This is a genomic window from Nostoc sp. DedSLP03 (assembly GCF_034530815.1).
Taxonomy (GTDB): Bacteria; Cyanobacteriota; Cyanobacteriia; order Cyanobacteriales; family Nostocaceae; genus Nostoc.
Map to the genome: position 1 here is coordinate 1 of NZ_JAVRCK010000014.1, position 57,671 is coordinate 57,671.

Below are 57,671 nucleotides of genomic sequence, written 5' to 3' on the forward strand. Positions count from 1 at the left end.
CTTTCATCTTCTTACTTCTCCCGCCTTTTTTCCTAATTCACATTAGGCGTAATTCGTAATTCGTCAGATTAAATCTGGCTAATGACCAAATTAGCAACCTAAATAATTACACAATTTAGAAATCACCATCTTTATATTAATTTTTGTGAAATAACGTGTAAGTTATTCTTATGTCCTTTGTTATTCACAAATGACAAATGACCAATGACAAATGACTATTAGGTAATATTGCATGGCACGAAAACTACGTCGCCTTCCTAAAATACTCACCAAACTGTATGAAGACGAGTTCCATCACCAACCAGGGACTATACCTGGAACTATTTTTATTGATGCAGATGCTCCATCGCCAATAATTTTTTTGATTGACTATAACCAAACCAATTTCATCCGCGAACAAATAGAAACTCCAGAGGAGTGTGTCTCTTATCTGGAATCGGAATCGGTTTCTTGGGTAGATGTACAAGGTTTAGGTAGTCAAGATATATTACAACGATTGGGTAAGGTTTTTAAGTTACATCCTCTAGTTTTAGAAGATGTAGTCAATGTACCGGAGCGTCCGAAAACAGAGGATTATGAAGAGCAATTACTTTTCATTGCCCGGATGGTAGTACCAAAGGAAAGAACATGTGGTTTTTATAGCGAACAAGTGAGTTTGATATTAGGAAAAAATTATCTGCTGACAGTGCAAGAGGAACCAGAACATGATTGCTTTGAAGCGGTGCGATCGCGAATTGAAAAAAACAAAGGTATCATCCGTAAACAGGGAGCAGATTATTTAGCTTATGCTCTATTAGATGCAATTATTGATGGCTTTTTCCCAGTGCTGGAACTTTATGGCGAGCGAATCGAAGAGTTAGAGGAGGAAGTAATAGTTAAACCTACTCCCCAAACACTGCAAAATATTTATCAAATTAGACGAGAATTACTGCAACTACGTCGTGCTATCTGGCCCCAACGGGATGCAATTAATTCCTTAATTCGAGATGCTCCCGATTTAATTTGTGAAGAAGTGCGAATCTATCTGCGAGATTGTTATGACCATACAGTGCAAGTGATGGATATGGTAGAAACTTACCGAGAACTATCATCTGGATTAATGGACGTGTACCTTTCGGCAGTGAGTAATAAAATGAATGAAATCATGAAGGTACTAACGATAGTTTCAACAATTTTTATTCCCTTGACTTTTGTGGCCGGAATATATGGTATGAATTTCAATACAGAGAAATCACCATATAATATGCCTGAATTGAATTGGTATTGGGGCTATCCACTTTGCTGGGCATTGATGTTAGCGATCGCATTTAGTTTGCTATTATTTTTTTGGCGAAGAGGCTGGCTACAAAATTCTGTAGTAATCAAGCGCAATTAAAAATTGTAGATTAGCGATGAGTCAAATATATATTCATTAGCACCGGGAGTTAAGATTTTTGAGTTATGAGGAGTAGCGACCAGAATTTAGTAGTTTTGACGATTTATATTATCGGTGTCTCTTATGTTTTCAATCGCATGATTGAATCCATCGATGATCAAGTTAAATTTGAGTTTAAAAAAGGAACTGTTGACGAACAACTCAAAGAACAAAATCTCGACGATAAAATTGGAATTTCTTTTAAACTCAAATCCTCATACCCAATTGACGATTTGAAAGATTTAGGAATTAGCATTGAAAATAAATCAGATAATGTTGCCGTATACGTTGACTGGGATAACAGTTCTTTAGTTGTTGAACATAGTAAGCAATCGCGCCGCGTAATTCGGAAATCACCAGACTTAACCCGCGACTTAGCAGTACCCCAAAGTCCGAGCCTGATTGCTCCCAAGAAAACACTTTCGGAAACAGTGACAGCAGAAGATGTTTTCCAGCGCGATCAAGTAGCTGGAACCTATTTAGCAAAAAAACCATTAATTGATATTAATGGGCTACAAAAAGGGCAAAAAAAGTTATATAACGACTTTATTAACAGAAAAAAAGAGTTGGATTTTTCTCTGCAATTAGTGCTGAGGATATCTGAAGTGCGTCTAGGTCTAGCTCCAGGTCGTGATTTTCCTCCTATTAGCATTATCAATTGTCCTTTCACAGTCAGGAAACTACCTTGGACTTACGCTCTACCTTGGAATAAAAAAAAGTAATAACCTGTCAACCCCTTGTGTTAACCGGGTACACTGGATTTAAGGAGAGAGTAGGCGCAGGCGGTTGCAGATCGGTCATAGTTACTGGTTTGAGGAAAGTCCGGACTCCCGAAAGACCAAACTTGCTGGATAACGTCCAGTGCGAGCGATCGTGAGGATAGTGCCACAGAAAGATACCGCCAAAACAATTCAAAATTCAAAATTCAAAATTCAAAATTAAAGATTTTGAACCAAGAATTTTGAATTAAATTTGGTAAGGGTGCAAAGGTGCGGTAAGAGCGCACCAGCAGCATCGAGAGGTGCTGGCTCGGTAAACCCCGGTTGGGAGCAAGGCGATAGGAACTACGGTTGGTCTTTTACCAGTTCCGCTCAATGAGAGCCGCTTGAGGCGTTTGGTAACAAACGTCCCAGATAGATAACTGCCCTCGCAAGAGAACAGAACCCGGCTTATGTCCTGCTCTCTCCCTTTTAATGGAGTATGAACCTTTCACGGTTTATACTCTATTATTTTTTGTACGGGTTTTGTGCGTAAGCGTACCCTTCGGGATCTTGCTACGCGTAGCGTCTCGTAGAGAAGCTCGTCGTAGACATCGCTAATTCATCATCTAAAGCATTTAAAGCATTCCCAATATCTCTAATGCTGTATCCAAATGCCATTTAACTCGATAGAGTCCAAACAGTTTCTCTTGACTTACCATGCTGGGTACTCTATTTTCTTCCCTCCATCGTCACCTTGAGCAATGCTGACTGCTCTGGTGTTGGTGTTCCCATAGCTTCTAATATTGCTTCTAGCGCTTCTACTTGAGAAAGCATAGGAGGCTTAATCCTTTATTTTCTGACACTTGCTTGCAGGCTATAACAGGAAAAGTCAGGAGTGCATTAATGTAGGATGCCTTATCGGCAGGGTTTGCTATTGCTTGGATGCCGTACTGTATCAGACATAAATCGCGTAACGCTCTCAAGCTTTTAACTTCTAATTCTGTGCGTGTAAACATAAAATAGAGTTACCTCTTGTAATAGTGGGAATCGGTGGATGCATACCCTCAGAAAGTTTCATCCACCAATTAATGATTATTCAATACGCTTCCACATTAGTACAGCTTTATTAAGTAACGTAAAGTGTCTAAAGATAATCGCGGTAATCCAGATATTAAAAATTATGGTTTCAAAACTGACAGGGAAGAACCTCTGACTGAGAAGATGAACTTACGTATGACAAAATCCATGAAAGAGGAAGTGCAGCAACAAGATAACCCTCCTGAATTCTGTAGAGAAGCTATCCAAGAGAAGCTAGATAGAAATAAAAGGAAGTAAGTAGGTCAGCACGATAAAATCCGTGTATATTTAGTTAACATTTTCTACTGATATACACGTGGAGAATAAATTTATTTGTATTTCTCTACAATGTTTAAAAATAAAGGTAATCCAGATAACTTAAAGTCATTCACCACAGACAGAGAGCGACCACTAACTGAATATCTACATTTGCGTATCACCAAGGAAATGAAGGAAGAGGTCAAAGCTAAAGACGATCCTCCTGAATTTTGTCGTCAAGCTATCCAAGAGAAGCTAGATAGAGAGAAGTAGCGAAAAGTTGTTAGAGTAATAGTCCAAGAGATTTAGATATATAAGTATAGATAGCTAGTTACCTTCCCTTGCCTCCCCTGCCTCCTCTGCCTCCCCTGCCCCTCCGCCCCTCTGCCCCCTTCCCCTTATCATGCAATGCCCCTTGCCTATCCACGCCGTCAACGGCAACTTGAAAGTTTAGTCCAAAAATTTGGTTTGTCGCTAGAAGCACCTATAAAGTGGGAACTGCTTGATTTAGCGCTAACTCATCCCACTGTCTCTGATTCGGCAAATTATGAACAGTTAGAGTTTGTTGGCGATGCAGTAGTGCGGCTGGTGTCGGCTGTTGTGTTATGGGAAAATTATCCCGATTGTTCAGTAGGGGATTTTGCGGCAATTCGTTCGGTATTGGTGAGCGATCGCATCCTCGCCCAATTGGCCAGAGTTTATGGTTTGGAGTTATACTTACTAGTCGCTGGCAGTGCTACCGCCGATAAAGTTGGTCTAGAGTCACGACTGGCAGATGCTTTTGAAGCAGTTTTGGGTGCGCTTTACTTAAGTACTCAAAATCTGGAATTGATTCGCTCTTGGCTAGATCCCCACTTCCACCAACTAGCCACAGAGATTCGCCTCGATCCCGCCAGACTTAATTACAAAGCTGCTCTCCAAGAATGGACTCAGGCGCAATTTAAAGTTTTACCAGAGTATCGGGTTGTGGAAATCACTCAACCGCATCGCAATCAAGAACGTTTCCTGGCTGAAGTGTGGCTGCACGGAAACAAACTAGGAGTTGGTAAGGGGCGATCGATCAAAACTGCCGAACAAGCCGCAGCTAAAGTAGCTTTTTTAGCAATACCTAAACCGCAAATACCCTGAGCTAAAAAGAAGGGTGATTAGTCGATAATCAGTTGATTGTCAGTGGTAATTTGTCCCTCGTCCTTTGTATACAAATAACTAATGACAAATGACAAATGACAAATGACTAATAACTAATGACAAATCAAATTAATATTGCTGTTATCGGAGTTGGGCGTTGGGGAGTGCATCTGCTGCGAAATTTTTTAGCACATCCTCAAGTAAATGTAGTTGCTGTAGTAGACCCCCATCCAGAACGATTAGCGGCAGTAAAGCAGCAATTTAATTTAGATGAAAATGTATTATTAATAACCCAGTGGCAGGATTTAAAGACAGTGCCAGGGTTGACAGGAGTGGCGATCGCTACTCCTGCTACCACCCACTATGCTTTAATTAAAGACGCTCTCCAACAGGGATACCATGTTTTGGCTGAAAAGCCCCTAACTCTTGATCCCGCAGAATGCCGAGAACTTTGCCAGTTGGCAGAGCAGCATCATTTAATACTCATGGTTGACCATATTTATTTATTTCACCCAGCAGTTGAGCAAGGAAAAACTGTAGTACAGGCGGGTAAATTAGGTGATTTACGCTATGGTTACGCGACGCGCACCCATTTGGGGCCTGTTCGCCAAGATGTTGATGCACTGTGGGATTTAGCTATTCACGATATTGCTATTTTTAACGCTTGGCTGGGTCAGATTCCCGTGCAAGTACAAGCAACGGGTACAGTGTGGCTACAGGGAGCAGGGGAGCAGGGGAGCGGGGGAGCAGAGGAGCAGAGGAGCAGTGGAGCAGAGGTGGGTTCATATACAGATTCTGTGCCTCAAGGTTTGGCTGATTTAGTATGGCTGACACTCACATACCCAGATGGCTTTCAAGCTTATATTCACTTGTGTTGGCTGAATTCTGATAAACAGAGACGGCTGGGGATTGTGGGTAGTCTTGGCAGCTTGATTTTTGATGAAATGTCAATATCATCACCTTTAACCCTGCTACATGGTGAGTTTGAACAGCAGGGGAATCAATTTATTCCTGTTAATCAAAGGCAGATAGTGCTGGAATTAGAGCCAGGAGAACCATTGGGGCGGGTTTGCTCCTCCTTTGTTGTCTCAATTCTTAACAATACTCCCTCAGAGATTTCGTCTGGGTGGGTAGGCACTGAGTTAGTAGAAATTCTTGCTGCTCTAACATTATCTCTTGAGCAAGGCGGTAAACCTGTTTTTTTGAGCGATCGCATCGTCAAGGAGCAAAAGTCTCAGAAGTAGTGATGAATATGGACTTTTGAGTAAATTACTTCTTGAAAGTCCCATTTGCACAAACTCCTCCTTTTGGAAGACTTACCAAGATAGTTTGCAAGGGCGAAAGCCGAATCTCGCAAGTTTCATTTCCAAAGAGCAACTGAGACTTTGGAAGCTTTTCTTTGTCTAGCTCTACTTTTACAGATTTGTTGATCCCCAAAGAGGAACTTCCCCCAGACTCTTGTAGGCTGGGATAGCGGCTTGCTTTTACTGGCTCATTCCCAGAGGAGAACCCAAGATCCCCGACATTTGCTTCTTTATTTGGAACAGCTAACAGCGAGATATCAATCAAAGGTAAGGTAATTTTCAGTGTCGTACCTTGATGAAGTCCCGCACTCTCAAGAGTAATGCTACCTCCCATGAGTTCGATTAAGTTTCGTGAAATCGCTAGTCCCAGTCCAGTGCCTTCAAACTGGCGTGTTGTAGTGCCATTCACCATTACAAAGGGGCGAAATAAATTGTGCTGTTGAGTCGGATCGATACCTATACCTGTATCTTTCACAGCTACTACCACCTGAGATTTACCATTAATAGATTGGATTTCTGTTGCAATGGTGATGCTGCCGGTGTCGGTGAACTTGGTGGCGTTGCCGATAACATTAATCAGCACTTGCTTCAGTTTTCCCGCGTCTGCCTTAATTGGTATCGCTTTGGAAGTTAACTCACATTTCAATTGCAAGCCCTTTTGCTGGACATTAACTGATTGTAAATTAATTACCTCTAACAATAGTTGTCGGAGGTCAATTGGTGTGGAAACAACTGAAAGCTTACCTGCTTCGATTTTAGAAATGTCAAGTAAATCATTAATAATACCTAACAAGTGAATCGTTGTTTCATCGGCACGTTTAAGAAACTCCATTTCTTCTTCTCGGTCATCACATAAACCTTCTTCAACCAGGCGAATACAATTAATAATAATATTTAATGGGTTTCTCAATTCATGGGAAGTCGTAGCTAAAAACTGGCTTTTAATTTGGTTAGCACTTTTTGCTTCTTTCCAAGCTATTTCTAGTTCTTCCGATCCAGCTTTTAGCCGTTTTACCATTTGATCTAATGCTTGGGCTAGCTGATTAAATTCCCGAATTTGAAAATTGTGCGGGACTGGTTGGGCGGCATGGTGAGAGTGAATATTGAGAGCGTAGTCTCGTAATTCTTCTACAGGACGTGCCAAGTAAGGAGCTAAATATAGAGATGCTAACAAACTTGCGCCAATCAAACCAACTGTCAAAACGATCAGAATTAATTTGATTTCCTCTAAACCAAACAGCGCATTATCGACGCTAGTAACAGCTAAAACTATCCATTTTTGCTGCTGCTGTTGGGTGAGTGGATTTGGAATTGCTGTATAACCCGCGACTAATTCTTTTCCTTCGGTAAAAGAGAAATTTATCGAATCGTTTTTTCCCGTAATTGCATTTTTAATTATGCTTTTGATTTGGGAAGCATGAGGGTGCTGATTGATATTAGTTCCCACCCAATCTGTCAATGGGTGTGCCAAAATTGTGCCATCTTCAGCAATCACTACCATAGCGCCTGTGAGCGATCCCGGCGGATTTTTGGTTTGTTGGGATAATGCAGACTGAATACTTAAGCTGTAAATTGAATTTTTTCGGCTATCAAAGACTGGTGCAGATAAAACTAGTTGCAGTTGCTGATTTTGTGTGTTTCTTTTTCCAGTCATTCCTGCTTTTGGCGGTAAGATTGCTTTGACATCAATTCCCTCACTAGGGAAAGGTAATCTCAATTCGCCAATTTCTCGATCCCCACAGCTACTGGCAATTATTTTGTGGCTTTGGAGATTTGTTAATTGGATGCACTCAATACTAGCTGGAAGTTGTTGCCTTAACTGCGTGAGAATTTCTTGCTCTTGTATAGGCGAATCCGATGGAATAACCGTTGTTTTGCTTACACTCTGCAAATTAGCTTTTAAGATTGCGATCGCATCACCAATTCTCTCCCCTTTACTAATGGCGCTTTCTGTTAAATTTTGCCGTGCAGTTCTCAATATACTAGTACGTGCCTTATTCAAGGCAACAATTTCCCCTACTAATAAAACTGGAACAAACAGCAACAATATTCTCGTTACTAAAATTCGACGGAAGGAAGATTGGCGGGAATTAGTCATCAAGTGTCTCACTTTGCACCTGCAATCTACAACACCAAAGATATGCAATTAAACTAGCTAAATGAGACATTTTATTAAATTATCAGAATTTTATTTTCAATGTTTAAAAATAACAAATTGCTATAATTCAAAAAGAAACGTGGTATACCAAAACTCGTATATGCTAGATGTAGAAGCGGTTTGTGTTGCATATCAATACAGTGGTGAAATATAAAACAGTAGCTTGCAGGTATGGTTTAAAGAGAATCTACATACGACTAAAGTAAATATTAAAACTATCAAATCAATTTAATGTTGCAACATCGTCCTCATACTACAGTTGTTTTAGCAATGAGTGCAGATGGCAAGATAGCAGATTTTAAGCGATCGCCTGCTAGGTTTGGCTCAAAGGTTGATAAAGCGCACTTAGAAAAACAAATTGCTGCCTCTGATGCCGTTTTGTTCGGTGCTAGGACTCTGGATGCTTATGGAACAACACTTACTGTAACCGATCCAACTTTAGTGCAACTCCGGGCGCAAGGAGGGAAGCCTCAGCAACCAGTTCATATAGTGATTACAAACTCTGCAAACCTGAATCCGGAAATTCACTTTTTTAAGCAACCAGTTAGGCGCTGGCTACTCACCACAACAGCAGGAGAATTTTTGTGGAAAGAACGCTTACAGACGCTTCACTCAACTCTGGGAATCAAAGTACAGGAGTACCCTCCAGAATTTGAGAAAATTCTGGTTTTTGAAACACCAACGCGAGAAATTGACATTATCGCAGCTTTGAAGTATCTAGCCACTCTACATATAACACGCTTGGCGATCTTGGGTGGAGGTGAATTAGTCGCTTCTTTGCTGGAATTAGACTTAATTGATGAATTATGGCTAACTGTATGTCCGCTGATTTTAGGTGGTAATACTGCACCTACACCTGTTGAAGGGAAAGGATTTTTACCTGATTTGGCTCCCAAGTTACAACTCATAGAAGTTCATACAGTTGAGCAAGAAGTGTTTTTGCACTATCGCCTGCAACGACCAGCAGATTAGATTACGCTAAGTTAAGTTATTTATTGGAGATGGGGCATGGGGAAAAGGAAAGGGGTAAGGGGAAAAGGGGAAAGATTAAATTTATTCCTTTTCCCTTTAACCTTTAACCTTTTCCCCTGCCTCCCCTGCCCCCCCCCGCTCCCTACTCCCTACTCCTCTAAGATGGTGGAACAACTTAAGCCTCGCTATTCTGTCGTTTGGACGAACAAAATTACTGAAGTACCTCAAAATGCCTGGAATGCTTTGGCAATGCCACTCAAAACGCCATTTTTAGAATGGGAGTGGCTGAATAATCTCGAAACTTCCCAGAGTGTTACGGCTAAAACTGGTTGGTTGCCAAATCACTTGACATTGTGGCGAGATAAAACGCTGATTGCTGCTGCGCCACTTTATCTTAAAGGACATAGTTCTGGTGAATTTGTTTTCGATCATCAATGGGCAGAGTTAGCCGATCGCATCGGAGTCCAATATTACCCAAAATTGCTGGGAATGACACCATTTACCCCAGCAGAAGGTTATCGCTTCTTAATCGCCCCAGGAGAAGACGAGGATGAAATCACAGCGCTGATGGTGCATGAAATTGACACTTTTTGCTCCAAAAACCGGATTTCTGGGTGTCATTTTCTCTACGTCGATCCCCAATGGCGTCCGATGCTGGAACGGCATGGCTTTACAACTTGGCTACACCACAGCTATATCTGGGAAAATGCTGGCTTTAAAACTTTTGATGATTACTTGAAGGTGTTTAACGCTAATCAGCGCCGCAATATCAAGCGGGAACGCAAAGCTGTGGAAAAAGCAGGTTTACGATTGCAACCGTTGAGTGGGGATCAAATTCCTCAGTCTTTGTTTCCCTTGATGTACCAATTCTATGCTGACACCTGTGATAAGTTTGGCTGGTGGGGTAGCAAGTATCTCACGCGGAGATTTTTTGAGCAGCTACACACCGATTATCGCCATCGAGTCTTGTTTGTTGCCGCATATAGCGAAGAAGATGATTCTCATCCTTTAGGAATGTCTTTTTGTTTATTTAAAGATGACAAACTCTATGGACGCTATTGGGGGAGTTTTCAAGAAATAGATTGCTTACATTTTGATGCTTGCTATTATGCGCCGATTGAGTGGGCGATCGCTAACAATATCCAAATTTTTGATCCTGGCGCGGGTGGACGACATAAAAAACGCCGTGGTTTCCCCGCTATGCCCAATCACAGTCTACATCGCTTTTACAATAATCGTTTAGGACAAATTATTCGTCCCTATATTAAGGAAGTGAATCAACTCGAACAACAGCAGATTGAGGCAATTAATGCAGAGTTGCCATTTAGTGAGAAAAATGCTTGAGAAAAATGAACTACTTTCGTAACATCACTGCGTAAGTCCTAATAAGTTCAGGAAAATATTTATGGATCGCGTGAATCGTGATGAGTTGATTAGAAGATATGCTGCTGGGGAAAGAAACTTTTCTGGAGTCAAGTTGGACGGAGATTTATCGGGCATTGACCTGAGCAGCGCTGACTTTAGTGGAAATAAGATGGACGAGTTCTCTTTTGAACGTGCCATCTTGAAGCGTACCAGTTTCGTCAATGCCCGATTGGCTCAATCCTGTTTAGACCTTGCCGATTTGACCGAAGCCGATCTTAGAGGTGCTAGATTGTCTTACGCGAACCTTAGAGTTACTAACTTGACCAACGCTGACCTTAGAGGAGCGAGATTTCACGAAACTAGCTTCGATAGAGCTAATCTTACCGGGGCTAATTTGAGTGGAACTGATTTGCGGGGATGTATTCTGTGGGAAGCTAACTTGACTGGAGCCAATTTGGAAGGATCTCGTCTGCGTCGTATTACTTTTCGTAACACCATCATGCCAGATGGCACTATTCGGAATAGTTGAGTCTAATTCTCTGATTTGCTTTTAAGTAAAAGGAATCAAAAATATCTGAAAGATATCAATAAGACTAAGGAAGATAGGAATTACACTTGATATAGAGTGTAAAACCCTCAAGAAAGAAAATTTCTTTTTATAGTGCTTATGGATTTAATAATTGAAGATTTAACCGCAATTGATGATAAACTTTCCCAGCGTCATATTGACCTCGACCCCGGTGGATATTTCATTATTTACTTAGATCGAGACGCAGGGTTAATTTATGCCAAGCATTTTACAAATGTGATTGACGATCGCGGTTTAGCTGTCGATCCCGAAACGGGAAAGGTTATTCCAGCGCGAGAAAAGGTAGAACGAACTCATACAACAGTTTTTAGCGCCAGAACGGCGAAAGAACTTTGCGTGAAAATTTTTGAAGAAACTCAGCCCCCTCCTGTAACTCAATTAGATCATGCAGCTTATCTGGGTCGAGAATTTGTCCGGGCTGAGGTAGCTTTAGTTACAGGACAAGAGTATGTTCAAGATTAAAGTTAGGAGTGAGGAGTTAAGAGTTAGAAATTCATAACTCCTAACTCTTAATGCCATTACCCATTAGAAGAGGGCTGATTTATCTGATAAATATAGTAAGTTGCCATTGGGATAACGGTGGCAGCAATTAACAATCCTACTACCCAAGCAGTAGCATTACCTTGGTTGGTTTCTTCTGCTTTCTTGTAAGTGCCTCCAACCTGTACATTGTCAGTTACTTGAGGTGGCCCTGGATCGGTTTTGCCAGAGAGAACGGCGACAAGGCGATCGCTGGCATCGAGAAATGCCTGATTGTATTTGTCACCATTGCGTAACGGCACACTTACTGTTTCAGTCGCTACACTCTCGGCAATAGAGTCAGTAAGCATTGGCTTGACTCGATCCCCAGTAACAATGGCAGTACCATTGGTAACTGTATCAATAACCAATAAAGTTTGATTAGCTTGGGCTGCTTTTGTCGGAAACCATTTTTCAAACAGTTCTTTAGTAAAGCTTTCTGGTGTTTCACCGTAGTCGAGGCGGCGAACAGTAACAATTCTGACTTCTTTACCTGTTTGCTTTGCCAAATCCTTAAAAGCGCTGCTAATCTTACCTTCATTCAGACGGCTGATAACTTCACCTTGATCCAAAACCCAAGTGTCATTCCCTGCTGCCAGACTGGGTATTTGATACACACCTGTGGCTAAAGCAGGTGTAACAAATAGCGAGGCTGCGAAAATAACCGTCACCAAAGGTAGAATTAGCCGGATGAGGTGTTTTTGACTGTTAAAAACTTGTTTGAGGAGCTGTTTCATCGTGTGATCCCTAAGACAGACTGCACCAAAAATACTACAGAACCACTGCAAAAATCACCTCGTTCCCGATTTTCTTCAGTGTAAAATTTCTGATATTCCCAGCAAATATGTATATTGTACGGGATTTTTGATTACACAAACTTGTCCTGAAAGCGGTTGCAAGCATTAACCTGACGCTAAACCCCTTACTAGTCACAAGAAATACCGCCCATTTTGGGAATTAACCCAAATGCTGAGGGCGGAATTTGCAAACCATCTAGAAATCATATCGCATGATTCATATTTTGGTTCAACAACGCCATATTTTTTCATATCTGCAAGTAGCTTTTTCTGCCGTACTGATTAGACATCTGAGTAAAAAAGAATGTCAAGACGTTATACTGCTACGTCTCTACAACGGTTCTAGACAATGCATATTTAGTTTATAGAGATGTCTATGTGATGGTTTATATCTGCATTTTTCTGATATTTTAGCTAAACCAATATCATATATACATGACTATACTTTTAACTAACGACGATGGCATTGATGCCCCTGGTATCCAAGCGCTGCTCAAAGCTGTAAACGGCAAAAATTCTATTATCGCTGCTCCTGCCGATCATCAGTCTGGCTGTGGACATCAAGTTACTACTACTCGTGCTATCAACCTCCAGCGACGTTCTGAGACTGAGTATGCGATCGCAGGTACTCCCGCTGATTGCGTGAGAATTGCAATAACACAAATTACCGCCGATGTCAAATTTGTCCTTTCAGGCATCAACGCTGGGGGCAATTTGGGAGTCGATGCCTATATTTCTGGCACAGTTGCCGCCGTGCGCGAAGCTGCGATGCACGGTATTCCCGGAGTTGCCATTTCTCAGTATCGCAAAGCCAAGCTGAATTTTGATTGGGATCTGGCTGCCAAATTCACAGCTGAAGTTTTAGCGGATTTACTCAAGCGTCCCTTAGAGCCAGGAAGTTTCTGGAATGTGAATCTACCGCATCTGCAACCACAAGAATCACATCCGAATGTAGTGTTTTGCCAACCCTGTACCAAACCTTTACCCGTGAACTATCGAATCGAAGGCGATAATTTTTATTATGTAGGGGAATATAGCAAACGCGATCGCACTCCTGGCAGCGATGTAGATGTATGTTTTTCTGGTAATATCGCCGTCACCCAGTTAAGAGTTTAATATCAGCCATCAGTTAATAGTTAACTATTACCAACTTTTAGCGGGTATTGAGGAGAGCTTGTAGGGCTATTAACTAATCTTATGAGTATGTGGTGCGATCGCGATCGAAATTTTCAAGGATTTGAAATCTGGTAAAGTTTCAGTGGTACTGAACACTAATTCCAAAAAAAAGGAGAAATTTATGCAGTTTCTCAAAATTGTTCTTGTCGCTCTCGTATTGATGGTGAATCTGCTAATTGCTCAACCCTCTTGGGCAGGTAAGGATTTCACTAAGGGGGCTGACTATGCTGAGGTAACTCAGGCACTCAATCAACTTCTAACTGTAAAGAATACACCTGAGCAAGCTGGCTATACACCTGAGCAATTCCAGCAGCGACTAGCACAATTGCAGTTTCAGAAAAATGTCATCGAAACAGCTAGAAAGCGGGCGCAGTGCCGTAATGAAACTGGAAAGACTTTGGCTGTCTATGCCAATAAACCAAAAAAAATTCCAACCCAACTCTATTTCTTGGGCGCAGGAACAATCACCGATGATGATTGGGATTGCGATGGTATTTACTTACCCGCAGGTTCTCAAGTGGTTTTAGGCCCAAACGCTCAACCACAACAACTGACTGAACCTCTCGCCGTTAAGTTTGTCGATGGTACACAGTCTCTTGCTAGAACCAATCCAGCTACTGGTGCAATTGAATTGAATGTTGAACCTGCCAAAGTATTCAAGGCGGGTGAGAGTACTTGGTTGCTCCCCACTTTTTCCCAAGCAGATATCGATACGCAAATTCCCACCCCACAACTCATTGACTAAAGAAATGGCATAATTTTAACTGCGATCGCATTTCAGATATACTCTCGAATTTTTTACTCATCACTTGCGAGGGTGAATACAAAGTATCCTTCACCCCAGAAACTTTCTTTGACGAAATTCCCCACCCCCTACCATCTTCGATGGTGGCCCCATCCGTGGAACCCTCCGCCAAATCCGAAGTGAAACCCTCTTCCAAATCCGAAGTTGATGCCATAAGTAGGATAAGGCGACACATAGATGGGATAAGGGTTGTAGATGTAAACAGGAGAAGGCGCTACGGTGTAACCATCATCATCACAAATCTGAGTAGTATGTTGCACAATTGTTCTAGGTACAACATTCTCTTGCCCAGCATAAGGTAGATTCAAATAACCATCCTGAAAACCACGAGCGAATTCACCTCCCACAGTCCGAGGTTTATAAGCTTCTCTATTGCGAGCGCTTTGTTGTCCTTCTCGAAAACCATTTGTATAAGCATTGGGGTGGTTAGCCGCCGAATTGAGTACCCTATTATCAATAACAGGACGACAGTAAACAACCCTATCAGCTTTAGCGGCTTGGGGAAAAAGTAAAGACGTTGAGCCAGCGATTAAGCTAAATATTGCAGCAACAACTATTTTTTTCACAGCTTTTAACCTCATTTATGCTTAATACTTTAAACCCTTTAACTTTAATTATAAAACCTGAATTATCAGGTGAGATGAGCCAAAAATCATAAATACTTTGTCAACACTCCTGCCTTGATGCTAGGGGATTCTAGCCTAAAGTCTTAGGAATACCACGGCGCAATAGAGCTTGGATGTTGTTGTTTTGGAAATATAAGCGATCGCCTAACTGCATATCTTCTTCAACAGCAGGTTAGGTAGTTGATTATATTGGTCTTAATAGTTCTTATTCTGGTTTACCGAACTAATAAATTAGAGTAAACCGTAATCTTTTTTTAGGTCTAATTAAGTGCGGTAATCATCAGTTAATGAGGTGATGATAACCGAATTTACACAAGTTGGAACCATATTTATTATGAATACATAAGCACAAAACCAAGTGCAAAAACGATTAAACAATAGCTGAATTTTTCCGAGAAAGAATTATGGTACTAGTTCGTTACAACCCCTGGCAAGAATTGAACGCTTTAGAACGTCACATCAACGGCTTATTGGGAGATACCAAAGTCCCATCTACACGGCTTGAAAAAGGCTTTGTCAGAGTTCCGGCTGCTGAGTTGCACGAAACCGATGATGCGATTCATCTTAAGCTAGAACTGCCAGGACTGTCAGCTAAAGACTTAGATATTCAAGTTACCCAAGACGCTGTTCACATTAGCGGTGAGCGCAAATCTGAAACTCAAACCCAAGACAAGGGTATTACCAAGAGTGAATTTTACTACGGCAAATTCCAGCGTGTAATTCCTTTATCTGCTAGGGTTCAAAATACCAATGTTACCGCAGATTATAAAGACGGTATTTTGAATTTGACACTGCCTAAAACCGAGCAAGAAAAGAACAAAGTTGTCAAGGTTAATCTCGAAGAATCTGCTGCATAGTGTGAAACTACTCACTTTCAATAATTGATTGAGATAGCTAAAAGCCCAGTTAGAGATGACTGGACTTTTTTGTATGCGATCTCCACTTTAAGGTACTGCTCAGTGTCGCTCTCTTTTGTTCTAAAAATTGAGGCGATCGCTGTACTGGTACTGAATTTACATTCATACTATTTCTATTCTTTGCTTGAAATTCCCTGTGACTTTGCGACCAGTTTTATATATTTGAGTCAATTATTATTATCAAAATTCCAAGTGAAAAAGTAGTTAGAGATAAACAGAATAGATATTACTATAGTTTTCATAATATTTGCAATCTTCTCCTGCATTGAAAGTTTTATCAAGACGAGCCTTGATTTTTGATTTGTTTAGATGTAGCTTCCATAAAATCGATAAAAACTTTTATAAGCTTATGAATTCCCTCACTACCTCCGGCAATTAAACCTCCTGTCAGTAATGCATCTAAACAACGGAAAATAATTACCTGTATGGGATTATCTAAATCAATAACTACAAGTGGTTCGATTGAGCGAATACCTATTGCGCTCATTAAAAGACCGAATAAAAGAGATGTCCATAGAGCAATTATTCGTGTATCAGATTTATAGGCTGTTCTTTGGCGCTCTTTTTCATTTATATCATCCATTTGTGGCTGGAAAATTTTTAATGAATTTTGTTGATTTTGTGTAAAATTTTGGATGATTTGCTGTTCTAAACTCATTCCTTCTGGTGGGAGTCCACTGATTTGATTTGATTCCAAAGAAGGAAATTGTTGCTGTTGTCCTTCCATAAGTTTGATTTTCTCAGAGATTAGAGCTTTTTCTTGCTGAATACTAATATCTAATTGTTCGACGAATGGGCCACGCCAAGTAGTTATAAAAACTTCTAAAGAACGCTCTAACAACAAAGAAATAAATAATTCTAATGTGAGTAACTGGACAATATCATTAACTCCAAATGGTTTTAAAACGAAAGGTTTAGATGATAACCAAGTTGACAAAGTTACTACTATAAAACTAATAATGATTAATACAATAAATAGAGGAGATTCGGGAGAAAGCTTTAACAACGTATCTATACTCCTGTTTCGCATCACAATATCTAACACAGCCTGGAGGTGAAAACTACACCTGCTGAGTAACTTAACAACGTTAATTTGATAGAACAGTAAATAATTTATGACTCGTCCCTTATTTCTAAAAGTGTGATGAGTCACGCCGTTGTGGGAGCAGAAAGCATTCTAGTGCTACTATGCATGGGACGACGCTAGAGCAAGTAGCAACCGTAGCACCAACTAAAAACCCCTCCAAGGTGTTGGAGGGGTTAAAGTCATTTTTGCGAATGAGATGGTAATTAGGGGGAGACAGCAGCTTTTCCTGCTCGGTTACGCATTTTCTTGTCAAAGCAACCAAATGATAGTACAGCATTTTATAAATCCATTACGAACCTCTGTAAGTCTATACTTAGTAAGATAAATTATTAGTGCTGTCATCTGATATCAGCTGCAACTCGACAGCGTTTAGATAACCTTTATCATTTAAAGCTTGTGCTGGTAACTTTTTATTAGCGTTAACAGCAGTCTTAACCACATTTAATCCAGTCAGGTTTCCTGTTTGGGATTGAGATACCAAAGCGCTATTGCTAAGACCACCCTGTGCTTTCAGATTACTTTGATAAGCTAGAAATGTAGCATCAAAGGGTTTGATGTAGCTGAGGTTAGATGAATTGTTAGAATTGATAGCTATAGGTTCGCCACTATTGTTAGTAGCTATTTGCGTGCCACCCATTCTAGGCAATAAAGCAATAGAAGTAACAATGAGTACAGAATCAATCAAGATAGAGAGTTTCATCGGATTATCCTTAGTTATAGTAAAGTGCGATTAGTATTCTTGAGTAATAGAGTCTTATTTTTTATTTGTCTTAACTTCCTGCACCCAGTTCACCTGAACGGTTGATTTGCTTTTCACCCATTCGGGTGATTGCATCCTACGGTTCATTCAAAGTTGCTAAAACCCATCATCTGATAAGCAAGAACAGCAGTATCAAAGGTTTTGAGGCAATTGATATCTGTGGAATCGTTGCGTAAAGTATTAGATTTGACAGCTGTGTTGATTGATGTGCTATTTTTGCGATAAGTAGCTATTTGAATCCTAGTGATTCTAGGTAGGACACTAGAATCAACAATGTGTGCAAAATTAAGCCAAGGAAAGAATTTCATCATTGATGCTGTGTTGGTTAATAAATCGAGAGCTAAGTTCAGGACAAACTTGAACAGATATATATTTAACTGAGGTTATCTAAAAATTTATGCAACGCTGTTACTCAGTTATAGATATAGCTCAACTGAGGCATCGTATTTTTACGCTATCCCTTCAACAGCAGATTTATTGATTTAGTCTGATTGAATCTAATTTATCTGTTCGGTAAACCCGAATAGATAAATTAGAGTAAACCGGAAAATTTTTTTATCTAATTTTGTGCGGTAATCATCAATTAGCTGGTGTCAAAAACCGAATTTACAGCAGCTTTAACTATACATAATATGAATATGTAAGCACAATTTGAAGTGCAAAAAATATTAAATAATATTAACTGATGCGAGGAAGGGCTATGACACTAATTCGTTGGAATCCTTGGAGAGAAATTGACACTCTACAACACCAAATAAATAGTTTATTTGAAGATACCAGGCTACCATCTGCATTGTTTGAGAAAGGCTTAAGCAAAGTTCCGGCTGCTGAAATTCAAGAAACTGAAGATGCGATTAATCTGAAGCTAGAAGTGCCAGGAATAGAAGCTAAAGACCTGGATGTACAAGTTACAGAAAATGCTGTTTATGTTAGCGGTGAGCGGAAGTCCGAAACCAAAACAGAGGAAAAAGGTGTTACCAGAAGTGAGTTTCATTACGGTAAATTTCAACGCGTAATTCCTCTATCGGCTCGGATTAAAAATACTGACGTTACAGCAGATTATAAAGATGGTATCTTGAATCTAACACTGCCTAAAACTGAGCAAGAAAAGAACAAAGTTGTCAAGGTGAATTTGGAACAATCTGCTAACTAATGGTTTGTTTGCGATGTCTACGACGGGCTATTCGGCGTCGCACTACTTTTCCTGCAATAATTGGTTGAAATAGTTAAGAGCTTGGTCATGCGAGTGACCAGGCTTTTTTTTGAGCAATTTAGTGTTGGAAAAAAGTACTAAAGACTTTCGAGATTTCTAAGCACCTCTGCGGCTGACTGATATCGTTGAGTGAAGTCGAAATGTACCATTTTATTTAAAATCATCACTAACTCGTTTGTAGCGTCAGTTAATTCGCGCCAATGTTGCCAAATTTGTTGATTAGCATCAGCTTGGCTTTGGATAATTATTTCACCAGTATTTGTGTCTCTACGAAACTCTCTGGGTTCTACCCCAGTTAAACCTTGTATTCCCATAATTCCCAAGGCATAAATATCGCTGTTAAGTTTTGGCAACCCGCTCATTTGTTCCGAAGGTGCATAATTAGGAGTGCCAATTGAAATAGTTTGAGCTTCTTGCTGCTGAGGTTGAATCTGCTTAACAGCGCCAAAGTCAATTAAAACAATGTGCCGGTCTGATTCTCGCCTAATTAAGTTACTAGGTTTGATATCTCGATGGATTACGCCATAGCTGTGAACAAAAACTAGTACATTTAAAACTTCTTTGAGTATCTCCACAACTTCAGCTTGTTTTAGTCCCTTCCCAGCAGTTAACTCTTTATCCATAGCGTGCCCCCGAACAAATTCTTGCACTAAAGAGAATTGCCGATTTTCTTCAAAAAAAGCTAGTAGTTGGGGAATTTGTGGGTGCTTACCCAAAGTTTCTAAAATTTCTGCTTCCGCATCGAATAAACGTCTGACAACATTTAAATATTCTGCATCTTGGCGGGGAGGTCGCAACTGTTTAACCACACACTGCGGATTACCAGGACGCTGGATATCGTCAGCTAAATAAGTATTGCTAAATCCGCCAGAACCCAAAGGTTGAGTAATTTTGTAGCGGTTATTTAGTACCGTGCCTATTGCAATTTCTTGCCCGATGGAATCAATAATTACGGTTGGCGCTTCATTTGAGGCGTTGCCACGCTGCCGTAAAAGATTTTGTAATTCTATAATTAATTGTTGGTGTTCTTGAACCCGTTGGGTAATTTCTTTTTGCTCTTGCTGGGTTTGATAAGCACTATAGGCAAGGACACTGGCGGCGGTAAATACTAACCCTAACGCCGGAGGTATGACCGGGAACCATCCAGCTTGGGTAAAAATGACAAAATTAACTCCAAATAATACTGCTAGGGCTGTTACTGCTGCCAATCCTAAGCCTAGCGGATGTTGAATCCGCCATACCAGCAATCCACCAACTACAGTCCATACCCATATCCACAAGACTTTACCCCACTCAGGCAAAAACCAAAATAGAGGTTGTTTGTTTAGAACAGCACTGAGAATTTGACTAACGCTGTGGGCATGAATTTCAATTCCGGCCATTTTGCCAGAATTATCTGACTTCCCGCTAGCAAAGGGGGTATTAAAAATATCATTTAAACTATTAGCTGTTGAACCAATCAAAACGATGCGGTCTTTAACTAAATCTGGTTCAACTTGATTTGCAAGCACTTCTGTAATAGTTACCTGCTGGGCAACCTGATGACCAGAACGGTAATTAAACAGGATTTGGTAGCCATTGGTATCTGCTTTTTCATAGCCGCCAGCGTTACTTTGCAGAGGTTTAAATACAGTATTACGTAGTTGTAGTTCTTTTTTGGGGGTAAATTCTAATTGGATGCCTCCAACTTCTAAATATTTGAGCGCTAGTTGTAAGCTAAAAGAATAGGTACTTTGACAAGAATCAGACTCCTCTGCACTTACTAATAAAAGGTTGCGGCGAATTGTGGCATCAGTATCTTCTACGACATCATTAAATCCTACTCGCTCTGCTTCAACGCCTTTTGGGGGTGCTATTCCCGGATTGTTAGAACCAGAATGTTTACAAATAGGAATGATGATATCGCTCTGTTGGAGGCGTTGCAGTAGCTTGTCATGACCAGGCGGTACTGCTAAGTCACGAAAAATATCTAGACCAATGACTCGCGGTTGATATTCTTCAAGTTTGCCTAATAGTCGGTCTAGAAGTTCGCTAGACAAGGGCCAATTCCATTTTTGGATATCTTTTTCACTTAAAGCAACAATCAACAAACGAGTGTCTGGGCCTGGGTCGGCACGTAATTGCATCATTTGGTCGTAGACTTTCATTTCTAGAGGCTCGAAAACCCCCAGTTTTTGAATTCCTACTAACAGAAGTGTTGCGATCGCACTTGAAAGAATAACTGGCTGTCTAAATAAACTTTTAAAAGTTACAACCATTTTCTTAAATAGATTTTACTTTAAAATATACGTAGATTTTCGGATTAATTTTTAATATCGAAATTATTCTACGCAATTTGCAACTTTTCAAAAAATATAGTCATCATATTTTACTTGGAAACGCCAAAAGACTCAAATCCCCGACAACTTTTACGAAGTCGGGGATCTTTTTATTCATAACTCATTTATAATTGCTAGATGTGTTTCAGATAATGCACGATCGCCTCTGCCGTTGCCAAATTAGTAGCCAATAAAACTTGATTAATAGTGCATAATCTTAACAGTGCTTCTTCATTTGCTTGACCAGGTTGAGGTTGCAGCAAATCTCGCAGGAAAATAACTGCTACAATTTCTCCGGCTCCAACCAATGAAGCAATTGTTTGATATCCTCCAGATGTTGGTGCGGGAGTTTGTTGACTAATAGTTATCCCTGCCTGCTGATGTAAAACTTCACTAACAGATGGCCAGGTAATTGTAAAACTCTGCGAGAAAAATTCTTGATGTTGAGAAACCAATTCAGCAAGTTCTGATTTCTTGCTTTCATGAGCAATCAGTACTATATTTCTTTCAATGATTGCTTGAGGAGACTCACTAACATTTGTTTCTTCTGGAGTTTCATCAAAACGATTTTCTTCTACTTCCGGAATTTCTTCAATAGTTTGACTGATGCTATCAGTAGCTCCACTTTCTGTTGTTTCCAAAGATGGAATGTCCGCTGAGTCAGAAATGTTACTTATTTGTGCAGCAACACCATCGACATATACACTAACTTCTTCAGCACTTGCATTATTCAAATCAATGTATTGATTGCTTAAAACTTCCGCAACGGCATCATCAGGTGCAGTTGATGCTTCAGAAACTTCGCTTATTGTTTCATCCGCCGTAGAAGTAGGTTCTACTTCCTCAACATCTGCGCTGTCTGCTGCTGTAACTGACCTATCCCAATCTATTGCTTCATCAATGATATCCCGTGTAACTTGGCTCTGCTCCTCTGCTGCTTGTGGCTGAATCTCTTCGTTTTCAACAACTTCACTGGTTTCTTCTGCGACTGGCGTATCCAAATTCACTACTTCATCGTGAGTAGTTTCATCAATGATATCCCGTATAACTTGGCTCTGCTCCTCTGCTGCTTGTGGCTGAATCTCTTCGTTTTCAACAACTTCACTGGTTTCTTCTGCGACTGGCGTATCCAAATTCACTACTTCATCGTGAGTAGTTTCAGGAATGTCCCTTTCCTCCTCAGATTCATGGTGGAAAATATCGCGCGGCTGGACGGAGGTAACTTCTGCTGCTAGTGCTGCCTCCAACTCTGCATCCTCGTCGTAGGTAGCTTCAGGAGTGGCGCTTTGTACAGGAACTTCGTTCAAAATATCACGTGGCTGTACGAAGGTAACTTCTGCTGCTAGTGCTGCCTCTAACTCTGCATCCTCGTCGTAGGTAGTGTCTGGAGTAGCACTTATATCACGCTGTTGTACGAAAGTAGATTCTGTCGCCGGTGCTGCTTCAAAATCTACAGCCTCATCGTGGTTAGCTTCTGGAAGAACACTTTCCTCTTCAGGAGTTTCAATGATGTTTTCAGGTGTAGCTATGGCGTTATCAGGTTCAGTCAAAGAAACTTCTGAGGCTTCGCTGACTTCTGGAACTTCGACTTTTTCACTATCGGCGCTGACTTCTGGTGTAACTAATGTCCGCAAATCCACAACATCATCACGAACATCGTGTGGCACTTCGCTAACTGCTTCTGGTGTATCAACAACAGGGATAACATCATCAGGTTGAGTCGAAACAACTTCTGAGATTTCGCTGATTTCTGAGGCAGGGGGTGCTTCTACTCCGGAACTAATTGGCGATGGAACTTCGCTAACTACCTCTGGGGCTGGATTAACAACATTGGCGGCGCTGACATTTTCAGGCGATCGCGATCGAGAAAACAGTGAAGGATCTATAATTCTAAAGACTGTCTCTGGTTGCTCATAAGCGGGAGCAATTGCTTCCAAAATCAAAACATAATCTGCAATCCGAATAATATCTCCATCACTCAAAGAATATGGTCGATCTTTTTCAGCTTGTTTCCCATTAACTATTGAACCATTTCTACTGCCAAGATCAGAAAAGTAGTAATTTCCACTTTTAACAAAAAACTTAGCATGTACCCGACTGATATCAGGGCTGTCTAGGACTAAATCAGAATCAGGAGAACGACCTATTACCCATTCTCCTCTCGTTGGAGTTTCTGTGGTCAGGTCAACTTCATTGACTTCACTTAAATTTGGTGAGTAGCTAACTTTAACTTTCATATTAATTTTTGGTTAATTTTATTGATTTCTGCTACCCAGCGCTGACGGGTAGTATGTTCTAAATTTAAAATATCATCTTGTGACCAGTGGAAATGATAAGCAATAAAAGCTACCTCCTCATATAAAGTATCAAAGGGGTAGCTTACGACTCCCCCGCTAGTTCTAGCTCCACTGAAAATTGAGTATTGCAGTGGGGACATTGTGTCGGAATGTGTACATTGCCTTGTTGATTGATTCGATTATAAAATTCTCGGAGATAGGCAATGTCATGTAGGAGAAGTCCTTCGAGTAAATCAGGACTAACAGAGTTGAAACTGCCCAAGCGAGTAATAACCCGTGCCAGCATCACCAAAACGCCGTAAGCCGGATTTTCTTGAACTTTGCGCTCTTGTTGCACCAAAATTTCATCTTTGGCGGTGGCTAAACGCATCACCCCATGACGATGTACTCGTTGTTCGCCATCACTTAACCCTCTAGGAAGAGTGAAAGCAAATTCTGTGCAGAGAGTATCCTTTTTACGGCGCATAGGTTAATTTTATTTGGGCATTGGGTATTGGGGAGTGCTGAGTGCTGTTAGCGTCAGCGGGGCGTTGAGCCAGTGCTGAGTGCTGACTGGTTCCCAGCCTGGAGGCTGGGAACCCATTCTGGGAGGCTCTGCCTCCTCTTTGTTGACAAGAGGTAGAACCTCTGGGAATACATTCCCAGCCTCCAGGCTGGGAACGAGGCTAACTTTTTTAATGAGGCTTTGATACTCATTAATGAGGCTTTGAACTCCTTTAATGAGGCTTTGATACTCATTAATGAGGCTTTGAACTCCTTTAATGAGTCTTTGAACTCCTTTAATGAGGCTTTGATACTCATTAATGAGGCTCTGAACTCCTTTAATGAGTCTTTGAACTCCTTTAATGAGTCTTTGAACTCCTTTAGTGAGGCTTTGATACTCATTTGGGACTTCCAACAAATAAATTATCCAATCTTGTGGGGTGGATATCTTGTCCGCCCAAAGCTTGGAGCGCTCGTGTCGCCCACCCCACAAAAAGTAGTTGAGTCTTTTTTTATTTGGAGTTTCCTTAATGAGTCTTTGATACTTGCAGACATAGCTTGGAACTTTTCCTTCTGCCCCCTGCTCCTCATTGCCCAATACCCAATGCCCAATTCAATTATGAAGAAGTGCTTCGGGAGAATTTACTGTATCTTCCGGTATGGAAGTTTCGCCTTCCAAGCCATTGATTCGACGGTAAAAATCTTGGAGATAATTTAAATCTTGGGAAAAAAAGTTTTCCACGATTGCAGGAGTAACTTCTGATAAAGCACCCAAACAGGTAATCACTCGCGACAAGATAATAATTGTGGCATAAACAGGATTCGCTTTAACACGTGGGTCACGCAAGGGTGCAATTTCGTCTATCGCCGTTGATAACCGCATTACACCTTTGCGGTGGAGGTTGCCTTCAGAGTCTAGATACCCCTTTGGCAGTGTAAATTCAAACTCTGTGGGAAACATAATTCTCCTAATTATTTCACGCGTTTAAATTCCTCAAAAGCAACCTCCACCTCTTCAATTTCGATGTCATGGCTGCGGGCGTTGACATCGGCAATCTTGTAACTTGCAGGCCAAGCACCGGCTAATTCAAATCTAGCCACTTCTTGATTTGCCTGATTATAAATAGACAAAGCAACAAGTCTACGTTGCTGCGACCAATTACCCTTTTCGACTTTTTCAAACCACTTCCAAAAATCCATAGAGTTAGTGGTTCCTCTACGCAGAATGAGATTACCACTCTTGGAATTGCTAGGAAGCTTGGTTCTTACTACCTGACCTTTTGATTGCCCTTTTGTACCCCAGGTTTGAGAAGTGACTTCAGTAATTTCAATAACCTCTTGTGTTCTTTTAAAGCCTTGACACTCCAAAAAGAAACAATTGGCATCGTTTTGACCTTCTAATGTCAGTTCTAAATAGAACCGATGGGCTGTCAAAACTTCTGGAATTCGGCTTGCGGATTGTACCACTGTTAAATAATTCGTAATTCGTAATTCGTAATACTCGCCAAAGGCGAGAAGCAAGCTACGTAATTCGTAATTCGTAATGACGCTTGCGGACTCGCTACCGCTACGCTCTAAGCAAAGCTATGCCGCAGGCTTTACGCAATTACGATTATTTGATTCGTTTAATTCCTTCATGAACCAATTCAACAGTCTCATTTGCCATATCACCACCAGAGGCTGTTAAGGTAGGCCCGGTGTATTTACAGGGATAACAATTGACAATGTTCCAGCGTGCCTTTTCAGAGCCTTGTTGGTCGTAAGCAACCACCGAACCAGTCTTACGATTCTGTGCCCACTTCCGAGGGTCTCCCATATCTTCGTTACAGTCTTGATACCATTTATACAGGTCTATATCATCAGTGGCGATGACTTTTACTGTAATGTTGGTAAATTTAACAACAGTTGGTGTAGCTTGACGCATTAGTTTAGCGCCTTTAGAGGAACCGTGAACTTCCTGCGCTGGTGTATTTTCAACGCCTAGTCCGCTAATTTCTTTGATGAATTTATCAGTAATTCCATCAGCCTCGAAGTAAAACTTACAAGAGGTTAAAAATTCGCCTGCCATACTTTTAGACTCCTTTGTGTGTAATTAATTTTGAAATGGGGATTTGGGAGTTAGGAGTTAGGAGTTAGGAATTGGGAGTTATAAGAATTCTTTCCCCAATGCCCAATGCCCCATGTCCAATTCCCAATGCCCAATGCCCAATGCCCAATGCCCAATGACAAATGACAAATGACAAATGACAAATGACAAATGCCCTATTCGCTATCTTCAATGCCATTCCATTGGCTGATGCGGAAAACAACAAATTCCGCAGGTCTGACGGGACAAACTCCGACTTCAATATATAAACGTCCTAAAATTCTGGTTTCTGGTGGGTTCAATTCTTCGTCGCACTTGACATAAAATGCTTGGGCAGGAGATGCACCAAATAAAGCACCTTCACGCCAGATACGTTCTAAGAAGTTACTGACGGTGCGGGTGACACGCGCCCATAAATCTTGGTCGTTCGGTTCAAAAACTACCCACTGAGTCCCCAGTTCTAGGGATTTTTCGATATAGCTAATTAGTCTACGCACGCTGATGTAACGCCACTCTGTTTTATCTGGCTCAACTAAAGTGCGTGCGCCCCAAATGCGGATACCTCGATTGGGGAAGCTGCGAATACAATTTATTCCCAAGGGATTTAATAGTTCTTGTTCGCGGAAGTTGGTGTCATAGCCCAAACCAATTACGCCTCTGGGAACTTCATTGGCTGGGGCTTTGTAAACTCCTCTGGTTTCGTCAGTGCGGGCCCAAACACCCATCACATGACCACAAGGAGGTACTAAAATTGGATTACCGCGATCGCGTGGATTCGGTACTTTAATCCAAGGATAATAAAGGGCCGCAAACATCGAACGACGGTTAAATCTGTTCAACCATTCCACCACTTGTTGCGGTTTGACGGCTTCCGGTGGCGAATCCAATACAACCATGCGGTTGGGTGGGTTGGGAATATCGCCACTGGCAGAACCCTCGCACATACTAATCATCAGTTCGATGATACCGTGGACTTGATCTAAATTCAGTACTTGCTCTTGATAAGCCCGCATCACATCAGGACAAGCCAGCATTGTGATTTCATCAACTTCAAAGATACCGCGTACCCCGGTGCGATCGTCTCGAACCCCTTCCAAATTTTGCGAAAATCTATCGGGTGTGGCGGCGACGATGGGCGGCGCTAGTTCATATTGACCATTCACCGGACGACGAGCTAAAGGTTGTCCGCTTTGAGTGATGTCTTCTACGGTGATATACATCGAATTTCTCAATGCTGTCAGGGCATAAGTTGCGACTTGAGCGTTAGGGTCGCGGTTCATGCTCAAGTTCTCGTATTGCTCTAAAAGCTCATCTCCCCGACGAATTTCGATGGTGAAATATTCGCCTGTATTGGGAGGCGCTTCTCCTTCAGTACCTTCGGGTAGAGCGCGGGGCGAACCATCAACAATTACAATATTTACTAATCCACCTGATGCTTGCTCGGGGCGCAAAGTAAAGCGCAGGGATGGACGATTACCTCGAGCGTTGATTCTGAGGGTAGCCGGTTCTGGAGTTGCAGGTCTAGGTGCGCCTGGTAACTGAGTCCCAATGCTTGTTACCCAGCAACGACCGCCACCATTCATAAAGTAGCCGTAGACTGAAAAGGGTAAATAGGCGTTGAAATCGGTGAAGCCATCAGAGTTGGGACGGGCAAAGTAGTTTAAAAATTGCGTCCAAGTGGTTACTAGCATGGGCTTGTATAACTCAGCCCCACCGCGAACGTCTTCTGTAAAGCCTACAAATCCGGCAACTGCTGTGCTAACACCTTCAATTGGTCGGCTACCCCGGTCAATTTCTTCGATGTAAACACCAGGAGCAAAGTAATCAAGTCTAGCCATGAAAGTTTCTCCAAGTCAGTAAAAATCTAATTATTCAGGAGTTAGAAATATTTCTTTGAAAGTATTACTTTGGTTATCTACCAATGCATTGACGTTTTGGGGTAAATATCCAGGATGATTCAGAGTCAAAACATAATTACCTAAATGAAGGTCTTCAAAGAAGAACAGCCCTTCTTTAGTAGTTGATATGGACTTGTCAGTTCCTCTCACAGCCACTTCTGTTGCTACCAGCGGCAAATTTGTCACCGCACTTTTGACAATACCCGCGATCGCAACTCGTCTGGTTAATACTAAACTGTCACTATCGCGAGACAATTGATTTCGCAAATTGAAAATTCGCTCCCAAACCAAAGGCACTGGAGCCGGTTGTGGCTCGAAGGGTATTGTAACTGTCAAATATAAGGCTGAACGCAATGGCACATTGAGAGCGCTCCATAAAGAGCCAATCTCAATTGGCGGCTCTAAGGCAACTGTCATGTTCAAATTACCATAGCCCCGTAATTCAGGAACCAAAAACTCTTCTTCCAAGGTGCGATGGCGCAACAGCACAGTCAATGCCTCACTAATAAAGTGATGCTCACCTAAAGCTGTTCTATCCCAGGCTGTTAATAACAGCGAAACATCAAACCAAGCGGGTGCCCAATTTACAGTGGCAGGTTGTAGAGCGCGTGTTAGCTTGCGTTCTACTTGCCTGCCAGAATGTTGTACCTGCTTACTCTCACGTATATCAAAAATATATAAATTGAGAGTCGGACCTGCTCCCTCTTCCCTACGATTACCAGGATGGCTAAAGTCAATTTGCTCTGTACTGGTAAGTGAGGTTCCTCCAGCGAGAATTTCGGCTAAAGTTTGAAGAACGAAGATAAGCATGAAGGTGTGCTGCTGGTAGCTAATCCAGATGCCTCTACAGTATATGTATCGAGCTTCTAAAGTTAATTAGACTTTTGTCGATATTTTTTAAATGGCATATTGGGTCAAAAATCCGTAAAGCAGCAACTTCAGTTTGTAGATTAATCTGTAGTCCGCCGCAGGCATCAGAACTTTGTAAGAGAGGAGCTTGTAACCTTTTTGGTAGAGGAAAAACATATTCTTTCCTTCTGCCTCCTGCCTCCTACCCTCTGCCTTTTTCGGTCAAGTTAAGGCAGAAGCCCAAATGTCAAAGGTATGTTCGTCGAATTCGGGCGAGCGTTTGTTGAATTCGGGCGAGCGTTTGTTGAATTCGGGCGAGCGTTTATTATTTTTGTTCAATTTTAAATTGAGGAGGATAAAACCTAAACACAAAAAGACTTTTCATCGAGTCCCCAGCGATGCACTGAGCTTGCCGAAGTGTCCCTAGCTATACTAGTTGACCCCAGTGATTTCATCTTAACTTGACACTAATGGCTGAAAAGACATCCCAAGTAGTCCATTAAGCTAACGAAAGCTTGGGTACGTAGTAAGCATTTCAGTGCTTAACATTAGGACTAAAGTTTTTACTACAAACTTGTTTACACAGCAAAGTTAGCTTGATAATACACGTGTGAATACAAACCTTAATAATTATTTCTATGAATTATCTCAAAAGAGAACTTAACAAAAAAATAAACATTCCTGAGACTGCATAATTTTATACTGGTCAGCAGAAGAGTAAAAACATTTAGTTGCAAAAAGCGAGTGAAGCTATGACACTAGGCTTTTCTGTACAAAAACTAGACAATGGCTCTAATTATTTGAGTTCCTCAGACATCCAAAGCTTTTGTCAGCTTGAGTCTGAGCAGTTAACTAGTCAGTATCCAATTTTTTTCGCTCGAATTGTCTATCATGATTCATTATTAAGAGCTAATCAAGAGGTGATAAATTATGGTCAAGACCAAGTTCCTTTTTCCCCAAAAACTTTAGCTTATTTGCGTTCGGAAGCATGGCTTACAGATTTTCCGCCTGTTTTGACTTTACAGGAATTTCAGCTTAAGGACTTTTCATCTATTTCTTACATTTGCCCCATATCCTATAGAAATCAGAAAACTGAATATATTCAAATCATTACTCATGAACCTCTCTCGTCGAGTTTACAACTATATGTAAAACGCTCTGCTATGCTGCTGAGTAAGTATGTAGGTATTTCCTTGGACTATGGCAGACAAAAAACTGAAATTCAACTTTTAGAAGATATCTTACATAGGGTCGGTCATCAATTGCGTAACTCTTTAGGACTTATAGGATTGTATGCACATAATTTATGCTTAGGTTTAGAGGATAGCCCTTGGCAAGAGCAAGCAACAATCATCGGCGAAAGTATACAAGATTTAGATACTAATTTAAATGAATTGATTGATTGCGGTCAAAGTGCAAAATTAAGAGTAACACTTCAAGATTTAAGAAGTTTAGTGGTTGAAAGTATCAAAAATTTACAACCTCTAATTAATCAGAAAAAACTTAAAATATTAATTCCCGATACATCGACAATACTGAAGATAGACAAATTACAAATGAAACAAGTTTTTGATAATATCCTCAGTAATGCCGTTCATTTCAGCCCTCATTCAGGAACTATTACCTGTAGCTGGCAAATTTTTCAAGATGAAGTTTTAATTAAAATCTCCGATCTAGGGCCAGGATTGTCTCAAGAAGACTTACAAAAAATATTTACTCCATTTTATTCCCGACGTAAAGGAGGTACAGGACTGGGTTTAACTATTGCTAAAAAAATTATTTTGGATCATCAAGGAAGTATCTGGGCACAAATTTTATCAGAAAGTGGGGCACAATTTTCGATGATTTTACCTCGACCAAGGAGTGGATAAATAATTCGTAATGACGCTCTCTACGAGACGCTGCGCGTAGCTTGCTTTCCTTTAAGGGTAAGCAGACTCGCTATCGCTGCGCTAACGTAATTCGTAATTCGTAATTAAAGATATGACTAATGATAATAATAAACTTTCAGTTTTACTCGTAGATGATGAAGAAAGATTTCGTCAAGGGTTACGTACTCTCCTAAATTTTTATAGTATTAATTCTGCGTTACCTGTAGAAGTTATTGGTGATGCAGATTCTGTTGAGCAGGTTTTAAAGTTCACAACTCAGAACTGTCCAGATTTAATTTTGCTGGATATGCAATTGAAAGGATGTGATGGAATTACAGTTCTGGCACGTCTTAAAGAAGCTGCTTACAGTGGCAAAGTTTTAGTATTGTCGGCTCATCAAGAAGACGACTGGATTTTTAGAGCAATGCAGGGAGGAGCCGCAGGTTATGTGTTTAAAAATCGTGTAGCAACCCAATTATGTGAAGCTATTGATACCGTAACTAGGTCAGAAATTTATCTACCTTCAGAAGTTGCTAGTCGATTTTTCCGGTTTTTTCAGGCTTATTCAGATTCTTGTGTAAAAGCATGTCATGAGGTGCATTTAACCGAAAGAGAGCAAGAGGTTTTATACTGGTTAACTCAAGGTGCTTCTAATGAAGAAATCGCTAAACACTTATATGTAACAGTTGCTACTGTTAAAGCGCATCTCACCAGTATTTTTGAAAAATTAAAGGTTACTAGCCGGACTCAAGCGATTGTAACTGCCCTCAAGTTAGGATTAGTTCACGCTTGAGCGCGACGGAAGTAGTCGGCGCAATTCACGAAACTTTTTGGATATGGCTTCATTTGAATCTTTTTATCAAGAATACCCCTGCTCGTACAATTCTCCCTTAAATTGCGATCGCCCTTTCCAAACGGCGCAGCAAATCAAGGGTGCTAAGTTTTGCTTGGAATGTGGTTTTCCGGCAACTTTACCACAGGAGGGTGAGATTAAAGGAAGTCAGGGAACTTATCAAATAACTAGTTTTGTCGGTGTGCGCGGTTTAGGCCGCTTATATTCAGGTGTTCAACTTAAAGACAAACAACCTGTAATCATCAAAGAATACTTGCTCCCTAATCGTTCTTTTAATGAAAGTGAGACTCAAAAGCGGAAAGAGACTTTTAAACGGGTGGGTGGGATAAGTTTAGCCGATAGTCGAATTCAAAACTTCCGTCTGGTGGAAACCAAAGAAGCGATCGCAGATGAAAAAGGAGAACGCTGCTATCTTATTACTCAAGGCATAGAATCATCCCAAACTTTAGGTAAATATCTCATAGAAAAGGGAGCAATGACATCTCTTGAGGTGCGTGAGGTACTAAATCAAGGTTTACAAACTCTCCAGTTTCTCCACACTCAAAAGCTGCGTTTTCCCTCCAATCAAACACAACTAGGTATCACTCACGGCAATATCAATTTAGATAGTATTTTAATTAAAGTAGAAAATCATCAAAAGTTTTCTATATACTTTTGTGATTTAGCTATCTGGGAAAACTTATTTATTCCCCCGATTATTCCTCAACCTGCTGCCGCCAGACCCGATCAAGATTTAGAATCATTAGGATTGTTAGCCTTTTATTTATGGGTAGGGCGGACAACTAATTTTTCATCTAACCAGCCTCTCGACCCTAGAGATAATCAACAATGGCCGGATACCGATAGCAATTTAAAACAGTTTATTTATCGTTTAATTGGGCTGGAAACTCCTTTTGAAAGTGCAGAAGCGGCTCGTAAAGCACTACTAGAACTTCCTCCAGAAGATCGTGCTAAAAGTTCAAGTTCAGTGCGTTCGCCAGGTTCTCAAGAACTAAAAAAGCCTTTGCCAACGCCCTTAATTTTACTAATAATCCTATTTTTATTACTACTTAGTGGGGGAATTTGGTATTGGCTTTGGGGTAGGAAAACAGATAATCCTAATCAATATATCCAATGGTCTAGACTTGTGCGGAATTTTTCCGAAGTCCCCAACGTTCCTTCTGGACAATTTACTTATACAGGAGAAAAAGATAGTACATGGAGTTTTGTTTTAACGCAATTAGTAGACAACAGTCGTTTAGGAGATTTATTGACCAGACCAAAGCCAGATGCAACAGCAACATTTGACTATAAATCTGTTTTGTCATCAAATAGAAATAATCCGATTAAAAGTATCGAAGAAGTTCAAACAAACAAAAAAGATTTTGCCATTACTAGTTTGGCGGACAACATTACAGATAAACTTGCGAAAAAAGCAATAGCCTATGATGGGTTACTTGTTTTTGTCGCATTTAATAAAAGAGATTCAAATCTTGCCAATGCTCTTGGGGGGCAAATCAATCTTGAGCAATTGCGTCAAATTTACACAGGTAAAATTACTAATTGGCAGCAGATTAATCCTAAACTTCCAAATCTGCCTGTGAAACCTTTTGCCCCAACCGAACCGGAAGCAATCAGTAAATTTCAACAAATAGTTCTGCAAAATGATCCTCAAGACGAAGCTTTATTTGCAGCGAAAGTTACTAAGCTTGATACAACAAAAACTCAAAACCTGATACGCAGTGAAACTTTAGATGGGCGAACTACTGGTATTATCAGTTTTGGGATTATCAGTAAAACTTCGAGTCAGTGTACTGGCTATCCTCTAGCGATCGCCGATGCTAAAAAGTCTGCTATTCAACCTCTGTTTCAAAAACGCGATCGGCGCTCAATTAATCCCTCAGATGATTTGTGTCAACATGATGATTATTATGTTGATGTCACAACTTTCCAAAGCTACCCTCTGGGATACCCTATTTTTGTAGTGTACCCTAAAGACAGCAACCTCCTGCGTGGTGGTTCTACATTTGCCCAGATGCTAACTACTCGTCAGGGTCAGTGTTTACTTAGTAAAGTAGGTCTTGTAGCTTTACAACCTATGCCTGATGATATAAAGTCTTATGCCTGCAAATCGGTGCCCTAATCCTAGTTGCGAATATTTTAACCGCGCCTTGCCTAACAATGCTAAGGTTTGTCCCTGGTGTTCCACCCCGGTGGGTAATGTAGTTTCTTCTACACCACAAACACCTAGTCAACCTCCACCTATTCAACAACAACCTAGTCAACCACCTGTTCAGTATCAACGACCGCCTACAGACCAACCTAACTACCAAGCTCCCCAACAAGCCCCGATTGATTATTCAACAGTCTATCAGCCACGAGTTTCCTATCAACCAACGCCGCCTGTTTATACCCCCCCGCCTCAAAGAGCGCCAGCTTTAAAGCTGATTCATAGCACTGGCAGAGAATTTCACCTCATTGGAGAAGGAGGTTATATTGGTCGCCGCAGTCAGAGTCCAGGAATAGCGCCGCCAGAAATTGACTTGACCGGCATTCCCAGTGAGGGAATAGTCTCTCGTCGTCACGCGCGAGTCGATTGGGACTGGTCGCAAAATTCTTACATGATTGTTGATATGAGTACAAATGGTATTTATTTAAACAACAATCCTTTGACTCCCGGTATGCAGTATCGACTACTTAACGGTGATTCACTGCGATTTGGTCAGGATAATCTAGTTAATTTCACTGTATATGTTGTGTAGTAGAAAGCTGATTTTATAACTTTTAGTTAACAAGACTTGGGGCTTAACAAGAAGTTTAAGCCCTTTGTTAAAGATAGACAAACTTCTGAGCTAAATAATTTAGTAAACTCTGTTGTTGACGACTCATTTTTACCTTCTTAAATCTAAAATTCGGCCATTAGTCATTTTCGGTTATCCCCAAAGACAAAGCACAATGGACAAATGACGATGGACAGAGGACAAAGGAAAAATGAGCAATGTATTTCGGGAATTTCTGCAAAAAGTAGGCAGCGGAAACCACACATCTAAGAATTTAACTCGTATTGAAGCAGCCACCGCTACTAAAATGATGCTGCTGGGTGAAGCGACACCAGCCCAAATTGGAGCCTTTTTGATTGCTCACCGAATCAAGCGTCCTACGGGAGAAGAGTTAGCCGGAATGTTGGATGCTTATGAGGAACTGGGGCCAAAACTGCAACCCATAGCCTCTGGGCGACCAGCGATCGCTCTTGGCATCCCTTATGATGGTAGGACACGCACGGCACCTATTAGTCCCGTCACAGCTTTACTACTCGCCGCAGTGGGACAACCAGTGGTAATGCATGGTGGCGATCGCCTACCAACAAAGTACGGTTTACCCCTGATCGATATTTGGCAGGGTTTAGGAGTCGATTGGACTACTTTACCCCTAGCACAAACTCAACAAGTGTTTGAGCAAACGAGAATCGGCTTTATTTATCTACCTCAGCATTTTCCCTTAACTACAAGTATTTGGGAGTACCGCGACCAACTTGGCAAACGTCCGCCGTTGGCGACAATGGAGCTAATTTGGTGTCCTTATGCTGGCGATTCTCACGTAATTTCTGGGTTTGTTCATCCACCGACAGAAGGGATGTTTCAGATAGCTTTAGGACTGCGAAGAGTGACAAAATTTACATTAATTAAAGGATTGGAAGGTAGTTGCGACTTACCGCGCGATCGCACTGCAATCATCAGTTTATCTTCATCCGTAGCACCCCAAGAGGTAGAACGATTGCACCTCGTACCGCGCGATTACGGCTTTACTACCAAGAACGTACCCCTTGGAACTACTGAAGAACTGGTGGCGGATATTCAAGAGGTTTTGGCAGGTAAACCAGGTGAATTGATGCAAACAGCCTTGTGGAATAGCGGATTTTATCTATGGCGCAGTGGTATTTGTTCAGATATGGCAGGAGGTTTAGCTAAAGCAGAAGAATTATTAACCAATGGTGTAGCAGCAGCTAAACTCCAAGAACTGAGCCAGGTAATAAATTCAGTATCAGCAGATGTATCCTTTAGGGTGTCAACGACTTCTCCAAAATAGATTTTTGTTCTAACCAATCTTTACCTACTTGGATACTGATATCCGATGCAAGGTTGCCAGTGCTTTCCACCCGCACTTCTCCAAATCCCAAAGTGGTGCGAATTGATTCGGCACTGTCACCATCCCCCTGTTGGGCGACAATATGAGTTACATCTAGAGGTTCACCCCATGCCTTGGCCACATAGATATTGCGATATCCAGATTTTTCCAAGGCTCTAATTAACGGTTCCAGGTTAGAGCGATCGCCACCTGTACTATCTTGAATTGCTACACGCAAAGAGCGGGGGTTAGTTGTAGTTGCCAGCTGTTCCTGTTCTGACTCCACACCAAAGTGTTGAGCCATCAGTTTCGCAATCCCATCTTTGTTGGGCAACCAATAGCTAGCATCAAATTCATTCTTTTCGCTAAAGCGACCTGGCAGCATTAACATTTGCATATTAGAGCGATTTGTCCGCACCCCAAAACCCATTAGTGCCACTAACTCTTCAACCGTCAAGTTAGTATCAATATGGTCTTTCACGACATCAAGAACTTTCGGTAATTGAGCAACAGTAGCCGGGTTGAGTGTTTGCTCCATCAAAGCGCGGATGACCATTTGCTGGCGCTGAATCCGACCAATATCACCGAGTTCGTCATGGCGAAAACGCAGCAATTGTAATGCCTGATCGCCATTGAGATGCTGCTTACCCGCCTTCAAATTGATGTACAAATGCTGAGAATCATCTTGGTATTTCATATCTTTAGGGACGTAGACAGTCACGCCACCCAAAGCATCAATCAGCTTGGCAACTCCCAAAACATTAATTCGGATATAGCGATCGATTCCTGCTCCTCCTAAGAGATTACTGACAGTTCTGGCAGTCAAAGCTGGCCCACCGTCAACATTGGCAGCATTAATTTTTTTCACTCCATACCCCTCTATTTCCGTGCGGGTATCTCTGGGAATGGAGAGCATATTTATTTTTTTCGTCTCTGGATCGAATTTGACCAAGAGCATCACATCAGAAAGACCATCAAAAGAGTTGACTTGGGGCAGATATTTGAGATTTTTGGTATCTTCAGGAGGGTTTTGGATATCTGGGGGAAGTACGCTCATCCCCATCACCAAAAGATTCACTGGACGAGTTAATTCTGAAAATCGCAGCACACCTCCAGAAATGCGATCGCTATCAAAGGCCGCCTCATCCTTTGGAGTTAGCTGCGCTTGTTGCAAAGGCGTACTCGTCAAAGACACTGCTAAAAGTGCCCCCGCAGTTGCAGATACCATCGCAATACCACCCATACCTACCCAAAACCACAGCCACCGTCCTGATGTCGAGCTTTGGGGAATTTTTTTATTGGACTTTGAGGCTTTTCCCGACTGGTTTTCTTCCGCCGAACTTCTTTGAATGGTCACAGACTTCCTCACACTTACTCACTAATCAAATTCAGTAATTTTGCAGACTAAAAACACCTAAACAAATCAACCCATAATAGCTAACTCTTAATTATCGGTGCTAACTTTTTTAATGTAGTGTCAACCACAACACTTATAGCAGCATTTATTCTTTTTTTGGGACAACCTGGAGATGTTTTACTGAAGTATGGCAATAATAAACTGGATTTGACTAGATATATAAATAAATCTGCCAGAAATTTTCCAAAATTCAGTAAAAACACCGACAATTTATCGCTTTAAAAAATTAAGATAAATACTTGCCAAGCACTCGTTCAGCTAAACTACTAAACCCTGGTAAACGACTAGATTTGCCCTGCATTAGGCGCAAAATCAACCAAATACTTACTAAAAAGTAACCTGACGTAAGAAAGCTATTGAGGATAAATAGACGTAGCGGAAAAAAATCTGAAGTTGCTGCCCCGGTGGCTAATAATAGATAACTCAACAGCCAAGTAAGTGCCAAAGTAATAGACAGACGACTAATAGCAAGTTGTTCCCGATTACCCTGGCCTCGATAGAGCGTCCACAAAGATGGAAAAAAGCCGACGATCGGAACTAAATGTAAAAGCAACTGTGTTTTAGGCATTGGGGATAGGGCATTATTATTCTCCCCCTGCTCCCCTACTCCCCCGCTCCCCCGCTCCCCTGCTCCCCTGCTCCCCTGCTCCCCATTCTCTTTTGGTTCAAAATTCTTCATTGGGGTTAGTCTAACTCCTAAACTAGAAGGATGAATAAGACTCATATAGTTAGAGATAATAAGCTGTAAAGAAAAATTTCATTTAGTTCTATTCCGCAATCAGCTCAAAATGCAGACACGTAAGCTACTCGACTGGTGGCAAACATTTACTCCAATAGCGCGAATCGGGGCGATCGCGCTATTCGCTCCGCTGCTAGTTCTCAATGGTTGGGCAATTTCGGTATTTTTCAATTATTTCCATTCTCTCATAGTCATTTTAGTCGGAGCCTCAGTGCTGGCATTTCTGCTCAACTACCCCGTGAGCTGGATGGAGCATCATGGTGCTAGGCGAGAGCAAGTTGCTATTTTAGTATTTCTCTTGGCTTTATCGATTTTATTGGCATTGGGTGTGACACTTTTTCCCTTGGCTCTTACCCAAGCTCAACAACTTGTGGCGCGTTTGCCAGAGTTAATCGACTCTGGACGCTCTCAGTTAATGATCTTAAACGGAAAAGCTGAGACTTTTGGCATACCGATTAACCTCGATGCTTTAGTGGTGCAAATCAACGATCGCGTCAAAGGACAATTACAAGCGATCGCTGGACAAGTTTTAAATCTGGCTGTACTGACAGTTACTAGTCTGCTAGATATTCTTTTGACGATGGTTTTGACTTTTTATCTTTTACAGCATGGGGGTGAACTCTGGGAAAGTTTAGTGGAGTGGCTACCTAATAAATTTCGCGAGCCTTTCTCTAAAACAGTCCGCCTCAGCTTTCAAAATTTCTTCATCACCCAGTTGATTTTATCTACCTGTATGGCTTCAGCCCTTATTCCTACCTTTTTGTGGCTGAAAGTGCCCTTTGGATTGTTATTCGGACTAACTATTGGCCTGATGGCTCTCGTTCCCTTTGGCGGTTCTGTAGGCATCGCCCTGACTACACTGTTGGTAGCGTTGCAAGATTTTTCAATGGGTGTGAGAGTGTTGATCGCAGCGGTAATTGTACAGCAAATTCTCGAAAATTTAATTGCCCCGCGAATTTTAGGCAGTTTTACTGGTTTAAATCCAGTTTGGATTTTAATTTCGGTCTTAACAGGGGCAAGAATTGGCGGACTGTTGGGTGTAATTGTGGCAGTACCTACAGCTGTTGTGATTAAGACTGCTTTAAGTGCCTTGCGTCCTGGTACCGGAACAAACGACAGCGCCATTGGGGAGATAACTGCATCCGTTCCAGGAAATGAGTCCTCGAAAGCCGACGACAACAAAACTTTGAGCATTTCTGAAGCAACATTGCCTTAATACAAGAAGGCAGGAAGGAACAGGAAGTGTATCATCAGTTATTTATCAGGAACGGTAAGGGACAAAGGAAAGAGTAAAAAGCTATTGCTTCTCTAATAATGGGAGACTCTTATTAACCTTTTTCCCTTTACCCCTCTTATTTCTTAAATTCTGTTGCAAGCGATTGTTTAATATCAAAATTTTCCAAATACTGTGAAAAGTCAGCCCTTGTCACCAAAAATGAATGCCAATTGGTATTTCGCTTCAATATTGTAAATAGCTTTTAAACTTTTAAATAAATCTAACTTTCAGAATCATTATCTAATTTAGAATTTAGGAAAGGAAACTACTTTGCAAGAAGTGCTTTTAAATTGCAGCAGAAGTGAAATTGCTAGGTTCTGCACTTGCCGATCGATACCATCTCCCTGAATAATCACCTGGGAACGTGACTGAATTAATTCCCGAATTTGTGGACATAATTCACGCCTTGAGATTACAGCTGGAAATGAACTCTGCAAGAATTGCTATTTGCTGAGTAAATTGGGATATAGATGCGGAAAATTTTTCTGGGTAAACTTGACCAGCAAATGGTAATGAAAAACTATTATCAAGATTTTTTAATTCGTGATTGGGTGAAAAGCGATCGCACAAGAGCCGCCGAAGTCATCAGTTATGTATTATCAGAATACGGTCTGGGTTGGGAACCCAAGGGTGCTGACCAAGATGTGCTGCAAGTCGAGGAATGTTATTTAGCTACTGGGGGAGAGTTTTGGGTAATTGAACACCAAAGTCAGTTAGTAGGTACTGGCGCATACTACCCCATACACCGAGGTGAAAAAGCTGTAGAAATCCGCAAAATGTATCTTTTACCCAGCATCAGGGGTTTAGGATTAGGGAAATATTTGTTACAACAGCTAGAAGCAGCGATCGTAAAGCGTGGTTTTCAACAAATTTGGATTGAAACCGCCAGTGTTTTGGTGGAAGCAGTCAAGCTGTATGAAAGCAATGGCTACACTCCAGCAACAGGAGTGGAAACAACAAGGTGCGATCGCGTTTATGTTAAGTCATTGGTCAATAGTCATTAGTCATTAGTCATTAGTCATTAGTCATTAGCTAAAAACAAAGGACAATGGACAATGGACAAAGGACAAATGACAAAGGATAAATGACAAATGACAAAGGACAATTCTAAATGCACGCTTGGATTAAAAATCTCACAGGCTTACTCAATCTTTTTCTCCAATCCCATTGCCCTCTATGTCAACGCGCAACTTCCCAAGAATTCTGTCATAACTGCACCAAACAACTGCAAAAATGTCAACGTAAAGACCCGATTTCTCTATGGCAAGAGCCTATACCAGTGTTTGGCTGGGGGGAATATGGTGGCCCAGTGAAACGAGCGATCGCAGCGATGAAATATGAAAATCAACCCCAAATAGCTCGTCCTTTGGGTCAATGGTTAGGGGAAGCATGGTTGTTAAATTCACCGAAGCGAGATAGCCAGCCTGTAGTAGTTCCTATCCCACTTCACGCTAGTAAACAAAAACAACGTAAATACAATCAAGCCGCACTGATAGCAGAAAGTTTCTGCGAAATAACTGGATTAAAATTGAAACTAAACGGTTTAGCAAGAGTGCGAGAAACTGAAGCGCAGTTTGGTTTGTCGGTATCTAAACGAGAAAAAAACTTGAACCAAGCTTTTGATATTGGGCAAGAATTTCGCCATCGTCCTCCAAATGTCCCAGTGCTGTTAGTAGACGACATTTATACTACTGGTGCTACTGCCAGGTCTGCTGTGCAAACACTTCGTCAGTATGGAATTGTGGTCTTAGGATTAGTTGCTGTAGCTACTGCGGTCAAAGATGGATAAATCAAGAGTTAATAGTCTAACTTTGGCAGATAAGTACATAAATTGACCTAATTACCCTATTTTTGTAGAAAAATTGCTTGAAATGTATGAATAAAGTTTTTGCGGCAGGTTTAAAACAACTCATCATCATTCCTGCCACATTGCTGGCAATAAGCATTAGTACTAGTGCAGCTTTTGCTCAAAATAAATTGTATAGTCCAATTCCTTTATCTAACAGTACTGAAATTGACGATCGCCTTTCAGACAAAGATATTCCCACAGGTCAAGGTGGGTTTGCCCGTGATTACACTGTGAAGTTACAGAAGGGCGATAATTTAGCAGTTGACCTGTCATCGGAAAACTTTGACAGTATCATCACACTGCTGGCACCTGATGGTTCGACTTTGGCAGAAAATGATGATGGCCCTGATGGTAGTAGCAATTCCTTACTCTTTACTCGCATCGTAGAAACAGGGAATTATGTTATTCGTGTCCGGTCTTTTGGGGAAACTGGAGTTGGGGCTTTTAAACTGAAAGTGACAAAGTTGCAACCGATTAAATAAAGTAGTCATTTGTCATTTGTCATTTGTCATTTGTCATTGGGCATGGAGAAGAGACAAGGGAGACAAGGGAGACAAGGGAGACAAGGGAGAGATTTACTTAACAATTCCCCCTTGTCCTTCTTTGTCCCCTTTTTGCTCTCTGCTCCCCATTTGTCAAAAAACGGTCAGTACGCAGAGAAATAAGGCTTCAGTCCACTCAACGACTGCGCCGTAGGTATCTCCAGTGTGTCCGCCTAGTTTATGGTTGAACCATGCACCAGTTAAAGTGGCGATCGCACTTCCAACAACTATGATTGTTAGTGCGAGAAATAGCTGCTGGTTATCTATTAGCCAAAGTAAACCACTCAAACTAAATAACAACAACAATCCTGGTAACAAATCTTGGTAAGAACGAATGGCTTGTTTGTGAAGCGCGCCTTTACCAGTTGCTTTCAAATAAGGATATCGGGCGATCGCTAGTTGTTGTCCCCAACGTCCCCAGCCACAAGCAGCCATCAGCAATAACCAACGGTTTTCTGGCATATCCGTCAAAGCTGTTATTTTCAGTAGCACCAAGGCGATCGCAGCCATTGCTCCAAAGGCTCCTGTAGCACTATCTGCCATTACCTCCAGTCGCCGATCTCGGTCGCCTACTGCTAAACCATCGGCAGTATCCATTGCCCCATCTAAGTGCAATCCTCCAGTTATGGCAATCCAAACACTTACTACCAAGGCACTACGAGTTAACACGGGCATACCAATATAATTCATCCCCGTATCTAGCAACCCTAAAATGCCCCCAATCATCACCCCGACAAGCGAAGCAAGACGTGCTACTCCCCGAAAGTCCAATCCATTTAAATACGGTAATGGAATAATTGTGTAAAATATAATACTAGCTGCCAGCTTTAACAGCAGCTTTTTCCACCACTGTTGCTGTTTCGTCATCTGAATTACATTAATTTTTGGTAAATTGCTGGATAATAGTCATAATTTCGGTAGAACCGACATCAGTAGACTTTAAAACTTTAAATAAGATTTACTTCTATTAAACATTCTCGTTGAAAATTTTGTTATGCTGGTCTAAGTGGTAAACAAATAGTTTTGAGTATTTTTTTATACAAAAACGAGTAACTTAGGAAATTAAAATTCCATCAAGGAGCAAAATTTGTGTTTTGTATTCGTTAACTAAAAACTTACTCCAAATTATTAGACGATTGCCCCATAAAATTGATATTTTTTTAAATGTAGGGAGTAAACAAGCTATTCAATTATGACAGTTTAGCTATGTTGTTGCTCTCCTTAGCTCAATCGCAATTTTCCTATGAGCCATCATCTACCCGACACCAGGATACCAGCTCCGTGCATTATTAACACGGGCATCATTGTGAATAAGCTCGACATCCGGCGATTGCTGGCAGATTTAGGTCGAGTCCACTACATCTACACCCAAGAAGATAAGGTACTGAGCGAGGGTGAAGGGGATGTGATGGAAGTTTTTGCCAATCCGCAAAGGTCTACCTTAGTGGCTAACCGCGCCCTATATCTGAATGTTTGTAGTTTTGATTATTTAGAACTAAAACAGTCGTCGCAACAAGAAACCTACTTCGATTTGATGCAAGAAGGATTGTGTCTGCGGTTAATTCCCCGATCGACACCTTTACAAGAGCGACGAGAGCGAAACTTCAATGTCAGCGCTATAGAAGCAATGATGGAACAAGTACTCTCAGCCAAGTGGGATGCAGAAATTGACGATGACTGTTCTGATTCTTTCTAAATAACAATTATTTAGAGTATATACTCGTAAAGTTGGTAACTAGGTTAGTAATGAATACTTAAGTGTTCGCTAAAACTCAACTACCAATCTTGGTGTTTGTCCATAATTTAGCCAAATATTATTAATTTTGCCCTAATACCATTTGGTTTTATGGCTGCTAGTACCGTAAGGCAAAAGCCAAAAGTCACTCATGCTTGAATTTTGGGCTTTCTGGCTGTAATGAAATGGTAGGTTTATTTCTGCTGCGTTGTACTAGTTATGGATTTTTGAAACTCTTTATCGATTAGTGTTTCACAATCCAAAATTTAAAATCTAAAATTCCAAATGGCATGAGTGCGAATTTTTCTTTTCAATGTCTTGCTTGCTGTAGTCAGACAAAAGCTAGAGCAGGAGTGTTTTTCACCCCTCACGGTCTTGTAGAAACCCCCAGATTTATGCCAGTAGGAACGCTGGCAAATGTCAAAACTATTACTCCATCTCAGCTACGAGATACTGGGGCGCAAATGATCTTATCTAATACTTATCATCTTCACCTACAACCAGGAGAAGCGATCGTGGCTGGGGGTGGTGGTTTGCATAAATTTATGGGTTGGAACGGCCCAATGCTCACAGATTCGGGTGGGTTTCAGGTCTTTAGCTTAAGCGAGATGCGAAAAATTACTGAAGAAGGCGTAACTTTTCGCTCGCCCCATGATGGACAAATTATTAACTTAACCCCAGAGCTATCCATTCAGATTCAAAATACTTTGGGGGCTGATGTGATTATGGCCTTTGATGAGTGTCCGCCTTACCCAGCGACTCGCCAAGAGGTTGAAACTGCAACTGAGCGCACTTATCGCTGGTTAGAACGCTGTATAACAGCTCATCAACGCAGCGATCAGGCGTTGTTTGGAATTGTGCAAGGGGGGGTGTATTTGGATTTGCGTTGCCGTGCGGCGGAAGCTTTGGCTAAGTTAGATTTGCCCGGATATGCCATTGGTGGCGTGAGTGTGGGAGAACCGCCAGAATTGATGGCTGAGATTGTCAAAGTGACAGCACCGCTTCTACCTCCCGAAAAGCCGCGTTACTTGATGGGTGTGGGTACTTATCGGGAAATGGCGATCGCGATCGCATCTGGTATAGACTTATTTGATTGCGTCATTCCCACCCGCTGGGCAAGACATGGTACAGCGATAGTTCAAGGCGGACGCTGGAATTTAAAAAATGCTAAGTTTCGTGAAGATTTTACGCCATTAGATGAAACTTGCCCGTGCTACACTTGTCAAAATTTTAGCCGTGCTTACATATCTCATTTGGTGCGATCGCAAGAAATTTTAGCTTATACCTTGTTGAGTATTCACAACATCACCGAACTAGTTCGCTTTACACAGCATATTAGAGAAGCAATATTAAGCGATCGCTTTGTCGCAGAATTTGGTCACTGGCTCACCGAAGAAAGCAAAGATGAGAAATAGAGAGTCAAAGAGCAGAGGATTAATGACCAATGACCAATGACCAATGACCAAACCATGTTAAGATACTTCTCAATTATGAAAGCTGTGTTGGATAGGTGGATTTAAACAAACATGGAAGCAGCACTTTTATTAGCAAAACTGCCAGAAGCTTACCAAATCTTCGATCCTTTGGTAGACGTTCTCCCAGTTATCCCTGTATTCTTCTTGTTGCTTGCTTTTGTTTGGCAAGCAGCTGTGGGATTTAGATAAGTTAATCTATTGTTCAATTTATAGGACAGGTAGACTACCTGTCCTATTTTTTTGCAGCCTCGGGTTTGAGAAAATTAATATTTATTAATATTTTGCAATGAATTATTATAATAAATAAGATATTAATCAAGCTATGTCAATATAAAGCCTTGAAAGCCAAGCTTACAGTCAAGGAGGAATCAGTTATGGGTAATATCAAATTCGTTAAAGAAAATAAAGAAGTAGTGGCAGCAGATGGTGCTAATCTCCGGCTTAAGGCGATACAAAATGGCATTGACATATATACATTGATTGGCAAGATGACCAATTGTGGTGGTTATGGTCAGTGTGGTACTTGTGTTGTGGAGATAGTGGAAGGACTAGAAAATCTTTCCCCCCGCACAGATGTAGAAAACCGGAAATTCAAGAAAAAGCCAGAAAATTACCGCCTTGCCTGTCAAACTTTAGTGAATGGCTCAGTCAGCGTAGTCACGAAGCCTTAAGTTCTCAAATCTGTCATGTATCCAGTCAGTAGTCAAAATACTTACCAAAATTGAGTTTCCTCTCTACCAGACGCTACGCGGACATTTTGAATACTTCGACAAGCTCAGTACAAGTTTTGAATTTTGAATTGGTATAACTCTGTCATCGATAATGCTATCCTAATGTTGTTGACTGGAAATTTAAGAGAGGCTTTCTTGCCATGCAAGTTAATGACCTGGGGTTCATAGCGAGCATTTTGTTCGTACTAGTCCCCGCTGTGTTTTTACTAATTCTGTACATCCAAACTGCTAGCCGCGAAGGTGGAAAAGATAGTTAAGAGTTTGTGTATAAAATAAATAACCCTTGCGCTAATAGTGTAGGGGTTTTTATTTATCAACTATCCATTTAGTGCTGTTAGCGTAGCCTGTGCTGAGTGCCCAATAGTAAAGACAAGAAAAATCTTACTTCTTTACTATTTTATGACAACAATTATTATACTCAGCACTGTTTACTTTAAGCGATTGTCCGCGCTAACAATACTGGACAAGTGGCATTGACTCGAACATAGTCAGACAAAGAAGATCCGATGAGCCGATCTATATCAACAAAACTCTTAGCGATCGATGGACGACGATCTGGAGAACCGAGCAATAATAAGTCTATATTCAACTCTTCTGCCAATCGGCAAATTTCTTCACCAGGTTTGCCACTGCTGATATAAGAACGAGATTGAATGCCTTGTTTTTCAGCTTCTGCAACAGCGGCTGCTAAAACTGGATTTTTAGCTGGGTTAACCTGGGTTATTTCCGATTTTTTACCCCCAAAATCTGTACTAATATTTGCTAAAATTAACTCGCCGCCTGGAATATCTCGCAGTAAAAATAATGCCAATTTCAAGCAATTTTTTGCTGAATCAGAATTGTCTATTGCCACCATAATGCGCTTAATTCTTTTAACATAAATGTCATCTTTTACCAGCAACATGGGGCGAGAAGATAGCTGGAAAACATACTGACTGACTGAGTTCGATAAAATCGATTGCAGCCGTTTCAGTCCGCGTGAACCCATAATAATCAAGTCAGCATCGATTTCATCAGCGACCTGGCAAACCACATCTTTAGGGTCGCCTTCACGCAAAATTGAAGAAACTTGGCTAGGATCTAAGTTCAAGGTTTGAATGGCATTCGCCAGAATTTTACCACCATTTTCCCATTTAGCTGTCATGGTAGTAGCAGTTCTTTGTGCTTGAACAACATGCAAAATTGTAACTTTTGCAGATTGAATTGAAGGGATTTCTTTCAGGGTTTTGAGCATTTCCTCTGCGTGTCCCAATCCCGATACAGCCAGCAAAATTCTTCTGATCATTTTACGTAATTTTTGTGAAGTTTACTTTTGTTTTCGCTGTTGGTACTTGGCTCTGGTCAGATTTTCACCACCTTGTTTGACAGCCTAGTTAGTAAGTTGATACAAATAAACTTTATTTCTTAGTATTTAACACTCAAATAAATGACAAAGGATAAAAAACTAAACAAATATTTAAGTTTATTTGCACTTAGTTACTTAAACTTTCAACTAGACTTCAACTATTCAGCATACTCTTAACTTAGTCTAATGAACTTAATAAATTATGATGTTAGTTATTATTTTTAATCTATGTTTACTTTTGTTAATTATAAATAAGTTAAGTATTGCAAATAAATGCCAAAATAACTCTATAGTAAAATTGATTTAGTATAACCTTTAACAGGCGATCGCTTCCTACTTAATATAGTCTACACGCCTTTTGAGTTTCCCATATTCTCTAGCTTTTTAAGCCTTTTGCAGTTTTAGTAACTCAGATAGGATTACTCTATCGGAACATCCGCAAAATGTGGGATAACAAACTCCGAATTCAGATATTCTAATAGTCGAAATTATATTTAATACTATATTGAAACCCCCCAGATTCTATTCGGAGGGTTTGTTTGATTACTTGTGAGATTTGCTTAACTTAGAAGTGCCCCTGGTTTTCCGTTCTGGACTACAAAGGAAGCTAGGGTTTTGACTGAGGCATTCATATCAACGATGCTTGATACAACACGATAGTCGCTTTGCCAGCGTTTTGGAGTCAGGTTACAGCGGACGTATCCTCGGTAAGCACCGTCAAAGAACTTAGTATGGGGATTATTAGTTAGGGCAGCTTGAGATGGAGCGATAAATGAGGTGGGAAAGTCAGAGGTGATTGAAGTTCCTACAAACTCAGTGCCTACCGTCGGCGAGTTTGGGTTATTAAAGTCAAGCTTTAGGTCGTGTACCCAACTAGAATGAATATCTCCAGTAATTACCACTGGATTAGAGGGTTGGCGCTGGTTGAGAAAACTCAAAAGCCGATTACGCGCAGCCACGTAACCGTCCCACTGATCCAAATTGAAGACATCGGCACCTGCACTACTATTGAAATTGTACTCGGCTAGCATGGTCTGTTGAGCAATCACATTCCAGCGCGATCGCGATTGGTCTAACCCTTTTCGTAGCCACTGTTCTTGCTTTGAGCCGGTCATGGTAGCATTTATATCAAAAGCTTGGGGACAGCGAGGCTTAAGTCCATCATCACAAGGTTGGTTAGTGCGATACTGCCTGGTGTCTAAGACGTTGAACTCAGCTAAATTACCGAAAGTTAACCGCCGATAAAGCAACGCGTCTGGGCCCTTGGGTAATGAAGACTGACGTAGGGGCATGTGTTCGTAGTAAGCTTGGTAAGCATTAGCTCGCCGTTTTCTAAAAGCCTCTTGAGTTTGGTTGTCTTCTGAGATTAAGTTGGCGTAGTTGTTGTCAACTTCATGATCGTCCCAAGTGACAATCCAGGGAAAAGCCGCATGAGCAGCTTGAAGATTTGGGTCAGTTTTGTAGAGGGCGTGGCGATCGCGATAGTCTTTAAGAGTAATGATTTCTGGACTATTATGCTGGCGTGGCCCACCAGACTGTGGCCCGTATTCGTAGATGTAATCACCCAAATGAACCACAAGGTCGAGATTTTCCTCAGCCAAGTACCGATAAGCCGTATAGTAGCCATTTTGCCAATCTTGACAGGAGACAAAAGCAAAGTTCAGTTGTTGGGTATAGCTATAAAATGCTGGTGCTGTGCGAGTCCGTCCAATGGGGCTAACCTCCATACCCGCTTGAAATTGATACCAGTACCAACGGTTAGGGTCTAACCCCCGGACATCAACGTGGACTGAGTGTGCTAATTCTGGTGTCGCTAGTACTGTTCCTTGCCGCACAATCTGTTTCATGTTTTCATCGAGGGCGACTTGCCACCGCACTGGAACATTTACCAGTGGCATTCCACCTCCAGAGAGTGGATTTGGAGCCAGTCGTGTCCAGATAACAACACCATCCGGTAAAGGATCGCCAGAGGCAACACCAAGACTGAACGGATAGCTAGAAAACCTTGAGTTAGCCAATACCGGATGCCATTGGCTAGCTATTGTTAACCCCGTTAAAAATCCTGCACCCAACAAAAAATTCCGCCGTTTGCACCGATTTGCTAGCAGGCGTGTACCATCCATAAGTTCCATATTCACCCCTTCCCAGATGTAAATACAGTTGGCATTCAGGAGGGTCAATTGCCAAAAGCACAAATAATGGCTTGATTTGACTTGTTTCCTAATTGCTGCTCAACCAAACACAAGGAACCTATCAACCCAGGATCAAGTAGAAATTAAGATTTTGTTAAATTTAAATTTGAATTAGGGAATTAGCACTGGGAGAATTTGTGGGGAATTTAAACCCACCACCCAAATAATAAATAATTTATGACAGTTAACAATACAATTTTGGGAGAGGTTGAAATAGTTAAGCAATTGCTAGCTTATGGAAAATTTGAACAAAAAATTGATGCTCTTCTAGATGCTTTTGAATATGGGGAAGCTGGCTTAGACTTGATTATTCAAGCTTTACAGAACTCAGAAGTTGATGTTCAAGAAGCAGCTTATTGGCTACTTCAAGAAAGTGCAGAGCCAAGAGCTAAACTGGCATTACAGGCATACAACCCCTATTTATTTTTTGAGTATCTTTTTACTATTGAAAGGTATACCGATGAAGTTCGCAGGATAGCTTGTGTAGATATAAGCCAAGAGTTGCAAACCTTAGTTACTTGTAATTATAAAAACATAATTCAAATGTGGAATATGCAAACACAACAAGTAATATGCACATTCCAGCCAGAAGCAACCAAGGAATTCGATCAAATCGCGCTCGTACCTAATAATCGCATTTTAGGACTTTGGTATTGTCTTGATTTGGTTGAGGTGTGGGATTTAAAAATAGAGCAGAAGATTTTCAGTACAAATATCCAGTCTGAGGAATTTTGGAGAGTTTCTTTTAGCCCAGATGGTCAAACTTTTGTAAGTACTCGTGATGGCTATGAACTAACATTTTGGGATGTTAATGAACAAAAGAAAACACCTTCTATTTTTATCCCCGAAAATATTCATCGCCGTTATCCCATTTACTCAAATTCGCAAATATTAGTGACTGAAGAACAAGGCTTTGACCAAAACTATGAAATATGGGATTGGCAAACCCAACAAGTAATTTGCACCTTAAGTCTTTCAGGGTATATGCCTGTAATTACTGTCAGCCGCGATCGACGTTTTTTACTTAGTGGTAGTCGAGAAAATGGAATTATCAAAGTGTGGAATATTCGGACAGGACATGAACTTTGTAGTCTCACAAGTCATTTATCGTCAATTACTGGTCTTGCAATTAGCTCAGATGGACAGAGACTATTTGTTTGGAGTGGAGACAGCACCGTTGAGGTGTGGGGAATTTAATTTTTCACGGTGATTTCACATAGTTTTACTTCAAAATTCCCAATTACACTGTATAGATTACGAATTATTTAAAACCTGCCATTTCCCTGAACAATGTGCTTAACGGTGGTCAAGGTTTCCAGGCTGATAAATCCCCGACGATGACCTTTTTGATTAGACATGCCGAGAAATACTGAATCTCCCCGCGAAGGGTTGCGGGAAAAACGCGGGGAAGTGTTGATGTAGGTAGAGGCACTGTTCACTCCCAAGGCAAACTGCCGACTTTCCTGGTAGGATTCAGTAACAATGGAGTCGGCATGACCACTGCTGTATTCATTAATCCAAGCGATCGCACTCTCTAAGCTATCCACCAGTTTAAAAGCTACTGTCCTCGTTAAATAAGGGTTTCCCCATTCGCCTTCCTTCACCAGCTGCAACTGAGGAAAGGCTTGGACTAGTTCTGCATCTCCTTTAATTTCAAAGCCTTTTTCCATCAAGCTGTTCCACAAGACAGCTAAAGATGATGGCAAGGCTTGACGATGAATTAGTACTTTTTCAATGGCGTTAACTCCATCGGGTTCACTTTGATGACTATTAAGAATCATCCAGCGTACCATTTCTAAGCTGCTATTGGGCGACCAATAAAGGTAACAGTTACCCATCGCCGACTTTAAAACTGGGCAAGTTGCCTGTCGGACTACCTGCTGCACTAAGCTAGAACGTCCGTAAGGAATAACTAAATTCACGTACTGGTCTTGGGTAACAAGATCGCGAACTGAAGCCCCATGTTCTGCTGTAATCATTTCTAGACAGCCCGGAGCTAGACCAACTTCTGCGATTGCATTTTGCAGTACCTCAGCGATGACCGCGTTAGAATGGCTAGCTTCGGTGCTGCCTTTGAGAATTATACAATTACCAGTTTTGATACAAAAACCGGCTGCGATCGCTCCTAAATCGGGAAAGGCTTCATAAATAAATCCAATCACTCCCAAGGGCATTAACTGAGTGTAACTTTGGGAATCTTCTAGTTGATAATCAGCGGTTCTGACGCGTCGCAGCGGATCTGATAATTCCCCCAACCGTTGTAAAATGTCTACTGTCATCTCTAGCCTTGTGGGAGTCAGCTTCAGCCAGTCCAATATCAGCTCAGGCACTGCCATTTCCCGACTGGCTTCTAAATCCAAGGTATTGGCTTCTAGAATGTCGTCAAATGAGCGCTCAATCGCCTTAGCCATTGCCAATACTGCACGACTCCGGTCTGCTCCCTTTGTGAGCGCCAGCTTTAGGGAAGCATGATAGGCTCGTTGGGCACTAGTAATCGGTTCGGGGTGGTCATCCAATTCAACAGTCATTGAGTTAACGTCTGTAGGTAAGCCAGACCATTAGTGCTGGTAAGATAGCCAATAGCACCGCCACCATTGCCCAAGCAATGATGCTGGAACCATTTGCCAATCGCAGTGCTAATGGCAGCCATATAATCACTAGCACGAAAATAATCCCCAGCGCTATAGGCAAATAGCTTTCTCCCAGGCGGGGATGGACAACATGCCAACTATTTCCCATCCAACGCCAAGCCCGTTTGTAGGGATAGGTGGTGGAAAGCTGTTCTAGGACATGACCATTATCTTCTACAACAAAGATTTGCTGACAGCGATCGCAACCAAATGCTTCTGTCAGCGTAATCGGAATTAACTGACCCCGGCGACGACAGGGACAGGGGTATTCGGTATTGAAATCGATTTTTTCGGGTTTTTGAGATTGCACAAGCGTTCTAATAACTTGAGCGTGTTTTACACGAACTACGAGAATATAATGCCTTGGTAAACACCTTAGAGGCTTCTGTCTTTATATACATAAAAAGGTGATGCAAACATTGCCTTGATTACCAACAGTAGATGCAGCTAACTTTAAGTATCCTACTAATTGCCAAGTCAGTACGGAGTTATCTATTTTTAATCTTTCCCCGTAGCTGGCGATCTTGTTTAAAAATTTCCTTCTCTTCATCTGTCGCTTTCAAGGTAATGTGGTTGCGTTTTTGGGGATTTATTATGCTGACACACCTGATACAATTTTAAGCATAGGTGGCGACCACTCCGAAAGCCAATCCTTTGGGAAGGCTAGGCTCGTAAACAACACGCATCAACAAACCCGCTAATTTACCTTTGGGTCACGATATATTACAATCAGTTATCAAGGTTAGATCGGGATTATCTCCAATCTCTATGCCTTGGAGTTTACAGGCGTTTCCAGAGCAGAAACTGCTAAAACACTTATTGTAGTGTGTAACTGTTTGTCCTATATAGATTGTGGCTAATTTTAACCGATCTGTCCACATTCGGAGCAGTTTACAAGAGTGCAGAGCTAATCTACGAACACTTCAACGCACCCTAAAAACACTAAACCTCTTGGAATTGTTAAATTCAAGAGGTTTTAGTTGGAAGCGGGTAACGCGATTCGAACGCGCGACATTCACCTTGGCAAGGTGACGCTCTACCACTGAGCTATACCCGCGATCATCACCCAAATACCAATATCTCAGATTTATCTGTAATTGTCAACCCCCTAATTTAGTGATTGGTCATTAGTCATTCGTCATTGGTCATTAGTGAATAACAAAGGACAAATGACTAATGACGGACTAGCCGAGTTCTTCTGACTCGACAGTTAAATTGCCGACGCTGGCACTTGGAAAAGAGGGTGGCAAAGACTGGCTATTACGAGAATATGGCTCTGTTAGGTTAGAACGTAGTTGTCGCATCAGGCTAGCCATTTCTAAAGCATTCAGGGCGTAATCCCAGCCATGATTACCTTTTATGCCTGCCCGTTCTAGGGCTTGCTGCATAGTATCTACTGTCAAAATGCCAAAAATGACTGGCACCCCAGTTTGAAAGCTAGCAGCAGCAATGCCTTTAGAAACCTCTGAGGATACGTAATCAAAATGGGGTGTTTGTCCTCGAATGACTGCGCCAAGACAAATTACAGCATCATAACGATGTGAAAGTGCTAATTGGCGAGCTACTAAAGGTACCTCAAAACTTCCCGGAACCCAAACATAGTCCACCTGATTACCTTGGGGATTAGGGTCTACACCGTGGCGTTTTAAACAATCTTGACATCCCTCTAGCAGCTTTCCGGTAACGAGGTCATTGAATCGACCAATCACCACTGCAAACCGCAAAGGCTCCGTTTGGGTAAAAGTTCCCTCGAAAACTGCCATGACTGCCTCTTTATCAACTATACTTCTGGTCAATATACATTTCTTATTTAAATGTAGAGGAGCAGGAAAGCGCGGTCAAAATGAAGTTAGTAGGAAAAAGAAAAAATCCCTTGTTTCCCTTAACCTTTGACCTTGGCTTTTCTGCCCCTCTAGTTCTTATATTATGTGCCTGCGCCAGAGCGAAGCCGTCGCCTACACGACAAAAAAGTTTAACAAACCAACTAAAAACACCAAACCAATCCAGACCCCAGAACCTAGCCAGAGCAGTTTTTTAGAATCATTCCAGTTTTGGGGAGTGGCATAAGCAACCGGAACGCCCACAACGAGGACAAAAGACAACACTACTAGACCTATCAAGGCAAATTGGAATATTATGGTCATTTTTGCTTCTCCCAATACAGCGAAATACTAAGGATAGAATATCCTAAAGGGCGACACTGACACTTTCTTATTATTTTTAAGCTAGCAGAAATTGCAACATTTTTGTTATTAGTCATTGGTCATTAGTCATTTGTCCGTTACCAATGCCCAATGTCCAATACAACTCTTAGAGAGGCTGCGCCTTAAGCGAAGCTATGCCGCAGGCTTTACGGCTTCTCTACGAAACGCTGTTCGCGTTCGGTCAGTACAAGTGCCCAATGCCCTATGCCCAATGACTCTTAACTATGGATTTAATTCTTTGCCACACAACAGCAGATTTTGACGCATTAGGAGCAGCAGTAGGGTTGACGCGCCTACTATCGGGAAGCAAGATTGTACTACCTGGCGGCTCTCATCCTACTGTACGGGATTTTTTAGCATTGTATCGGGATGAATATCCACTGATTGAACGCCGTTCGGTGAGTCCAGAAAAAATTCGCTCTCTAACCGTGGTGGATACACAGCACAGCGATCGCTTGGGTAAAGCTGCCCAGTGGTTAGATTTACCTACTGTAAAAGAGATTATAGTTTATGACCATCACTTAGGACAAGAATCAGATATTCCCGCGACGCGATCGCATATTGACTCGGTAGGAGCCACCACAACTTTAATCGTCGAGCAGTTGCAACAACAGGAAATTTCCTTGACTGCTGCCGAAGCAACTGTGATGGCTTTAGGTATTCACGTTGACACTGGCTCTTTGACATACGATCAGTCCACAGCACGGGATGCCCTAGCTTTGGCTTGGTTAATGCAACAAGGGGCTAGTTTATCAGTAATTTCCACCTACCGCGACCCCGGATTATCTTTGCAATTGCAGCAGCTATTAACTAAATCTCTGGAAAGTTTAGAATCTCTCAGTCTATATGGATATACGGTTGCTTGGGTAACTCTGAAAACTGAGGCTTTTGTGCCGGGGCTGTCGAGTCTGGCATCGGAACTTGTGGAATTAACTGAAATTGATGCCCTACTGCTGGCTAATGAGTATCCTTTAGGTGAAGAGGATTCACGCTTAACGGTAATTGGGCGATCGCAAATTCCCAAAACGAATCTTAACTTATTATTCCAACTCTTGGGCGGTGGCGGTCATTCGCAAGCCGCATCCTTAAATCTAAGAGAAGTTGATTCGCAGGCAATATTAAAACAACTCCTTGACGGGATAAAAGCACAAATTCCCCATCCCCTGACTGCGAGAGATTTGATGTCTTCTCCTGTCCGCACGATTCTGCCTGAAACGACAATTGCCGAAGCCCAGCGCATTTTATTACGCTACGGACACTCTGGTTTGTTCGTAGTCGATAGTCAAGGGCAACTAGTAGGTATTATTTCGCGGCGGGATATTGATATCGCCTTACACCACGGATTTAGTCATGCGCCAGTTAAGGGCTACATGACCAAGAATCTCAAAACGATTACACCAGATACGACATTGCCACAAATTGAGTCGGTGATGGTGACTTATGATATCGGACGCTTACCAGTATTGGAAAATGAGCAGTTAATGGGCATTGTCACCCGTACTGATGTCTTACGGGAATTACATCAAGAATGGGATGAAGACCAAGAGGGACAAAAATTCAAAATTCAAAATTCAAAATCTAAAATTCCTCTCAGCACTGAATTGCAAAATCGCCTTGCTCCCGAACTATGGCAATTACTCACTACAGCATCGCAAGAAGCAGAAAAACGGGGTTGGCATCTTTATCTAGTGGGCGGTGCGGTGCGGGATTTACTGTTAGCTGAGGCAACATCGGGCACTTTGATGATTAAAGATATCGATTTTGTAGTTGATGGCTTTCATAAATCAGCAGATGTTGGCGCTGGTGTGGAATTAGCCAAAGCACTCCAACAACTTTACCCTGCTGCCCGCTTAGAAATCCACGGGGCTTTTCAAACTGCGGCTTTATTGTGGCACAAACACCCAGAATTAGATTCTTTATGGGTAGATATTGCCACCGCTAGAACAGAATTTTATCCTTATCCGGCGGCGAATCCAGAAGTTGAGGCGAGTTCTATTCGTCAAGACTTGTATCGTCGAGATTTTACCATCAATGCGATCGCCTTGCGCCTGACTTCTCCTCGGGCTGGTGAATTACTCGATTTTTTTGGTGGATTACTAGATTTACAAGCTAAACAAATTCGGGTTTTACACGCCAATAGCTTTATCGAAGACCCTACCCGCATTTTTCGTGGCGTGCGCTTTGCCGTGCGCTTCGGATTTGAGATAGAATCGCAAACTGAAGAGTTTATCCGCTATGCCATCAACAGTGGTGTTTACGATCGCACTGCTCAAGAGAATAGCAGAACTCCAGCCCTGCAAACTCGACTGAAAACAGAACTAAAACACATCCTAGAAGCCACCTACTGGAAATCAGCTTTACAGTTACTTGAAAACTTAGGGGCATTGCAATGCATCCATCCTACCCTGAAGCTAGAGGCAGAACTCTTGCGAAAATTACGTTTGTTAGAAAGCTGTTTGCGGCGATTTGACCCCCAACCAACCCTGATTCATTGGGAAATGCGTTTAGAAACGTTAATTGCCCATCTAACACCACAATATCGGGCGAAAGTTGCAAAGAATCTACAACTGCAAGAAGATGGCATTCAACGCTTGCAAAACTTGGCTTCTGCTCAAACTGAAGTAATAGAATCTTTGCCTAAGTGTCAAAGTCCTAGTCAAGTAGTACAGTTGTTGCGACAGTATGATTTACCAATGCTGATTTTAATCGCTGTGCAAAGTCCGCGATCGCTTAGACATCAGATTTGGAAATATTTAACTGTTTGGACTAATGTGCAGCCACTACTGAATGGCAATGATTTAAAGAAACTTGGTTACAAACCAGGGCCTCAATATCGACAAATATTAGATGATATGCTTGCTGCTACCTTAGATGGAGTAATTAAAGATCGCACAGAAGCTGAAGAGTTTTTAGCGCAACACTATCCTATATGAATTAGCCGTGGTCTAAATTGTATCTGGATCGATATTTAACTCACGCAATTTTGCTGCCAAACGTTCTGCCTTTTGTTCTGCTTGTCCTGCCTTTTGTTCTGCTTGTTCTACCATTTCTTCAGGTGTTGGTACTAGTTGACCATCTTGTGTATAAAACCGCAATAATCCCCGATCAACTCCCAAATATAACCCTAGTTGTTGACTCCACAAATATCCTTGTTCACTTGCTTGTAGAGGTTGATATTCTCCATCTACTAAATGAAATCCCGCAAATTCTTGTGTATAAGGGTCAAACCAAAAATAATCTAACGTGCGGAAAGTATCTTGATAAATTTCTTTTTTTAAACCTTTATCTGTATTCGCTGTTGAGTCAGACAAAATTTCTAGAATTACATTCGGATATTTGCCATCTTCTTCCCAGACTACCCAACTTTTGCGGGTTTTACGTTCAGTTCCCAACACTACAAAAAAGTCTGGCCCTCGGAAGTATTCTGATTTGCGTTGATGTGGACTGTAATAGATAGTCAGATTTCCCGCCGCATAGAAATCATTCCTATCTCGCCACAACCATTCCAGACATGTTAAAAGTAGGATTATTTGCCGTAAATGCAGTTCGCTTTCCAAGGGAGGTTCATCACTATATAAATCGCCAGGGGGAAATATAACATCTTGGCAGATGCCTTCTTGAGAATCTAATTCTTGAGCTATGGTCATAGAATGAATACGGCATCAAGTAGTTATTAATTTATTTTAGCAGTGTTGTAGTTAGCGATCGCATCCTCGCTTTCCGAAATACCTTAGTGCTACACTGTAGTCAATATCAGACCTCATCACAACTCCAATGAGATAGCACAAATGAAGTAGTACCAAACACCTGTTGCACTAAAGCAACAAATGTCAACGAAGAATAAACGCAACTAGTTTGACACGGTTACTTCAGATAGTCATGTACTAAAAATATTGTCATTACTCGTATCT

At 41.4% G+C, this 57,671-nt stretch carries 55 protein-coding genes, 1 tRNA gene and 1 other RNA gene; 31 read left to right on the forward strand and 26 right to left on the reverse strand.

The window, feature by feature from the left end:
• The first annotated feature begins 232 nt into the window (after positions 1–232).
• The 7 genes from corA to RM368_RS09090 all read left to right on the forward strand — a co-directional run bounded on the left by corA (position 233) and on the right by RM368_RS09090 (position 5,822).
• A complete protein-coding gene (gene corA / locus RM368_RS09060) occupies positions 233–1,375 on the forward strand; it encodes a magnesium/cobalt transporter CorA (RefSeq protein WP_322693777.1) in 1,143 nt (380 codons plus the stop codon).
• Between the two features lie 65 nt (positions 1,376–1,440).
• The gene (locus RM368_RS09065) at positions 1,441–2,136 is read left to right on the forward strand and encodes a hypothetical protein (protein WP_322670351.1); all 696 of its coding nucleotides are present in this window, start codon (positions 1,441–1,443) and stop codon (positions 2,134–2,136) included.
• Between the two features lie 46 nt (positions 2,137–2,182).
• Positions 2,183–2,602: RNase P RNA component class A (gene rnpB, locus RM368_RS09070), an RNA gene on the forward strand.
• Positions 2,603–3,255: 653 nt separating this feature from the next.
• Positions 3,256–3,450 carry a hypothetical protein gene (locus tag RM368_RS09075; RefSeq protein ID WP_322693778.1) on the forward strand — a complete coding sequence of 65 codons (195 nt, stop codon included), beginning with the start codon at positions 3,256–3,258 and terminating at the stop codon, positions 3,448–3,450.
• A 90-nt stretch (positions 3,451–3,540) separates the two neighbouring features.
• Positions 3,541–3,723 (forward strand): hypothetical protein, encoded by a 183-nt coding sequence (locus tag RM368_RS09080; RefSeq protein ID WP_322693779.1) that lies wholly within the window; start codon positions 3,541–3,543, stop codon positions 3,721–3,723.
• Between the two features lie 135 nt (positions 3,724–3,858).
• On the forward strand, positions 3,859–4,578 hold the full coding sequence (gene rnc / locus RM368_RS09085) for a ribonuclease III (RefSeq protein WP_322693780.1): 720 nt from the start codon (positions 3,859–3,861) through the stop codon (positions 4,576–4,578).
• Positions 4,579–4,694: 116 nt separating this feature from the next.
• Entirely contained in the window at positions 4,695–5,822 is a 1,128-nt protein-coding gene (locus RM368_RS09090) for a Gfo/Idh/MocA family oxidoreductase (RefSeq protein ID WP_322693781.1), read from the forward strand.
• A 25-nt stretch (positions 5,823–5,847) separates the two neighbouring features.
• Here RM368_RS09090 and RM368_RS09095 read toward each other — a convergent pair whose 3' ends face one another.
• The gene (locus RM368_RS09095) at positions 5,848–7,980 is read right to left on the reverse strand and encodes an ATP-binding protein (protein WP_322693782.1); all 2,133 of its coding nucleotides are present in this window, start codon (positions 7,978–7,980) and stop codon (positions 5,848–5,850) included.
• A 291-nt stretch (positions 7,981–8,271) separates the two neighbouring features.
• Here RM368_RS09095 and RM368_RS09100 point away from each other — a divergent pair, with 291 nt between their 5' ends.
• From RM368_RS09100 to RM368_RS09115, 4 genes are all read left to right on the forward strand, one after another.
• Positions 8,272–9,012 (forward strand): RibD family protein, encoded by a 741-nt coding sequence (locus RM368_RS09100; RefSeq protein WP_322693783.1) that lies wholly within the window; start codon positions 8,272–8,274, stop codon positions 9,010–9,012.
• Positions 9,013–9,174: 162 nt separating this feature from the next.
• Complete coding sequence (locus tag RM368_RS09105; protein ID WP_322693784.1) at positions 9,175–10,356, forward strand: GNAT family N-acetyltransferase; 1,182 nt, start codon at positions 9,175–9,177, stop codon at positions 10,354–10,356.
• Positions 10,357–10,417: 61 nt separating this feature from the next.
• A complete protein-coding gene (locus RM368_RS09110) occupies positions 10,418–10,906 on the forward strand; it encodes a pentapeptide repeat-containing protein (RefSeq protein ID WP_322693785.1) in 489 nt (162 codons plus the stop codon).
• A 138-nt stretch (positions 10,907–11,044) separates the two neighbouring features.
• Positions 11,045–11,428 (forward strand): DUF4346 domain-containing protein, encoded by a 384-nt coding sequence (locus RM368_RS09115; protein ID WP_322693786.1) that lies wholly within the window; start codon positions 11,045–11,047, stop codon positions 11,426–11,428.
• 56 nt (positions 11,429–11,484) lie between these two features.
• On the opposite strand, the gene psb32 is transcribed toward RM368_RS09115, so the two are convergent.
• Positions 11,485–12,222, reverse strand: a complete 738-nt coding sequence (gene psb32, locus RM368_RS09120) for a photosystem II repair protein Psb32 (protein WP_322693787.1) — start codon at positions 12,220–12,222, stop codon at positions 11,485–11,487.
• A 495-nt stretch (positions 12,223–12,717) separates the two neighbouring features.
• Between psb32 and surE the strand changes: the two genes are divergently transcribed.
• The gene (surE, locus tag RM368_RS09125) at positions 12,718–13,398 is read left to right on the forward strand and encodes a 5'/3'-nucleotidase SurE (RefSeq protein WP_322693788.1); all 681 of its coding nucleotides are present in this window, start codon (positions 12,718–12,720) and stop codon (positions 13,396–13,398) included.
• A 181-nt stretch (positions 13,399–13,579) separates the two neighbouring features.
• A complete protein-coding gene (locus tag RM368_RS09130) occupies positions 13,580–14,203 on the forward strand; it encodes a hypothetical protein (protein ID WP_322693789.1) in 624 nt (207 codons plus the stop codon).
• A 128-nt stretch (positions 14,204–14,331) separates the two neighbouring features.
• On the opposite strand, the gene RM368_RS09135 is transcribed toward RM368_RS09130, so the two are convergent.
• Complete coding sequence (locus RM368_RS09135; protein WP_322693790.1) at positions 14,332–14,829, reverse strand: hypothetical protein; 498 nt, start codon at positions 14,827–14,829, stop codon at positions 14,332–14,334.
• Between the two features lie 464 nt (positions 14,830–15,293).
• Between RM368_RS09135 and RM368_RS09140 the strand changes: the two genes are divergently transcribed.
• The gene (locus tag RM368_RS09140) at positions 15,294–15,746 is read left to right on the forward strand and encodes an Hsp20/alpha crystallin family protein (RefSeq protein WP_322693791.1); all 453 of its coding nucleotides are present in this window, start codon (positions 15,294–15,296) and stop codon (positions 15,744–15,746) included.
• A 337-nt stretch (positions 15,747–16,083) separates the two neighbouring features.
• Here the strand turns inward: RM368_RS09140 and RM368_RS09145 are convergent, their stop codons facing one another.
• A complete protein-coding gene (locus RM368_RS09145) occupies positions 16,084–16,812 on the reverse strand; it encodes a hypothetical protein (RefSeq protein WP_322693792.1) in 729 nt (242 codons plus the stop codon).
• A 394-nt stretch (positions 16,813–17,206) separates the two neighbouring features.
• Positions 17,207–17,593: a hypothetical protein gene (locus tag RM368_RS09150; protein ID WP_322693793.1), complete on the reverse strand. Its 387-nt coding sequence runs from the start codon at positions 17,591–17,593 to the stop codon at positions 17,207–17,209.
• Positions 17,594–18,353: 760 nt separating this feature from the next.
• Here RM368_RS09150 and RM368_RS09155 point away from each other — a divergent pair.
• Complete coding sequence (locus RM368_RS09155) at positions 18,354–18,806, forward strand: Hsp20/alpha crystallin family protein (RefSeq protein WP_322693794.1); 453 nt, start codon at positions 18,354–18,356, stop codon at positions 18,804–18,806.
• 137 nt (positions 18,807–18,943) lie between these two features.
• Here RM368_RS09155 and RM368_RS09160 read toward each other — a convergent pair whose 3' ends face one another.
• The 10 genes from RM368_RS09160 to RM368_RS09205 all read right to left on the reverse strand — a co-directional run bounded on the left by RM368_RS09160 (position 18,944) and on the right by RM368_RS09205 (position 28,758).
• Positions 18,944–21,124, reverse strand: a complete 2,181-nt coding sequence (locus RM368_RS09160) for a CHASE2 domain-containing serine/threonine-protein kinase (protein ID WP_322693795.1) — start codon at positions 21,122–21,124, stop codon at positions 18,944–18,946.
• Between the two features lie 194 nt (positions 21,125–21,318).
• The gene (locus RM368_RS09165; protein ID WP_322693796.1) at positions 21,319–23,421 is read right to left on the reverse strand and encodes an FHA domain-containing protein; all 2,103 of its coding nucleotides are present in this window, start codon (positions 23,419–23,421) and stop codon (positions 21,319–21,321) included.
• Complete coding sequence (locus tag RM368_RS09170; RefSeq protein WP_322693797.1) at positions 23,418–23,621, reverse strand: DUF6760 family protein; 204 nt, start codon at positions 23,619–23,621, stop codon at positions 23,418–23,420. Before RM368_RS09170 ends, RM368_RS09165 begins: the two co-directional genes overlap by 4 nt.
• Positions 23,564–23,947 (reverse strand): hypothetical protein, encoded by a 384-nt coding sequence (locus tag RM368_RS09175; protein WP_094347971.1) that lies wholly within the window; start codon positions 23,945–23,947, stop codon positions 23,564–23,566. The genes RM368_RS09170 and RM368_RS09175 overlap by 58 nt, the downstream gene beginning before the upstream one ends.
• A 53-nt stretch (positions 23,948–24,000) precedes the next feature.
• Positions 24,001–24,366 (reverse strand): hypothetical protein, encoded by a 366-nt coding sequence (locus RM368_RS09180; protein ID WP_322693798.1) that lies wholly within the window; start codon positions 24,364–24,366, stop codon positions 24,001–24,003.
• A gap of 211 nt (positions 24,367–24,577) precedes the next feature.
• Positions 24,578–24,925, reverse strand: a complete 348-nt coding sequence (locus RM368_RS09185; protein WP_322688381.1) for a hypothetical protein — start codon at positions 24,923–24,925, stop codon at positions 24,578–24,580.
• 11 nt (positions 24,926–24,936) lie between these two features.
• Positions 24,937–25,431 (reverse strand): phage tail protein, encoded by a 495-nt coding sequence (locus RM368_RS09190; RefSeq protein WP_322688382.1) that lies wholly within the window; start codon positions 25,429–25,431, stop codon positions 24,937–24,939.
• 145 nt (positions 25,432–25,576) lie between these two features.
• Complete coding sequence (locus RM368_RS09195) at positions 25,577–26,032, reverse strand: phage tail protein (protein ID WP_094331970.1); 456 nt, start codon at positions 26,030–26,032, stop codon at positions 25,577–25,579.
• A 194-nt stretch (positions 26,033–26,226) separates the two neighbouring features.
• The gene (locus RM368_RS09200; RefSeq protein WP_322693799.1) at positions 26,227–27,888 is read right to left on the reverse strand and encodes a phage tail sheath family protein; all 1,662 of its coding nucleotides are present in this window, start codon (positions 27,886–27,888) and stop codon (positions 26,227–26,229) included.
• Positions 27,889–27,918: 30 nt separating this feature from the next.
• Positions 27,919–28,758 carry a Pvc16 family protein gene (locus RM368_RS09205; protein ID WP_322693800.1) on the reverse strand — a complete coding sequence of 280 codons (840 nt, stop codon included), beginning with the start codon at positions 28,756–28,758 and terminating at the stop codon, positions 27,919–27,921.
• Positions 28,759–29,549: 791 nt separating this feature from the next.
• Between RM368_RS09205 and RM368_RS09210 the strand changes: the two genes are divergently transcribed.
• The 5 genes from RM368_RS09210 (at position 29,550) to RM368_RS09230 (ending at position 35,586) form a co-directional block, all read left to right on the forward strand.
• Positions 29,550–30,668, forward strand: coding sequence for a HAMP domain-containing sensor histidine kinase (locus RM368_RS09210; RefSeq protein WP_322693801.1), 1,119 nt, complete (start codon positions 29,550–29,552; stop codon positions 30,666–30,668).
• 112 nt (positions 30,669–30,780) lie between these two features.
• The gene (locus RM368_RS09215) at positions 30,781–31,461 is read left to right on the forward strand and encodes a response regulator transcription factor (protein ID WP_322693802.1); all 681 of its coding nucleotides are present in this window, start codon (positions 30,781–30,783) and stop codon (positions 31,459–31,461) included.
• A gap of 43 nt (positions 31,462–31,504) precedes the next feature.
• Positions 31,505–33,643, forward strand: coding sequence for a substrate-binding domain-containing protein (locus tag RM368_RS09220; protein ID WP_322693803.1), 2,139 nt, complete (start codon positions 31,505–31,507; stop codon positions 33,641–33,643).
• The gene (locus RM368_RS09225) at positions 33,621–34,262 is read left to right on the forward strand and encodes an FHA domain-containing protein (RefSeq protein WP_322693804.1); all 642 of its coding nucleotides are present in this window, start codon (positions 33,621–33,623) and stop codon (positions 34,260–34,262) included. Before RM368_RS09220 ends, RM368_RS09225 begins: the two co-directional genes overlap by 23 nt.
• Positions 34,263–34,491: 229 nt before the next feature.
• Positions 34,492–35,586, forward strand: a complete 1,095-nt coding sequence (locus RM368_RS09230) for an anthranilate phosphoribosyltransferase family protein (RefSeq protein ID WP_322693805.1) — start codon at positions 34,492–34,494, stop codon at positions 35,584–35,586.
• On the opposite strand, the gene RM368_RS09235 is transcribed toward RM368_RS09230, so the two are convergent.
• Together RM368_RS09235 and RM368_RS09240 are read right to left on the reverse strand one after the other, a co-directional pair.
• Positions 35,558–36,982, reverse strand: a complete 1,425-nt coding sequence (locus tag RM368_RS09235; RefSeq protein ID WP_322693806.1) for an LCP family protein — start codon at positions 36,980–36,982, stop codon at positions 35,558–35,560. The genes RM368_RS09230 and RM368_RS09235 overlap by 29 nt on opposite strands.
• 286 nt (positions 36,983–37,268) lie before the next feature.
• Entirely contained in the window at positions 37,269–37,610 is a 342-nt protein-coding gene (locus tag RM368_RS09240) for a hypothetical protein (protein ID WP_322693865.1), read from the reverse strand.
• A gap of 220 nt (positions 37,611–37,830) precedes the next feature.
• Here RM368_RS09240 and RM368_RS09245 point away from each other — a divergent pair, with 220 nt between their 5' ends.
• The 4 genes from RM368_RS09245 to RM368_RS09260 all read left to right on the forward strand — a co-directional run bounded on the left by RM368_RS09245 (position 37,831) and on the right by RM368_RS09260 (position 41,388).
• The gene (locus RM368_RS09245; protein ID WP_322693807.1) at positions 37,831–38,997 is read left to right on the forward strand and encodes an AI-2E family transporter; all 1,167 of its coding nucleotides are present in this window, start codon (positions 37,831–37,833) and stop codon (positions 38,995–38,997) included.
• A 572-nt stretch (positions 38,998–39,569) separates the two neighbouring features.
• Positions 39,570–40,061, forward strand: coding sequence for a GNAT family N-acetyltransferase (locus RM368_RS09250; protein WP_322693866.1), 492 nt, complete (start codon positions 39,570–39,572; stop codon positions 40,059–40,061).
• 107 nt (positions 40,062–40,168) lie between these two features.
• A complete protein-coding gene (locus tag RM368_RS09255; protein WP_322693808.1) occupies positions 40,169–40,846 on the forward strand; it encodes a ComF family protein in 678 nt (225 codons plus the stop codon).
• Positions 40,847–40,932: 86 nt separating this feature from the next.
• Positions 40,933–41,388, forward strand: coding sequence for a PPC domain-containing protein (locus RM368_RS09260; RefSeq protein ID WP_322693809.1), 456 nt, complete (start codon positions 40,933–40,935; stop codon positions 41,386–41,388).
• Between the two features lie 153 nt (positions 41,389–41,541).
• Here the strand turns inward: RM368_RS09260 and cobS are convergent, their stop codons facing one another.
• On the reverse strand, positions 41,542–42,315 hold the full coding sequence (gene cobS, locus RM368_RS09265; protein ID WP_322693810.1) for an adenosylcobinamide-GDP ribazoletransferase: 774 nt from the start codon (positions 42,313–42,315) through the stop codon (positions 41,542–41,544).
• A gap of 376 nt (positions 42,316–42,691) precedes the next feature.
• On the opposite strand from cobS, the gene RM368_RS09270 reads away from it, so the two are divergent.
• From RM368_RS09270 to psbM, 5 genes are all read left to right on the forward strand, one after another.
• Positions 42,692–43,144 (forward strand): hypothetical protein, encoded by a 453-nt coding sequence (locus RM368_RS09270; RefSeq protein WP_322693811.1) that lies wholly within the window; start codon positions 42,692–42,694, stop codon positions 43,142–43,144.
• 329 nt (positions 43,145–43,473) lie between these two features.
• The gene (tgt, locus tag RM368_RS09275) at positions 43,474–44,598 is read left to right on the forward strand and encodes a tRNA guanosine(34) transglycosylase Tgt (RefSeq protein ID WP_322693812.1); all 1,125 of its coding nucleotides are present in this window, start codon (positions 43,474–43,476) and stop codon (positions 44,596–44,598) included.
• Between the two features lie 111 nt (positions 44,599–44,709).
• Positions 44,710–44,847 carry a photosystem II reaction center protein K gene (locus RM368_RS09280; protein WP_006195022.1) on the forward strand — a complete coding sequence of 46 codons (138 nt, stop codon included), beginning with the start codon at positions 44,710–44,712 and terminating at the stop codon, positions 44,845–44,847.
• A gap of 185 nt (positions 44,848–45,032) precedes the next feature.
• Positions 45,033–45,329, forward strand: a complete 297-nt coding sequence (locus RM368_RS09285; RefSeq protein ID WP_322676274.1) for a 2Fe-2S iron-sulfur cluster-binding protein — start codon at positions 45,033–45,035, stop codon at positions 45,327–45,329.
• Between the two features lie 200 nt (positions 45,330–45,529).
• Positions 45,530–45,646 (forward strand): photosystem II reaction center protein PsbM, encoded by a 117-nt coding sequence (psbM, locus tag RM368_RS09290; RefSeq protein WP_084227279.1) that lies wholly within the window; start codon positions 45,530–45,532, stop codon positions 45,644–45,646.
• A 176-nt stretch (positions 45,647–45,822) separates the two neighbouring features.
• Here the strand turns inward: psbM and RM368_RS09295 are convergent, their stop codons facing one another.
• Together RM368_RS09295 and RM368_RS09300 are read right to left on the reverse strand one after the other, a co-directional pair.
• Positions 45,823–46,674 carry a universal stress protein gene (locus tag RM368_RS09295; protein WP_322693813.1) on the reverse strand — a complete coding sequence of 284 codons (852 nt, stop codon included), beginning with the start codon at positions 46,672–46,674 and terminating at the stop codon, positions 45,823–45,825.
• Positions 46,675–47,294: 620 nt separating this feature from the next.
• Positions 47,295–48,866, reverse strand: a complete 1,572-nt coding sequence (locus RM368_RS09300; protein WP_322693814.1) for an alkaline phosphatase — start codon at positions 48,864–48,866, stop codon at positions 47,295–47,297.
• A 237-nt stretch (positions 48,867–49,103) separates the two neighbouring features.
• On the opposite strand from RM368_RS09300, the gene RM368_RS09305 reads away from it, so the two are divergent.
• Entirely contained in the window at positions 49,104–50,123 is a 1,020-nt protein-coding gene (locus RM368_RS09305; RefSeq protein WP_322693815.1) for a hypothetical protein, read from the forward strand.
• Between the two features lie 68 nt (positions 50,124–50,191).
• Here the strand turns inward: RM368_RS09305 and RM368_RS09310 are convergent, their stop codons facing one another.
• The 5 genes from RM368_RS09310 to psbZ form a co-directional block, all read right to left on the reverse strand.
• Positions 50,192–51,454, reverse strand: coding sequence for a glutamate-5-semialdehyde dehydrogenase (locus tag RM368_RS09310; protein WP_322693816.1), 1,263 nt, complete (start codon positions 51,452–51,454; stop codon positions 50,192–50,194).
• Between the two features lie 4 nt (positions 51,455–51,458).
• Entirely contained in the window at positions 51,459–51,866 is a 408-nt protein-coding gene (locus tag RM368_RS09315) for a hypothetical protein (protein WP_094348002.1), read from the reverse strand.
• A 675-nt stretch (positions 51,867–52,541) separates the two neighbouring features.
• Positions 52,542–52,613 (reverse strand) — tRNA-Gly (locus RM368_RS09320).
• A gap of 127 nt (positions 52,614–52,740) precedes the next feature.
• Complete coding sequence (ribH, locus tag RM368_RS09325) at positions 52,741–53,319, reverse strand: 6,7-dimethyl-8-ribityllumazine synthase (RefSeq protein WP_322693867.1); 579 nt, start codon at positions 53,317–53,319, stop codon at positions 52,741–52,743.
• A gap of 192 nt (positions 53,320–53,511) precedes the next feature.
• Entirely contained in the window at positions 53,512–53,700 is a 189-nt protein-coding gene (gene psbZ / locus RM368_RS09330) for a photosystem II reaction center protein PsbZ (protein ID WP_322676268.1), read from the reverse strand.
• A gap of 284 nt (positions 53,701–53,984) precedes the next feature.
• Between psbZ and RM368_RS09335 the strand changes: the two genes are divergently transcribed.
• Positions 53,985–56,693, forward strand: a complete 2,709-nt coding sequence (locus RM368_RS09335) for a CBS domain-containing protein (RefSeq protein ID WP_322693817.1) — start codon at positions 53,985–53,987, stop codon at positions 56,691–56,693.
• A 12-nt stretch (positions 56,694–56,705) separates the two neighbouring features.
• Here the strand turns inward: RM368_RS09335 and RM368_RS09340 are convergent, their stop codons facing one another.
• Positions 56,706–57,407, reverse strand: a complete 702-nt coding sequence (locus RM368_RS09340) for a Uma2 family endonuclease (protein ID WP_322693818.1) — start codon at positions 57,405–57,407, stop codon at positions 56,706–56,708.
• Between the last annotated feature and the right edge of the window lie 264 nt (positions 57,408–57,671).

Bases quoted from the DNA above. Each gene is read 5' to 3' on its own strand.
- RM368_RS09205 (WP_322693800.1), bottom strand. From the start codon at position 28,758: ATGCTTATCTTCGTTCTTCAAACTTTAGCCGAAATTCTCGCTGGAGGA.
- RM368_RS09105 (WP_322693784.1), top strand. From the start codon at position 9,175: ATGGTGGAACAACTTAAGCCTCGCTATTCTGTCGTTTGGACGAACAAA.
- RM368_RS09080 (WP_322693779.1), top strand. From the start codon at position 3,541: ATGTTTAAAAATAAAGGTAATCCAGATAACTTAAAGTCATTCACCACA.
- RM368_RS09270 (WP_322693811.1), top strand. From the start codon at position 42,692: ATGAGCCATCATCTACCCGACACCAGGATACCAGCTCCGTGCATTATT.
- rnc (WP_322693780.1), top strand. From the start codon at position 3,859: ATGCCCCTTGCCTATCCACGCCGTCAACGGCAACTTGAAAGTTTAGTC.
- ribH (WP_322693867.1), bottom strand. From the start codon at position 53,319: ATGGCAGTTTTCGAGGGAACTTTTACCCAAACGGAGCCTTTGCGGTTT.
- RM368_RS09195 (WP_094331970.1), bottom strand. From the start codon at position 26,032: ATGGCAGGCGAATTTTTAACCTCTTGTAAGTTTTACTTCGAGGCTGAT.
- RM368_RS09220 (WP_322693803.1), top strand. From the start codon at position 31,505: ATGGCTTCATTTGAATCTTTTTATCAAGAATACCCCTGCTCGTACAAT.
- tgt (WP_322693812.1), top strand. From the start codon at position 43,474: ATGAGTGCGAATTTTTCTTTTCAATGTCTTGCTTGCTGTAGTCAGACA.
- RM368_RS09285 (WP_322676274.1), top strand. From the start codon at position 45,033: ATGGGTAATATCAAATTCGTTAAAGAAAATAAAGAAGTAGTGGCAGCA.
- RM368_RS09065 (WP_322670351.1), top strand. From the start codon at position 1,441: ATGAGGAGTAGCGACCAGAATTTAGTAGTTTTGACGATTTATATTATC.
- RM368_RS09240 (WP_322693865.1), bottom strand. From the start codon at position 37,610: ATGCCTAAAACACAGTTGCTTTTACATTTAGTTCCGATCGTCGGCTTT.
- RM368_RS09230 (WP_322693805.1), top strand. From the start codon at position 34,492: ATGAGCAATGTATTTCGGGAATTTCTGCAAAAAGTAGGCAGCGGAAAC.
- RM368_RS09300 (WP_322693814.1), bottom strand. From the start codon at position 48,866: ATGGAACTTATGGATGGTACACGCCTGCTAGCAAATCGGTGCAAACGG.
- RM368_RS09095 (WP_322693782.1), bottom strand. From the start codon at position 7,980: ATGACTAATTCCCGCCAATCTTCCTTCCGTCGAATTTTAGTAACGAGA.
- RM368_RS09310 (WP_322693816.1), bottom strand. From the start codon at position 51,454: ATGACTGTTGAATTGGATGACCACCCCGAACCGATTACTAGTGCCCAA.
- RM368_RS09180 (WP_322693798.1), bottom strand. From the start codon at position 24,366: ATGAGTATCAAAGCCTCACTAAAGGAGTTCAAAGACTCATTAAAGGAG.
- psb32 (WP_322693787.1), bottom strand. From the start codon at position 12,222: ATGAAACAGCTCCTCAAACAAGTTTTTAACAGTCAAAAACACCTCATC.
- RM368_RS09250 (WP_322693866.1), top strand. From the start codon at position 39,570: ATGAAAAACTATTATCAAGATTTTTTAATTCGTGATTGGGTGAAAAGC.
- RM368_RS09090 (WP_322693781.1), top strand. From the start codon at position 4,695: ATGACAAATCAAATTAATATTGCTGTTATCGGAGTTGGGCGTTGGGGA.
- RM368_RS09175 (WP_094347971.1), bottom strand. From the start codon at position 23,947: ATGCGCCGTAAAAAGGATACTCTCTGCACAGAATTTGCTTTCACTCTT.
- RM368_RS09130 (WP_322693789.1), top strand. From the start codon at position 13,580: ATGCAGTTTCTCAAAATTGTTCTTGTCGCTCTCGTATTGATGGTGAAT.
- surE (WP_322693788.1), top strand. From the start codon at position 12,718: ATGACTATACTTTTAACTAACGACGATGGCATTGATGCCCCTGGTATC.
- RM368_RS09170 (WP_322693797.1), bottom strand. From the start codon at position 23,621: ATGTCCCCACTGCAATACTCAATTTTCAGTGGAGCTAGAACTAGCGGG.
- RM368_RS09280 (WP_006195022.1), top strand. From the start codon at position 44,710: ATGGAAGCAGCACTTTTATTAGCAAAACTGCCAGAAGCTTACCAAATC.
- psbM (WP_084227279.1), top strand. From the start codon at position 45,530: ATGCAAGTTAATGACCTGGGGTTCATAGCGAGCATTTTGTTCGTACTA.
- RM368_RS09200 (WP_322693799.1), bottom strand. From the start codon at position 27,888: ATGGCTAGACTTGATTACTTTGCTCCTGGTGTTTACATCGAAGAAATT.
- RM368_RS09225 (WP_322693804.1), top strand. From the start codon at position 33,621: ATGCCTGCAAATCGGTGCCCTAATCCTAGTTGCGAATATTTTAACCGC.
- RM368_RS09245 (WP_322693807.1), top strand. From the start codon at position 37,831: ATGCAGACACGTAAGCTACTCGACTGGTGGCAAACATTTACTCCAATA.
- corA (WP_322693777.1), top strand. From the start codon at position 233: ATGGCACGAAAACTACGTCGCCTTCCTAAAATACTCACCAAACTGTAT.
- RM368_RS09255 (WP_322693808.1), top strand. From the start codon at position 40,169: ATGCACGCTTGGATTAAAAATCTCACAGGCTTACTCAATCTTTTTCTC.
- RM368_RS09335 (WP_322693817.1), top strand. From the start codon at position 53,985: ATGGATTTAATTCTTTGCCACACAACAGCAGATTTTGACGCATTAGGA.
- RM368_RS09165 (WP_322693796.1), bottom strand. From the start codon at position 23,421: ATGAAAGTTAAAGTTAGCTACTCACCAAATTTAAGTGAAGTCAATGAA.
- RM368_RS09260 (WP_322693809.1), top strand. From the start codon at position 40,933: ATGAATAAAGTTTTTGCGGCAGGTTTAAAACAACTCATCATCATTCCT.
- cobS (WP_322693810.1), bottom strand. From the start codon at position 42,315: ATGACGAAACAGCAACAGTGGTGGAAAAAGCTGCTGTTAAAGCTGGCA.
- RM368_RS09215 (WP_322693802.1), top strand. From the start codon at position 30,781: ATGACTAATGATAATAATAAACTTTCAGTTTTACTCGTAGATGATGAA.
- RM368_RS09150 (WP_322693793.1), bottom strand. From the start codon at position 17,593: ATGAAACTCTCTATCTTGATTGATTCTGTACTCATTGTTACTTCTATT.
- RM368_RS09340 (WP_322693818.1), bottom strand. From the start codon at position 57,407: ATGACCATAGCTCAAGAATTAGATTCTCAAGAAGGCATCTGCCAAGAT.
- RM368_RS09210 (WP_322693801.1), top strand. From the start codon at position 29,550: ATGACACTAGGCTTTTCTGTACAAAAACTAGACAATGGCTCTAATTAT.
- RM368_RS09185 (WP_322688381.1), bottom strand. From the start codon at position 24,925: ATGTTTCCCACAGAGTTTGAATTTACACTGCCAAAGGGGTATCTAGAC.
- RM368_RS09305 (WP_322693815.1), top strand. From the start codon at position 49,104: ATGACAGTTAACAATACAATTTTGGGAGAGGTTGAAATAGTTAAGCAA.
- RM368_RS09155 (WP_322693794.1), top strand. From the start codon at position 18,354: ATGACACTAATTCGTTGGAATCCTTGGAGAGAAATTGACACTCTACAA.
- psbZ (WP_322676268.1), bottom strand. From the start codon at position 53,700: ATGACCATAATATTCCAATTTGCCTTGATAGGTCTAGTAGTGTTGTCT.
- RM368_RS09110 (WP_322693785.1), top strand. From the start codon at position 10,418: ATGGATCGCGTGAATCGTGATGAGTTGATTAGAAGATATGCTGCTGGG.
- RM368_RS09160 (WP_322693795.1), bottom strand. From the start codon at position 21,124: ATGGTTGTAACTTTTAAAAGTTTATTTAGACAGCCAGTTATTCTTTCA.
- RM368_RS09100 (WP_322693783.1), top strand. From the start codon at position 8,272: ATGTTGCAACATCGTCCTCATACTACAGTTGTTTTAGCAATGAGTGCA.
- RM368_RS09295 (WP_322693813.1), bottom strand. From the start codon at position 46,674: ATGATCAGAAGAATTTTGCTGGCTGTATCGGGATTGGGACACGCAGAG.
- RM368_RS09115 (WP_322693786.1), top strand. From the start codon at position 11,045: ATGGATTTAATAATTGAAGATTTAACCGCAATTGATGATAAACTTTCC.
- RM368_RS09140 (WP_322693791.1), top strand. From the start codon at position 15,294: ATGGTACTAGTTCGTTACAACCCCTGGCAAGAATTGAACGCTTTAGAA.